This window comes from Streptomyces sp. NPDC047022 (assembly GCF_040644155.1).
Taxonomy (GTDB): Bacteria; Actinomycetota; Actinomycetes; order Streptomycetales; family Streptomycetaceae; genus Streptomyces.
In genome coordinates, this window is sequence record NZ_JBEYVV010000012.1 from 1 (window position 1) to 56,057 (window position 56,057).

53 protein-coding genes and 1 pseudogene (1 of these 54 running past the window's edge) are annotated in these 56,057 nt (G+C 70.8%); 21 read left to right on the top strand and 33 right to left on the bottom strand.

Annotated elements, in window-relative coordinates; all coding sequences use genetic code 11:
* Positions 1–322: 322 nt before the first annotated feature.
* Positions 323–1,768, top strand: a complete 1,446-nt coding sequence (locus tag ABZ845_RS15270) for a N,N-dimethylformamidase beta subunit family domain-containing protein (RefSeq protein WP_360979091.1) — start codon at positions 323–325, stop codon at positions 1,766–1,768.
* Between the two features lie 14 nt (positions 1,769–1,782).
* Here the strand turns inward: ABZ845_RS15270 and ABZ845_RS15275 are convergent, their stop codons facing one another.
* The 12 genes from ABZ845_RS15275 to ABZ845_RS15330 form a co-directional block, all read right to left on the bottom strand.
* Positions 1,783–2,403 carry an SDR family oxidoreductase gene (locus ABZ845_RS15275; protein WP_360978637.1) on the bottom strand — a complete coding sequence of 207 codons (621 nt, stop codon included), beginning with the start codon at positions 2,401–2,403 and terminating at the stop codon, positions 1,783–1,785.
* A 26-nt stretch (positions 2,404–2,429) separates the two neighbouring features.
* Positions 2,430–2,999 carry a TetR/AcrR family transcriptional regulator gene (locus ABZ845_RS15280; RefSeq protein ID WP_360978640.1) on the bottom strand — a complete coding sequence of 190 codons (570 nt, stop codon included), beginning with the start codon at positions 2,997–2,999 and terminating at the stop codon, positions 2,430–2,432.
* Between the two features lie 48 nt (positions 3,000–3,047).
* Positions 3,048–3,755, bottom strand: coding sequence for a class I SAM-dependent methyltransferase (locus ABZ845_RS15285; protein ID WP_360978643.1), 708 nt, complete (start codon positions 3,753–3,755; stop codon positions 3,048–3,050).
* Between the two features lie 17 nt (positions 3,756–3,772).
* Entirely contained in the window at positions 3,773–4,852 is a 1,080-nt protein-coding gene (gene hypE / locus ABZ845_RS15290) for a hydrogenase expression/formation protein HypE (protein WP_360978646.1), read from the bottom strand.
* On the bottom strand, positions 4,845–5,969 hold the full coding sequence (gene hypD, locus ABZ845_RS15295; RefSeq protein WP_360978649.1) for a hydrogenase formation protein HypD: 1,125 nt from the start codon (positions 5,967–5,969) through the stop codon (positions 4,845–4,847). Before hypD ends, hypE begins: the two co-directional genes overlap by 8 nt.
* Positions 5,966–6,277, bottom strand: coding sequence for a HypC/HybG/HupF family hydrogenase formation chaperone (locus ABZ845_RS15300; protein WP_360978652.1), 312 nt, complete (start codon positions 6,275–6,277; stop codon positions 5,966–5,968). Before ABZ845_RS15300 ends, hypD begins: the two co-directional genes overlap by 4 nt.
* Before the next feature lie 53 nt (positions 6,278–6,330).
* Positions 6,331–8,760: a carbamoyltransferase HypF gene (gene hypF, locus ABZ845_RS15305; protein ID WP_360978655.1), complete on the bottom strand. Its 2,430-nt coding sequence runs from the start codon at positions 8,758–8,760 to the stop codon at positions 6,331–6,333.
* Positions 8,757–9,572 carry a hydrogenase nickel incorporation protein HypB gene (gene hypB / locus ABZ845_RS15310; protein ID WP_360978658.1) on the bottom strand — a complete coding sequence of 272 codons (816 nt, stop codon included), beginning with the start codon at positions 9,570–9,572 and terminating at the stop codon, positions 8,757–8,759. Before hypB ends, hypF begins: the two co-directional genes overlap by 4 nt.
* A gap of 3 nt (positions 9,573–9,575) precedes the next feature.
* The gene (locus tag ABZ845_RS15315) at positions 9,576–9,971 is read right to left on the bottom strand and encodes a hydrogenase maturation nickel metallochaperone HypA (RefSeq protein WP_360978661.1); all 396 of its coding nucleotides are present in this window, start codon (positions 9,969–9,971) and stop codon (positions 9,576–9,578) included.
* A 154-nt stretch (positions 9,972–10,125) separates the two neighbouring features.
* A complete protein-coding gene (locus ABZ845_RS15320; RefSeq protein ID WP_360978664.1) occupies positions 10,126–10,677 on the bottom strand; it encodes a hydrogenase maturation protease in 552 nt (183 codons plus the stop codon).
* The gene (locus ABZ845_RS15325) at positions 10,674–11,915 is read right to left on the bottom strand and encodes a hypothetical protein (protein WP_360978668.1); all 1,242 of its coding nucleotides are present in this window, start codon (positions 11,913–11,915) and stop codon (positions 10,674–10,676) included. The genes ABZ845_RS15320 and ABZ845_RS15325 overlap by 4 nt, the downstream gene beginning before the upstream one ends.
* On the bottom strand, positions 11,912–13,738 hold the full coding sequence (locus ABZ845_RS15330) for an enoyl-CoA hydratase-related protein (protein WP_360978671.1): 1,827 nt from the start codon (positions 13,736–13,738) through the stop codon (positions 11,912–11,914). The genes ABZ845_RS15325 and ABZ845_RS15330 overlap by 4 nt, the downstream gene beginning before the upstream one ends.
* Positions 13,739–13,949: 211 nt before the next feature.
* Between ABZ845_RS15330 and ABZ845_RS15335 the strand changes: the two genes are divergently transcribed.
* Together ABZ845_RS15335 and ABZ845_RS15340 are read left to right on the top strand one after the other, a co-directional pair.
* Positions 13,950–16,748, top strand: coding sequence for a SpoIIE family protein phosphatase (locus ABZ845_RS15335; protein ID WP_360978674.1), 2,799 nt, complete (start codon positions 13,950–13,952; stop codon positions 16,746–16,748).
* A 153-nt stretch (positions 16,749–16,901) separates the two neighbouring features.
* Complete coding sequence (locus tag ABZ845_RS15340; RefSeq protein ID WP_360978677.1) at positions 16,902–17,762, top strand: chitosanase; 861 nt, start codon at positions 16,902–16,904, stop codon at positions 17,760–17,762.
* Here ABZ845_RS15340 and ABZ845_RS15345 read toward each other — a convergent pair.
* Complete coding sequence (locus ABZ845_RS15345; protein WP_360978680.1) at positions 17,747–17,953, bottom strand: hypothetical protein; 207 nt, start codon at positions 17,951–17,953, stop codon at positions 17,747–17,749. The genes ABZ845_RS15340 and ABZ845_RS15345 overlap by 16 nt on opposite strands.
* A gap of 235 nt (positions 17,954–18,188) precedes the next feature.
* Entirely contained in the window at positions 18,189–18,647 is a 459-nt protein-coding gene (locus tag ABZ845_RS15350; RefSeq protein ID WP_360978682.1) for a phage holin family protein, read from the bottom strand.
* Positions 18,648–18,849: 202 nt separating this feature from the next.
* On the opposite strand from ABZ845_RS15350, the pseudogene ABZ845_RS15355 reads away from it, so the two are divergent.
* From ABZ845_RS15355 to ABZ845_RS15390, 8 genes and pseudogenes are all read left to right on the top strand, one after another.
* Positions 18,850–19,878: pseudogene (locus ABZ845_RS15355) on the top strand (hypothetical protein); the annotation flags it as partial.
* Between the two features lie 65 nt (positions 19,879–19,943).
* Positions 19,944–20,489, top strand: a complete 546-nt coding sequence (locus ABZ845_RS15360) for a hemerythrin domain-containing protein (protein ID WP_360978685.1) — start codon at positions 19,944–19,946, stop codon at positions 20,487–20,489.
* The gene (locus tag ABZ845_RS15365; RefSeq protein WP_360978688.1) at positions 20,486–21,574 is read left to right on the top strand and encodes a hydrogenase expression protein HypE; all 1,089 of its coding nucleotides are present in this window, start codon (positions 20,486–20,488) and stop codon (positions 21,572–21,574) included. The genes ABZ845_RS15360 and ABZ845_RS15365 overlap by 4 nt, the downstream gene beginning before the upstream one ends.
* Before the next feature lie 37 nt (positions 21,575–21,611).
* Positions 21,612–23,405, top strand: a complete 1,794-nt coding sequence (locus ABZ845_RS15370) for a nickel-dependent hydrogenase large subunit (RefSeq protein ID WP_360978691.1) — start codon at positions 21,612–21,614, stop codon at positions 23,403–23,405.
* Positions 23,398–23,964: a NifU family protein gene (locus ABZ845_RS15375; protein WP_360978694.1), complete on the top strand. Its 567-nt coding sequence runs from the start codon at positions 23,398–23,400 to the stop codon at positions 23,962–23,964. The genes ABZ845_RS15370 and ABZ845_RS15375 overlap by 8 nt, the downstream gene beginning before the upstream one ends.
* Positions 23,961–24,548, top strand: coding sequence for a DUF5947 family protein (locus ABZ845_RS15380; protein ID WP_360978697.1), 588 nt, complete (start codon positions 23,961–23,963; stop codon positions 24,546–24,548). The genes ABZ845_RS15375 and ABZ845_RS15380 overlap by 4 nt, the downstream gene beginning before the upstream one ends.
* A gap of 18 nt (positions 24,549–24,566) precedes the next feature.
* The gene (locus tag ABZ845_RS15385; RefSeq protein WP_360978700.1) at positions 24,567–24,773 is read left to right on the top strand and encodes a hypothetical protein; all 207 of its coding nucleotides are present in this window, start codon (positions 24,567–24,569) and stop codon (positions 24,771–24,773) included.
* A gap of 29 nt (positions 24,774–24,802) precedes the next feature.
* The gene (locus ABZ845_RS15390) at positions 24,803–24,952 is read left to right on the top strand and encodes a hypothetical protein (RefSeq protein WP_360978703.1); all 150 of its coding nucleotides are present in this window, start codon (positions 24,803–24,805) and stop codon (positions 24,950–24,952) included.
* Between the two features lie 128 nt (positions 24,953–25,080).
* Here ABZ845_RS15390 and ABZ845_RS15395 read toward each other — a convergent pair whose 3' ends face one another.
* The 4 genes from ABZ845_RS15395 to ABZ845_RS15410 form a co-directional block, all read right to left on the bottom strand.
* A complete protein-coding gene (locus ABZ845_RS15395; protein WP_360978706.1) occupies positions 25,081–25,662 on the bottom strand; it encodes a GNAT family N-acetyltransferase in 582 nt (193 codons plus the stop codon).
* Positions 25,663–25,753: 91 nt separating this feature from the next.
* Positions 25,754–26,773 carry an RNA polymerase sigma factor gene (locus ABZ845_RS15400; RefSeq protein ID WP_360978709.1) on the bottom strand — a complete coding sequence of 340 codons (1,020 nt, stop codon included), beginning with the start codon at positions 26,771–26,773 and terminating at the stop codon, positions 25,754–25,756.
* 72 nt (positions 26,774–26,845) lie between these two features.
* Positions 26,846–27,883: an amidohydrolase family protein gene (locus ABZ845_RS15405; RefSeq protein ID WP_360978712.1), complete on the bottom strand. Its 1,038-nt coding sequence runs from the start codon at positions 27,881–27,883 to the stop codon at positions 26,846–26,848.
* Between the two features lie 62 nt (positions 27,884–27,945).
* A complete protein-coding gene (locus ABZ845_RS15410) occupies positions 27,946–29,565 on the bottom strand; it encodes an FAD-dependent monooxygenase (RefSeq protein ID WP_360978715.1) in 1,620 nt (539 codons plus the stop codon).
* Between the two features lie 354 nt (positions 29,566–29,919).
* Between ABZ845_RS15410 and ABZ845_RS15415 the strand changes: the two genes are divergently transcribed.
* On the top strand, positions 29,920–31,194 hold the full coding sequence (locus tag ABZ845_RS15415; protein ID WP_360978718.1) for a cytochrome P450: 1,275 nt from the start codon (positions 29,920–29,922) through the stop codon (positions 31,192–31,194).
* A 42-nt stretch (positions 31,195–31,236) separates the two neighbouring features.
* Here the strand turns inward: ABZ845_RS15415 and ABZ845_RS15420 are convergent, their stop codons facing one another.
* The 5 genes from ABZ845_RS15420 to ABZ845_RS15440 all read right to left on the bottom strand — a co-directional run bounded on the left by ABZ845_RS15420 (position 31,237) and on the right by ABZ845_RS15440 (position 36,823).
* Positions 31,237–31,809, bottom strand: a complete 573-nt coding sequence (locus ABZ845_RS15420; RefSeq protein ID WP_360978721.1) for a PadR family transcriptional regulator — start codon at positions 31,807–31,809, stop codon at positions 31,237–31,239.
* Positions 31,810–31,973: 164 nt separating this feature from the next.
* Positions 31,974–34,193, bottom strand: coding sequence for a catalase/peroxidase HPI (gene katG, locus ABZ845_RS15425; RefSeq protein WP_360978724.1), 2,220 nt, complete (start codon positions 34,191–34,193; stop codon positions 31,974–31,976).
* Positions 34,194–34,264: 71 nt separating this feature from the next.
* Complete coding sequence (locus tag ABZ845_RS15430; protein ID WP_360978727.1) at positions 34,265–34,702, bottom strand: Fur family transcriptional regulator; 438 nt, start codon at positions 34,700–34,702, stop codon at positions 34,265–34,267.
* A 375-nt stretch (positions 34,703–35,077) separates the two neighbouring features.
* Entirely contained in the window at positions 35,078–35,872 is a 795-nt protein-coding gene (locus ABZ845_RS15435) for an SDR family oxidoreductase (RefSeq protein ID WP_360978730.1), read from the bottom strand.
* 87 nt (positions 35,873–35,959) lie between these two features.
* Positions 35,960–36,823, bottom strand: a complete 864-nt coding sequence (locus tag ABZ845_RS15440; RefSeq protein ID WP_360978733.1) for an aminoglycoside phosphotransferase — start codon at positions 36,821–36,823, stop codon at positions 35,960–35,962.
* Positions 36,824–37,071: 248 nt separating this feature from the next.
* On the opposite strand from ABZ845_RS15440, the gene ABZ845_RS15445 reads away from it, so the two are divergent.
* Complete coding sequence (locus ABZ845_RS15445; RefSeq protein ID WP_360978736.1) at positions 37,072–38,028, top strand: class I SAM-dependent methyltransferase; 957 nt, start codon at positions 37,072–37,074, stop codon at positions 38,026–38,028.
* A gap of 18 nt (positions 38,029–38,046) precedes the next feature.
* Here ABZ845_RS15445 and ABZ845_RS15450 read toward each other — a convergent pair whose 3' ends face one another.
* Positions 38,047–39,309, bottom strand: coding sequence for an aminotransferase class V-fold PLP-dependent enzyme (locus ABZ845_RS15450; RefSeq protein ID WP_360978739.1), 1,263 nt, complete (start codon positions 39,307–39,309; stop codon positions 38,047–38,049).
* A 391-nt stretch (positions 39,310–39,700) separates the two neighbouring features.
* On the opposite strand from ABZ845_RS15450, the gene ABZ845_RS15455 reads away from it, so the two are divergent.
* Positions 39,701–41,515, top strand: coding sequence for an ABC transporter ATP-binding protein (locus ABZ845_RS15455; protein WP_360978742.1), 1,815 nt, complete (start codon positions 39,701–39,703; stop codon positions 41,513–41,515).
* Between the two features lie 19 nt (positions 41,516–41,534).
* Here ABZ845_RS15455 and ABZ845_RS15460 read toward each other — a convergent pair whose 3' ends face one another.
* Positions 41,535–42,791: an acyl-CoA dehydrogenase gene (locus tag ABZ845_RS15460; protein ID WP_360978745.1), complete on the bottom strand. Its 1,257-nt coding sequence runs from the start codon at positions 42,789–42,791 to the stop codon at positions 41,535–41,537.
* Positions 42,792–43,239: 448 nt separating this feature from the next.
* On the opposite strand from ABZ845_RS15460, the gene ABZ845_RS15465 reads away from it, so the two are divergent.
* On the top strand, positions 43,240–45,099 hold the full coding sequence (locus tag ABZ845_RS15465) for a M1 family aminopeptidase (RefSeq protein WP_360978748.1): 1,860 nt from the start codon (positions 43,240–43,242) through the stop codon (positions 45,097–45,099).
* Positions 45,100–45,297: 198 nt separating this feature from the next.
* Here the strand turns inward: ABZ845_RS15465 and ABZ845_RS15470 are convergent, their stop codons facing one another.
* The 4 genes from ABZ845_RS15470 to ABZ845_RS15485 form a co-directional block, all read right to left on the bottom strand.
* Complete coding sequence (locus tag ABZ845_RS15470; protein ID WP_360978751.1) at positions 45,298–45,735, bottom strand: hypothetical protein; 438 nt, start codon at positions 45,733–45,735, stop codon at positions 45,298–45,300.
* Positions 45,736–45,942: 207 nt separating this feature from the next.
* The gene (locus tag ABZ845_RS15475) at positions 45,943–46,716 is read right to left on the bottom strand and encodes an MgtC/SapB family protein (protein WP_360978754.1); all 774 of its coding nucleotides are present in this window, start codon (positions 46,714–46,716) and stop codon (positions 45,943–45,945) included.
* Positions 46,717–48,579: 1,863 nt separating this feature from the next.
* Positions 48,580–49,086, bottom strand: a complete 507-nt coding sequence (locus tag ABZ845_RS15480; RefSeq protein ID WP_360978757.1) for an ANTAR domain-containing protein — start codon at positions 49,084–49,086, stop codon at positions 48,580–48,582.
* 24 nt (positions 49,087–49,110) lie between these two features.
* On the bottom strand, positions 49,111–49,284 hold the full coding sequence (locus ABZ845_RS15485; protein ID WP_360978760.1) for a hypothetical protein: 174 nt from the start codon (positions 49,282–49,284) through the stop codon (positions 49,111–49,113).
* A gap of 120 nt (positions 49,285–49,404) precedes the next feature.
* On the opposite strand from ABZ845_RS15485, the gene ABZ845_RS15490 reads away from it, so the two are divergent.
* Positions 49,405–49,755 (top strand): helix-turn-helix domain-containing protein, encoded by a 351-nt coding sequence (locus tag ABZ845_RS15490; RefSeq protein WP_360978763.1) that lies wholly within the window; start codon positions 49,405–49,407, stop codon positions 49,753–49,755.
* Between the two features lie 114 nt (positions 49,756–49,869).
* Here ABZ845_RS15490 and ABZ845_RS15495 read toward each other — a convergent pair whose 3' ends face one another.
* Both ABZ845_RS15495 and ABZ845_RS15500 read right to left on the bottom strand, forming a co-directional pair.
* Entirely contained in the window at positions 49,870–50,304 is a 435-nt protein-coding gene (locus tag ABZ845_RS15495) for a hypothetical protein (RefSeq protein ID WP_360978766.1), read from the bottom strand.
* The gene (locus ABZ845_RS15500) at positions 50,301–50,735 is read right to left on the bottom strand and encodes a MarR family transcriptional regulator (RefSeq protein ID WP_360978769.1); all 435 of its coding nucleotides are present in this window, start codon (positions 50,733–50,735) and stop codon (positions 50,301–50,303) included. The genes ABZ845_RS15495 and ABZ845_RS15500 overlap by 4 nt, the downstream gene beginning before the upstream one ends.
* Before the next feature lie 249 nt (positions 50,736–50,984).
* On the opposite strand from ABZ845_RS15500, the gene ABZ845_RS15505 reads away from it, so the two are divergent.
* Positions 50,985–51,404 carry a CBS domain-containing protein gene (locus tag ABZ845_RS15505; RefSeq protein WP_360978772.1) on the top strand — a complete coding sequence of 140 codons (420 nt, stop codon included), beginning with the start codon at positions 50,985–50,987 and terminating at the stop codon, positions 51,402–51,404.
* 144 nt (positions 51,405–51,548) lie between these two features.
* Here ABZ845_RS15505 and ABZ845_RS15510 read toward each other — a convergent pair whose 3' ends face one another.
* A complete protein-coding gene (locus tag ABZ845_RS15510) occupies positions 51,549–52,514 on the bottom strand; it encodes a pirin family protein (protein WP_360978775.1) in 966 nt (321 codons plus the stop codon).
* Positions 52,515–52,676: 162 nt separating this feature from the next.
* On the opposite strand from ABZ845_RS15510, the gene ABZ845_RS15515 reads away from it, so the two are divergent.
* The 4 genes from ABZ845_RS15515 (at position 52,677) to ABZ845_RS15530 (ending at position 54,883) form a co-directional block, all read left to right on the top strand.
* Positions 52,677–53,174: a MarR family transcriptional regulator gene (locus ABZ845_RS15515; RefSeq protein WP_360978778.1), complete on the top strand. Its 498-nt coding sequence runs from the start codon at positions 52,677–52,679 to the stop codon at positions 53,172–53,174.
* Positions 53,171–53,608 carry a MarR family transcriptional regulator gene (locus ABZ845_RS15520; RefSeq protein ID WP_360978781.1) on the top strand — a complete coding sequence of 146 codons (438 nt, stop codon included), beginning with the start codon at positions 53,171–53,173 and terminating at the stop codon, positions 53,606–53,608. The genes ABZ845_RS15515 and ABZ845_RS15520 overlap by 4 nt, the downstream gene beginning before the upstream one ends.
* Positions 53,609–53,697: 89 nt before the next feature.
* On the top strand, positions 53,698–54,045 hold the full coding sequence (locus ABZ845_RS15525; protein ID WP_360978784.1) for a tetratricopeptide repeat protein: 348 nt from the start codon (positions 53,698–53,700) through the stop codon (positions 54,043–54,045).
* A 130-nt stretch (positions 54,046–54,175) separates the two neighbouring features.
* Positions 54,176–54,883, top strand: coding sequence for a peptide deformylase (locus ABZ845_RS15530; RefSeq protein WP_360978787.1), 708 nt, complete (start codon positions 54,176–54,178; stop codon positions 54,881–54,883).
* Between the two features lie 84 nt (positions 54,884–54,967).
* Here the strand turns inward: ABZ845_RS15530 and ABZ845_RS15535 are convergent, their stop codons facing one another.
* Positions 54,968–56,057, bottom strand: the 3' portion of a protein-coding gene (locus ABZ845_RS15535) for an NAD(P)/FAD-dependent oxidoreductase (RefSeq protein ID WP_360978790.1). The gene runs 341 nt beyond the window's last position; only the last 1,090 of its 1,431 coding nucleotides appear in the window; the start codon falls outside the window, past its right edge; its stop codon occupies positions 54,968–54,970.

The window sequence follows — 56,057 nt, forward strand, 5'->3', positions numbered from 1 at the left end:
CCAGCGCCAAGTCGACTGGCACTTCACCACCGACGACGCACGCGTGAAACTGCGCCACCTCTACCCAACCACACGGCAAAATTAAGCCGCGACAACCTACTAGTGCCGTGGCAGGCAACGTTTGCCCGTCCCGGAGCGGGACATGCGTGGCCGTGCCAGGCTGGGCCGGGGGCGCGTCGGCCGGAGCGCGGGAGGCGATGTGGGACCCGACGAACGAGGTGAGCCGCGGCAGGGGCCCGCACGCACGCGGGGGCCGCGGCGCAGAAGCGTCCTGGAGGCGTGCGCGGGCCTGGGACTCGCCGCGGCCTCGGCCTGTGATGTCGTGCCCCGAGCGGGCGGCCACAAGGCCCGCGCCCAGCGCCCCGAGTCGGAACGGGACCGCCCCGGCACCCCCGACTGGCGTACCGGGCCTGAGGGTCCGCCCACCGCGATCGCCGGTTACGCCGACCGGGTGAGTGTGACGCCGGGTGAGGAATGCGGTCTGCATGTCTCCACGACCGCGTCCTCCTTCCGCGTGCTGGCCTTCCGCGTCGGCTGGTACGGCGGTGCCGAGGCCCGGCTCGTCTGGTCCTCCGGGCGCGTACCGGGCCGCGCGCAGCCCGCGCCGCGCCTTCTGCCGGACACCCGCACGGTGCGGGCGGACTGGCCACGGGCGCTCGCGTTCGGCACCGACGGCTGGCCGGAGGGCGCCTACCTGCTGCGGCTGGACGCGGACAACGGCCACCAGAGGTACGTCCCACTGATCGTGCGCTCCACCGACGGCAGCGGCCGTACGGTCCTGATGCACGCACCGGCCACCTGGCAGGCGTACAACCGGTGGGGCGGCTACAGCCTCTACAACGGCACGTCAGGGGCGTACGCCACCCGTTCCCTCGCCGTCAGCTTCGACCGGCCCTACGACGGCGACGGCACGCAGAAGTTCCTGGTGTACGAAAGGGCGGCGGTCGTCCTGGCCGAACGCCTCGGGATCCCCTTGGCGTACACCACGGGCACGGACGTCCACCGCGACCCGGGCGTGCTGCACGGCGCCGCCGCCGTGGTCGGCCTCGGCCACGACGAGTACTGGACCCCGCAGCAGCGGCGGCATGTCACCCGTGCCCGTGACGCGGGCACCAACGTCGCCTTCCTCGGGGCCAACACCTGCTTCCGCCGCGTCCGTCTCGAAGAGGGCGAGAGCCTGCCCGACCGCACCGTGGTCTGCTACAAGTCCTCGGTCCGGGCCGACCCCTGCTATGCCACGGATCCCGCGCTGGCGACCACCGACTTCCGTCAGGCTCCGGCGGCCGATCCCGAGTCCTCGCTCACGGGCGTGCTGTACGAGGGCTACCCCACGGACGCACCGTATGTCGTCCACACCGCGGACCACTGGCTGTACGAGGGAACGCGGGTACGGCCCGGTGACGGGTTCGATCACCTGGTCGGTGTCGAGTACGACCGCGTCACCGCGGGTGCGCCACTCCCCGGGCCCCTGCAGATCACGGCTCACTCGCCCCTGGTGTGCGACGGGCGGCGCAGCAACAGCGATTCGGCCTACTACACGGCCGCGAGCGGCGCGGGTGTCTTCGCGACCGGGACCATGCGCTGGGTGGAGGCGCTGATGGCGGGCACTCCCGACGGCGGCCGGGACCACGGCATGGACGCCCGCACCCGCGTCTTCGTCACCCGGACGACGGAGAACCTCCTGCGGGCCTTCGCCGAGGGCCCGGCGGCCCACCGCCGCCCGGCGCCGCGTCCGAACGTGGGCGAGGTGTACCGGGGCCGGGGATGAGGCGGCCGGTTCGCCTACTTCAACTGCTCGTAGAGCGCTTCCAGTTCGCCGGACAGTGCCGACTTGACCCGGCGCGTCACGTCGTCGACCAGCACCTCGTGCGCCCCCGTCTCGATGCCGTCGAGCGCCGCCGTCGCGACGTCCTGGGGCGTGGACTTCGGTGCGTCGAGGCCTACGGTCATGTCGGTGTCGACGTAGGCGACATGCAGGCCCGTGACCGCGATACCGCGCGGTCGCAGCTTCAGGCGCAGGGAGTTGGTCTGCGACCACAGGGCCGCCTTGGAGGCGCTGTAGGGGGTGCCGTCGGCCAGCCAGGACAGCGCGGAGTGGACGTTGAGGATGTGGCCGCCACCGGCCCGTTCGAGGACCGGCACGAAGGCGCGGGTGACCAGCAGCGGGCCATAGAAGTTGATCTCCAGGTCCCGGCGCACCTCGTCGAGCGGGGAGTCGAGGTAGGAGGCACGGCTCGCGGTGCCGGCGTTGTTGACCAGGATCGTGACGTCCCCGGCCCGCTCGGCCGCGGCGGCCACGGACGCGGGGTCGGTGACCTCCAGGGCCACGGGGACGGCGTCGGGGTGCGTCACCGTACGGGGGTCGCGGGCGGTGGCGTAGACCTTGTCGGTGTCCGGGGCCACACACCCTGGCGTGTGCTCTCGAAGGGTCAGCGCAGTCCGGCGGCGTCGAGAAGGGTGGTCACGGTCGGCATGAGCAGACCGGCCGGGGAGTCGGCCCGGACGCCCGCGCGGGCGCTGATCCCGTCGAAGATCAGGACCAGCTGCCGGGCCAGCAGTTCGGGGTCGTCCGCCCCGCCGCGCACGGCCTCACCGCGGAAGAAGGCCAGGAGCTCGCCCTTGGCCCGGCCCGCGGCCCGGCTCGCGGGGTGATCCGGGTCCTTCAGCTCGACCTGGACGGCGAGGAAGGGGCAGCCCCGGTATCCCGGCGCCGCCGCCTGCGCCTCCACCTGTTCGAAGACATGGAGCACCCGAGCGCGCGGCGAACGTCCGTCGTCCGCGCCGGGCAGTAGCTGCGCCGCGTAGCCGGGGGCGCGCTCCTTCAGGCTCGCGGCCAGCAGTTCGTCCTTGCTCTCGAAGAGCTGGTACATCGACCGCTTGGACACCCCGGCGGCCTTGCACAGCGCCTCGACGCCCACGCCGACGCCCTCGGTGTAGGCGAGCGCCGCCGCGGCTTCCAGCAGCCGGTCACGGGAACTCTGCTTCGCGTCGGTGGTCATACCGAGAGGCTAGCCCGTCACCGCCCAGCGGGAAACCGATCGGTTTATTCAGTTCATACGATGGTGAGGGGCTCCCACGCGCCCGGCCGCCGGGCGCGGCCGGGTCTGGGTGACCCGCCACAGCCGGCGCGGAAGCGCGCCCTCCTCGAAGGCCTTGACCTCGTCCAGTCGCCAGCCCTCGGCGAGCCCGTCGACCAGGGCACGGGAGAAGAAGTGCACCGCGAAGCCGCCGTGCTCCCAGATGTCGTCGCCGTGTGCCACACCGGCGCCGTGGTGCGCGTCGCCGGTGTGGCGCACCGTGTAGACGAAGGTGCCGCCGGGGCGCAGTACCCGCCGCACCTCGCCGACCACTGCGCGGATCTCCTCGGTGGACAGCGCCATGCACAGCAGCATGTGCGCGAAGGCCGCGTCCACGGAGCTGTCGGGCAGCGGCAGGGGCTCGCGCACGTCGTGCACCGTGGTGGTCACCCTCGCCCCGATGCCCTGCGCCCGGGCGGTGTCACGCAGCTGCTCCAGACCGGAGGGGCTGAAGTCCGTGGCCCGGACCGTGAATCCCTCGCGGGCGAAGTACAGCGCGTCGCGGCCGTGCCCGGCGCCGAGCTCCAGGACTTCCTCGGCGTCGGCCGACCGGAACAGCCGTGCCGCGTACACGGCGGGGGCGGACGGATCGAGCCCGTACATGCCGGGGTGATCGTCATACGTCGCCTGCCAGTGCCGCCGCTGCGCATCGGCCAGTTCGCGACCGTCCTCGGCCATCCTCGTCGACTCCCCGTTCAGCAGATTCTCGGCAGTTGCTCCCCGACCGGCAGGTCCACCACTCGGGTGCCGCCCAGGCCGGTGCGGGCCACCACCATGCCGGGGTGTTCCGCCACCGCCTCGCCGATGACCCTGGATTCCCTGCCCAGGGGGTGGGCCCGCATGGCGTCCAGGACGGCCTCGGCGTGCTCGCGCGGCACGAACGCCACCAGTTTGCCCTCGTTGGCGACGTACAGGGGGTCGAGGCCCAGTACGGCGCAGGCATTGGCGACCGCGTCCGGCACCGGGATCGCACGTTCGGTGAGGACGACCCCGCATCCGGAGGCGGTGGCGATCTCGTTGAGTGCCGCCGCGAGCCCGCCCCGAGTCGGGTCGCGCAGCACATGCAGGTCCGGGGTGACGGCGAGCATGGTGCCGACAAGGCCGCCGAGCGCCGCGCAGTCGCTCTCGATCTCCACGCCGAATTCCAGACCCTCGCGGACGCTCATGATGGCCACGCCGTGCACACCGACCGGGCCGCTGACGATCACCACATCGCCGGGGACGACCCGCTGCGGGCGCAGGTCCACGCCCTCGGGGATGAGCCCGATGCCGGCGGTGTTGATGTAGACGCCGTCGCCGTGCCCGGCCTCCACCACCTTGGTGTCGCCCGTCGCCACTTCGACTCCGGCGGTGCGCGCGGCCCTGCCGAGCGCGTCGGCGACCCGGGCGACCGTCGCCATCTCCACGCCCTCCTCCAGGATGAACCCGCAGGAGAGATAGGCGGCACGAGCGCCGCTCATCGCGAGGTCGTTGACGGTGCCGTTGACGGCGAGATCGCCGATGCTGCCGCCGGGGAAGAACAGCGGGCGCACGACGAACGAGTCGGTCGAGAAGGCCAGCCGCACGCCGCCCAGCGTCAGCGCGGCGGCATCACCGAGCTGGGCGAGCGCGTCCGAACCGTAGGCGGGCGCGAAGATGTGCTGGACCAGTTCGGCGGAGAGCGCCCCTCCCCCGCCATGGCCCATGACGACGCGGGACTGGTCGCGCAGCGGGGCCGGACAGGTCCAGGCCGCCGGGTCGACGGCCGGTGTGGTCAGGTCGACGGTGTCAGACAACGGGGCTCGCCTCCCGTGGGGCCGAGGTGATGTCCAGGCGCCGGTAGAGGTAGTACGCGGCGCACGCGCCCTCGCTGGAGACCATCGTGGCGCCGAGCGGGGTGCGGGGAGTGCACAGGGTGCCGAACGCCTCGCACTCGTGCGGCTTGAGCAGGCCCTGCAGGACCTCGCCGCTGCGGCAGGCGGCCGGTTCCCGGGTCTGGATGCCGTCGACCGAGAAGCGTTGCTCAGCGTCGAAGTCCCGGTACCTGGCGGACAGCCGCCAGCCGCTGTCCGGGATCACGCCGATACCGCGCCAGGCGCGGTCGGTGACCTCGAAGACGTCCTCCAGCATCGCCTTGGCGGCCGGGTTCCCCTCGGGGCGCACGGCGCGCGGGTAGGCGTTGTCGACGGTGTGCTCGCCGCGCTCCAGCTGGGACACGGTGCGGCGTACGCCTTCGAGGATGTCCAGCGGTTCGAACCCGGTCACGACGATCGGCACACCGAAGCGCTCCGCCAGCTCCGGATACTCTCCCGTGCCCATCACGCTGCACACATGGCCCGCGGCCAGGAAGCCCTGGACCCTGCACTGCGGGGACCGCATGATCGCCTCGATGGCGGGGGGCACCCGCACATGGGACACCAGCAGGCTGAAGTTCGGGATGCCCAGCTTGCGGGCCTGATACACCGTCATGGCGTTGGGCGGCGCGGTCGTCTCGAAACCGATGCCGAAGAACACCACCTCGCGGCCGGGGTTCTGCTGCGCGATCCGCAGGGCGTCGAGCGGCGAGTACACCACCCGCACGTCCCCGCCCTCGCCGCGCACCTGGAACAGATCCCGTCCGGTGCCCGGCACACGCAGCATGTCGCCGAACGAGCAGAAGATCACCTCCGGCCGGGAGGCGATCTCCAGCGCCTTGTCGATGACCTCCAGCGGGGTCACACACACCGGGCATCCGGGTCCGTGGATCAACTCGACCTGTTCGGGCAGCAGTTGGTCGATGCCATGGCGGATGATCGAATGGGTCTGTCCGCCGCAGACCTCCATCAGTGCCCAGGGCCTGGTCACCGTGGCATGGATCTCGTCCAGCAGCCGCCGCGCCAGGTCCGGGTCCTGGAACTCCTCGATGTACTTCACTTCCGTGCCTCCTCGCGCGCGGACGGGAGCGCCCCGCCCGCCTCCGCTGCCGCCGCCTCCCAGGGGTCGCCGAACTCCTCCTGGAGCATGCCGAGCTGCTCGAACAGCGCGAGTGTCTGCTTGGCCGACTCCTCGTCCAGTCGCTGCAGGGCGAAGCCGACGTGGACGATGGCGTACTCGCCGACCTGGATGTCGGGCAGGTACTCCAGGCACACCTCCTTGACCACACCGCCGAAGTCGACGGTGGCCATGCGGGTACCGTCGCGCTCCTCGATGTCCAGCACTCTGCCGGGTACCGCCAGGCACATGGGCCTCTCCTCGCTGTGGGTGGTGCGTAGCCCGGCGCTGCCGGGAAGGTCGGTCAGCCGGGTGCTTCGCCGGTTCGGGCGGCCACCACGAGCTGGCCCAGGGCCAGGCCTCCGTCGCCGGGTGGGACGAGGTGGTGGCGCAGCACCGTGAAGCCGTCGGCGCGCAGGGCTTTCGCGCAGGCCGAGGAGAGCAGGGAGTTGAGGAACACACCGCCGGTCAGGGCGACCGTGTCCACTCCCGTCCGTTCTCGCGCCAGCACGCAGATCCGGTGGACCAGGCCGGTGACGGCCCGATGGAAGCGGGCGGCGATCAGGGCGGGCTCCGCGCCCGACCGCAGGTCTTCGACGGCAGCCGCGAGGACGGGTGCGGGATCGGCCTGCACCGAACCGCCGCCCTCCTGTGGCTCCTTGAGGGCGAACCCGTACGACGCGGTGTCCCCGGCCGGTGCCCGCAGCGCGGCGGCCTCCAGCTCTACGGCGGCCTGGGCCTCGTATCCCGCCCGGTGGCACACTCCCGCGAGGGACGACACGGCGTCGAAGAGCCGGCCCATGCTGGAGGTGGGCACGCAGTTGAGGTCACGCTCCAGCTGCCTCTGCAGCACTCGGCGTTCGTCGGGCGGGCAGGCCCTCACGCAGGCCAGGTCGTCCGTCCAGCCGAGCCCCGCCGTCCGCAGATGAGCGAGCGCCATGCGGTACGGCCGGTGCACCGCGGCGTCGCCCCCCGGCAACGGCACATACGCGAGGTGCCCGAACCGGCTGAAGCCGTCGTAGTCGGCCAGCAGGAACTCTCCGCCCCATACGGCTCGGTCGTCGCCGTATCCCGTTCCGTCGAACGCGACGCCCAGCACGGGCCGGCTGCCGTCAAGTCCGTGTTCGGCCATGGCGGCGGCGATGTGCGCGTGGTGGTGCTGAACGCGGACGACGGGCCTGCCGTGCGCGTTGCGGACCGCCCAGCGAGCCGAGCGGTAGGCCGGATGCCGGTCGGCGGCAAGCAGTCCGGGGCGTACCGGGGTGACCGACTCCAGATGTGCCACGGCGCGTTCGAAGGCCCGCTGGGTGGCGAGGTCGTCCATGTCGCCGATGTGAGCGGACAGCCAGGCCCGGTCGCCCTCGCCGAGGCAGAACACGTTCTTCAGGTCGCCGCCGACCGCGAGGCACGGGCGCACGGGCACCGGAAGCGTGAGCGGCAGGGGAGCATACCCGCGGGCGCGGCGCACGATCAGCGGCTGCCCGTCGCACACCCTAACCACGGAGTCGTCGCAGGGCACATGGATGGGCCGGTCGTGTGTCAGCCAGGCGTCGGCCAGGTGTCCGAGGCGCACCAGCGCCTCCCCGTCGTCGGTGACGATCGGCTCGCCGGACACATTGCCGCTGGTCATGACGAGGAGGCGGGGGCCCTCGGGATCGCCGGGGAGCCCGAACAGCAGCTGGTGCACGGGGGTGTACGGCAGCATGACGCCGAGGTCCGGGCTGCCGGGCGCCACGGCTTCGGCCGGGCGCGGTGCCCCCGCCGGGGAAGGGGAGCCGTCGTCCGTGCGGCGGCGCAGCAGTACGACCGGACGTGTCGTGCCGGTGAGCAGGTCGCGCTCCTCGGGGGCGATCGTGACCAGGTGCTCGATGTCTGCCAGGCTTCCGGCCATCACGGCGAACGGTTTGTCCCCGCGGTCCTTGCGGCGGCGCAGGCGTGCGACGGCGGCGGCGTCGGTGGCGTCACAGGCCAGGTGGTAGCCGCCCAGCCCTTTGACCGCGACGACCGCGCCGCTCGCCAGCAGGGCCCGGGCCCCGGCCACCGGGTCGGCTTCCGCCGGGCACGGCGGGGCACCGCCGTCGTCCAGGTCATCCCGATCATTCCGGCCATCCGGGTCGTCCCGGCGGACGAGCAGGCGCAGCCTTGGTCCGCAGTCCGGGCAGGCCACCGGCTGGGCGTGGAAGCGGCGGTCGGCGGGATCGGCGTACTCCCGGGCGCAGTCGGGGCACATCGGGAAGCCGGCCATCGTGGTGGACGCCCGGTCGTAGGGCAGGCCGGTGACGATCGTGAAGCGCGGGCCGCAGTGCGTGCAGTTGACGAACGGATGGCGGTGGCGCCGGTCACCGGGGTCGGCGAGTTCGCGCAGGCACGCGTCGCAGGTGGCCGTGTCGGGCGGGATCAGGGTGCCGGCCGGTCCGTCGGTGCGGGAGGCGAGGATGGTGAACGCCGTGTCGCCGGTGGCGGGTACGTCCTGGTGGTGGACGGCATCCACGCGGGCCAGCGGAGGCGCGTCGGTGGCGATGCGGTCGCAGAACCGTGCGACGGCCTCGGGTGCGCCCTCGACCTCCGCGACGACGCCCTCCGGGGTGTTGGTCACATGTCCGCACAGGCCGAGCGCGGTGGCGAGGGTGTGGACGAACGGGCGGAAGCCGACGCCCTGCACCACACCCCTTACGGTGACCCTCCGGCGCAGTGAGGTGCGGACGGTGGCGGCCGTCGGCGGCGCACCGCTCACGAGCGGGTGTGCGCCATGACCCCGGTGCCGTCCGTGTGGTCGTGACCGTGGTCGCGGGCCTGGTCGTCGCTGTGGTCGTGGGCGTGGGTGTGCTCATGGCCCTGGCCGTGGGTGTGCTCGTGCGGCCGTCGCGCCATGACGGGCCTGTGCGGCGGGGCGCCGTCCGCCGCCGCCAGCGCCCGGTCGAGCAGGGCGCCGAGTCCCTGCTCGCGGCGGGCCGAGGTCAGCAGCACCTCCACCGAGGGATTGACCCGCTCGACGTTGGCGCGGAAGGCCGCCTCGTCGAACGCGACCGCCTCGGCGATGTCGGTCTTGGTGACGACCACCAGGTGCGCGAGACCGAAGGCGGTGGGGTACTTGAGCGGCTTGTCCTCGCCCTCGGTCACGGAGGCGAGCACGACGCGCAGCGTCTCCCCCAGGTCGTACGAGGCCGGGCAGACGAGATTGCCGACGTTCTCCACGAACAGCAGCCGGGTGCCGTCCGGCAGCCACCCGTCCAGGTGGCGGGTGAGCATCCCGGCCTCGAGGTGGCACAGTCCGTCGGTGTGGACCTGCTTGACCGGGACGCCCGAACGCCCCAGCCGCGCGGCGTCGTTCTCGGTGGCGAGGTCGGCGGTGAGGGCGGCGACCGGCACGGACCGCTCGCGCGCCAGCACCAGTTCGCGTTCCAGGAGGGCGGTCTTCCCGCTGCCGGGGCTGGAGAGGAGGTTGACGACGGTCGTGCCGCGCGCGGACAGCTCGGCGCGCAGGATGTCCGCGGCCCGGTCGTTCTTGGCGAGCACGGCCTGCTCGAGGTCCACGACTCGGCACATGGTTCAGCGCTCCTCGGGGGTAGGTTCGGGGGTGGCTCCGGGCGCGCGGCCGTCCTCCCAGCGCACGGCGACGATCTGCAGTTCGCGTCCCGCCAGCAGCTCGGTGCTCCCCCCGTCGCACAGCGGACAGCTCAGCAGGGGCGGCATGCCGACGGCCCATTCGTGCGCGCACGGTGCGCAGCGCGCCCGCCCCGGGACGACGTCCGTGATCAGTTCGGCACCCTCCAGCACGGTCCCGGCGCAGGCCAGTTCGAAGCTGAAGGACAGGGCGTCGGGTACGACGCCGGCCAGTTCACCGACCTGGAGCCGCACCGAACGCACCGCGGTGACGTCTCCGGCCCGCTCGGCCGCCTCTTCCACCTGGCCGATCACGGCCATCGCGATGGACATCTCGTGCATGGGTCTCCGTCCCGGCGAGACCCGGGACCCCGCCCCGAGGGGCAGGGCGTGCGTGCGCGGCCCGCCGTCGTCCATTAGAGGTGAGACGGCCCCGGGGCCCGGACCGGCACGCCGTCACCGGCCCTGCGCGTACGCCGTTCGCCGCATCCGGGGCTCACCCCGCCGTACGTGCGTCCTGCGTCAGGGTTCGCGGCGCGGCTGCACCGGGATCCTCGGCCCGCAGCATCTCCTCGATCAGCCGGACGGCCCCGGGTACGGCCTCGGCGACCCGTTGGCTCAGGCCGATGCGTTCCTGCACCGAGGCGGGCTCGCAGCCCACCACGAAGGTGCGCCGGGGCGGCGCCGCCCCTGTTCCCGCGCAGAGCGTGCCCAGCAGGGCGAGCACCACGTCAGGGGCCATCCGGTGCCCGTCGAGCGGTACGCCCGCGGTCGCGTCCCCGCCCGCGCCGTCGTGCTCGATGACGTACAGCGTGCCGGGTTCTCCGCCGCGCTCGGTGGCATCCACCAGGATCAGGGTGTCGTAGCCGTCGAGGAGCTGGTAGGCGAGGTGCACTCCCCGTACCCCGATGTCCACGGCCTCGACGTGCCCGGGCAGCGGGCGCGCGGTCAGCGCGCGTACGGTCTCCACGCCGAAGCCGTCGTCGCCGAGGAAGATGTTCCCGATGCCCGCGACGAGGGTCCTGCCGTTCTGAGGCGAGGGGGTCATGCGCCGTCCTCCAGCGGTGTGAGTTCGTCCGGCCGGAAGTAGAGGAAGGTTCCCTGGGCGCGGCGGATGTCGGCGCCCGGGTCGTCGTCGAGCGTCACCGCCAGGTGCACCGAGCCGTCGACGTCGTCCAGCACGGCCTCGACCGTCGCGGTGCGGCCCCGCAGGAAGAGGTCCTGCGCGTCGGTACGCCGCAGGCCGGGGTTGAGCCGTACCCGGCTTCCGGCGGTCAGGGTGCGCCCGTCCACGACGACCGGGCCGTACACCGCCGGGCCGGGGGCGGTACCGGCCGTCGGCTCCCGCCACTCGGGGGGCCCGGCGTCCGCCGTGGGAAGGGGTGCGGCCGTCTCGTGGGCCGCGCGGGGGCCGTCGGCGCCGAGGGCCGGGTGGTCGTCCAGGATGACGGGCGAGGACAGCATCACCTCCGCGCGTCCGGGTTCCCCGGCGAGTACGGGCCAGGTGTGCAGATTGCGGCAGGCGGCGACCGCCTCCCTCGCCCACTCGGGGGGTTCGGCCATCGACAGGAACGACCCGGCGCTCAGCCCCATCAGGAGGTGGGTGGCCACCAGGGAGCGGACGAGCGCGGCGTCCCGGTCGGAGGCCTGGCCCTCCCCGGGTGTCCAGGCGGTGGTGTTCTCCGCGACGGCGGTGAGCCGCAGCAGCCGGTACGGTCCCTCCAGCCTGCGTGCCGACAGCCGCAGTACGCCGCTGATCTCCTCGTACCGGTGGATCAGACGGCCGGCTTCCCGACCGCTGCCGTCGAGGACGGGTTCGCTCTCCTCCGACGCGGGCCGGTGGAAGGGAAGGGTGACGCCATCGCCGTCGGCGAGTTCGTCCACCGTCACGACCGCCTCTACGCGTTCTTCCACCCCTTCGTGCAGCGGGAGCAAGGTCCTTTCTTCCACGGTGAGTTCGGCGACGGTCTCGAAGGCGCCCTGACCGCGGGCGCGTTGGACCGTGCGCCGCCGGGCGCGCAGGAAGCGCAGCTCGACCGCCAGGACGGCGTCGGCCTTCGGCTCCATCAGGCATTCGGTGTGCTGGAAGTCGTACTCCTCCTCGCCCGCGTCCCAGGACGGCGGCACGAGCACTCCGGACTGCCGCCGCAGCCGGGTCCTGGGGGACGTCGGGGCGGACCTGCGGTACGGGTGCAGGGCGCTGCCCTCGAAGAGGACGGCGTCGGCCACCTGCCGGGCGAGGGCGAAGCGCGCCTCGGTCCGAGGGGCGAACGCGATGACGCTCACGGTGCGGTCCTTCCACTGGTCCGGGTCTCGGACCGGCCGGTCTCGGCCCCTGCCCCGCGCCCCGTGACGCGGGCGAGGTACGGGGGCGTGCACGACGGTCCCTCCTTGCGCGTGAATGCCCTTCGCAGGGCGTGGTAGGCGGCGGCCGGGTCCTGGAAGGTGCGGCGCATCTCGGCCAGCTCCCGTTCCCGGAAGGCGGACAGCGGCTCGACGGCCTCCTGCTGTTCCAGTTGCTCCTTCTTGGCCGCGATACGGGCCCTCGTTCCCGGCAGCGACGCCAGCCGGGCCGCCAGCCGGGCGACCTCCGCCGCGAAGTTCTGCGGCCCGCATCCGATCACCTGGTCGACCAGCCCGAGGTCCCGGGCACTCACGGCGCTCAACGGGAGGGCCTCGCTCATCAGGCGGTCCGCCGTCCGTGCGCCCACTCGGCGGGGCAGCGTGTACGTCCAGTACTCCGAGCCGTACAGGCCCATCAGCCGGTAGTGCGGGTTCAGCACGCAGCCGGCGCGGCACCAGACCTCGTCGGCGGCCAGGGCGAGCATGGCACCCCCGGCCGCCGCGTTGCCCGCGAGCGCCGCGACCACCAGCCGGTCCGTCGTCGTCAGGACCGCCTCGACCAGGTCGTCCATCGCGTTGATGTTCGCCCAGGACTCGGCCGCGGGGTCCTCGGCGGCCTCGATGACGCCGAGATGGATCCCGTTGGAGAAGAAGTCCCGGGGGCCGCCCAGGACGAGCACGGAGGTGGGGCGATCGCAGGCGTCCCGGTAGGCGTGGAGCAGTCGCTCGCACTGCTCGGTGCTCATCGCGCCGCCGGGGAAGGAGAACGACAGGAAGCCGACGCTGCCCTGCTCCCGGTACCGGATGTCCGTCCAGGTGCGCCACCGGGGTTCGGTGAGCGCGGGGAGCCGCGGCAGGGGCGGCAGCCGCTCGCCGAGGGCCGTCACGGCGGGGAGCTTGACGGGCCGCGGCTGTCCCGGACGGCGCCGCGGGCGCAGCTCGGGGATCCATACGGCGCCGTCGGCCGTCGCCCGGCAGACCGCGCCGTTGCGGGTGGCGAGCAGATCCCCCGGAGTGCCGCGCAGGACGTCCTCGGGGTGGCCGCCGTGCAGGTACCACTGCTCGCCGAGCAGGGTGTCCAGCACTCCGGGCTGCGAGTCGGCGGCGCGCAGCTTGGCCAGGACGGTGCCGGTCGTGTCGGCCCCCCAGTCGATCCGCCGGACGCTCTGGTCCAGGTAGGGGCGGGTGCGGGCGGTGTCCTGCGGCAGCGGGGTATGCGTTCCCGAGGCGAACCGCTCCACGGCGAGAAGGACGGCGGCCAGCGCGGCGTCGGCGATCTCGCCCCGGTACAGGTCGCTCTTGGGAACCGGTGGGAGCGGGCAGGCGACGGTCGCCCAGATGTCACCGGCGTCCATCTCCTCCCGTGCCTGCAGGACTGTCACTCCCCACCGGCCGGCGCCTTCCTGGACCGCCCAGTCCAAGGAGGACGGGCCCCGGTCCCCCACCGGACCCGGGTGGACGATGAAGCACGGGTACGCCGTCCACACCTCGCGGGGGATCGCCGCCTTCAGCATCGGCGCGAGGACGAGGTGCGGCGCGTGCCGCCGTACGGCCTCGGCCGGCGAGCCGTCCGGCGGGGCCGGTGTCCCGGCAGGCACCGTTCGCCCGTCGGGGAGCGGCGTCATGTGTGCCGGGCGTCGCGACGGGGCGAAGGCTGCCTGCCCGGGCACCAGTTCCACCGAGACGGTGTGGCCGCGGTCGCGCAGTTCGGCATGGACGCGCTGGGTGAGGCTGTTGAACGCGCTGGCCACGAGCAGGACATGCACGGCTGACTCCCGGCGGACTCACGGCGACGACGGTGCGGGCACCGTAGCCACACCCGGCGCGATCGCCGCGTACGCCCCGCCCGCGCATGGCATGGATTTGCCGCCGGGTCACCCGAAAGCGGGCGCTCGACTCCTCCGCGGCGAGCGGATCCGTGCATCACGCTATGTGACGCCCCTCGCCTCCCGGGGCGCAGCAGTGTAGACAAGGCACATGGTGCGGCCTCCACGTCGAACCGGTACCCGGTCGACCCTTCCCAGCGGTCAGCGCGCACCGCGTGCGCACGACTCACGACCCGCGCCCGAGAACGGCACGCGACAGGCTCGGCAGCGGCCCGGCGCCGGGCACGGCAAGGACGCGGGCCCGGCGAGGAGCCGACCGCTCGCGGAGCTGCGGTCGGCGCTGAGCGGGCGCAGTGTCGCCGGGCAGGTCTTCTTCCTGCAGGTGTTCATCGTGCTGCTGCTGGTGGTCGCCGCGGTGCTGGCGCTGTTCCTCCAGGTGGGGCACGACACCACACAGGAGGCCCGCAACCGCTCCCTCGCCGTCGCCGAGACGTTCGCCTACGCCCCGGGCACGCGGCAGGCGCTGAGCAGCCCTGATCCCACCGCGGTGCTGCAACCGCGAACGGAGGCCGCGCGCAAGACGGCGAAGGTCGATTTCATCGTCGTGATGAACACCAAGGGGATCCGCTACACGCATCCCAAGCCGGACCGCATCGGCAAGAAGTTCGTGGGCACCATCCAGCCGGCGCTGAACGGCGGTGTGGTGATCGAGGAGATCAATGGGACCATCGGCCGGCTGGTGCAGGCCGTGGTGCCCGTCAAGGCGCCCGACGGCACGGTCGTGGGCCTTGTCTCGGCGGGTATCACCACCGCGCACGTGGGAGGCGCCACGGACCGGCAGATGCCGCTCGTGGTGGGCGCCGCCGCCGCGGCACTGGCCCTGGCGACGGCCGGGACGGCGCTGGTCAGCAGGCGGCTGCTGCGTCTGACCCATGGCCTGGGACCGGGCGAGATGACCCGCATGTACGAACACCACGACGCGGTCCTGCACTCGGTACGGGAGGGAGTGATCATCGTCAGCGGCGACGGCCATCTGCTGCTCGCCAACGACGAGGCGCAGCGCCTGCTCGACCTGCCGCCCGACGCCGAGCGGCGGCATGTGACCGACCTCGGCCTCGCCCCGGACACCGCCGCGCTGCTGGCCTCCGGGCGCGTCGCCACGGACGAGGTGCACCGGGTCGGGGACCGCCTGCTGGCGGTGAACCAGCGGCCCACCGACCTGGAGGGGGGACCGCCCGGCCATGTCGCCACTCTCCGCGACTCGACCGAGCTGCGCGCCCTGTCCGGCAAGGCCGAGGAGGCACGGGAGCGCCTCACCCTGCTCTACGACGCCGGGGTGGGCATCGGGACGAGCCTGGATGTGACTCGTACCGCCGAGGAACTGGCGGGGCTGGCCGTGCCGCGGTTCTCGGACTTCGTCACCGTGGACCTGTTCGAGGGCGTTCTGAACGGCGAGGAGCCGGATCCGGGTACCGGGCTGCGCCGCACGGCGTCCAGCGGGATCCGCGATGACGCGCCGCTCTACCCGGTGGGCGAGCGGATCCGCTTCGTGGAGACCACGCCGCAGGCGCACAGCATGGGCAGCGGCACGGCGGTCATCGCGCCCCGCCTCGGCGACGACTCCGGCTGGCTGGCCCAGGATCTCGACCGCACCACGCGGGTCGTGGAGTACGGCATCCACTCGCTGATCACCGTGCCCGTGCGGGCGGGGTCCCTGGTGCTGGGCGTGGTCAACTTCTGGCGGTCCGAGAAGCCAGAGCCGTTCGACGAGGAGGAGCTCGCTCTCGCCGAGGAACTGGTGGCCCGCGCAGCCGTGTCCATCGACAACGCGCGCCGTTACACGCGCGAGCACGGCATGGCGGTGACGCTTCAGCGCAGCCTGCTGCCGCGCCAGCTGCCCGAGCAGAGCGCCCTGGACATCGCCTACCGCTATCTCCCGGCCCAGTCCGGTGTGGGCGGCGACTGGTTCGACGTCCTGCCGCTGTCCGGGGCGCGGGTGGCGCTGGTGGTGGGCGATGTCGTGGGCCACGGGCTGCACGCCGCGGCGACCATGGGGCGGCTGCGCACGGCGGTGCACAACTTCTCCGCGCTCGACCTGCCGCCCGACGGGGTGCTCGGTCTGCTGGACGAACTGGTCGCCCGTATCGACCAGGACGAGACGCCCGACGGCTCCAGCGCCCCCGTCACGGGCGCGACCTGTCTGTACGCGATCTACGATCCGGTCTCCCGGCGCTGCACCGTCTCGCGCGCGGGCCATCCGCCGCCCGCCGTGGTCCGGCCCGACGGGACCGTGGACTGGCCCGATGTTCCGGCCGGTCCCCCGCTGGGCCTTGGAGGGCTTCCGTTCGAGACGACCGACCTGGAGCTGCCCGAGGGCAGCCGGCTCGTGCTGTACACGGACGGCCTGGTCGAGAACCGCGACCGGGACATCGACACGGGGCTCAGACTGTTGAGCCAGGCCCTGTCCGTGGCCGGCCCCTCACCCGAGGACACCTGCCGGGCCGTCCTGGACGCCCAGCTGCCGCACCGGTCGATCGACGACATCGCCCTGCTCGTCGCGCGCACGCGGGCACTGGACGCGGACCGGATCATCGAGTGGGAGGTCCCGTCGGATCCCGCGGCCGTCGGCGAGGTGCGGGCCAAGGTGGAGCGGCAGTTGGCGGAGTGGGGGCTCGACGATCTGGCGTTCACCACGGAGTTGATCCTCAGTGAGCTGGTCACCAACGCGATCCGCTACGGCAGTGCGCCGGTCCGGGTACGGATGCTGCGCGACCGGGGCCTGATCTGCGAGGTCTTCGACTCCAGCAGCACCTCGCCCCATCTGCGCTATGCGGCCATGACCGACGAGGGCGGCCGGGGACTGTTCCTCGTGGCCCAGATGGCCGACCGCTGGGGGACCCGTTACACCCCGACGGGAAAGGTGATCTGGGCCGAACAGCCGCTGCCCTGATCGCCCGAAGGGACGCCGGGCGGCTCATGTGAAAAACGTGCCGACGGACGGGTACCGATCACTCGCGCGTTCTGATAGTAAACCTTCCTATCAGTAGGTGGGTTGCGCCTCGGTGCGCCAACCCACCGGCCCCCCACGTCACTTGGAGTCCCTGTGGTGCAACCGACCCCGGACGCGGCACAACCCGGCCGCGCCTCACGCCGTACGCTCCTGGCCCTGCTCGGCGCCTCCCTGGTGGCCGTCCCCCTGCTCGACGCCCCGCGCGTCCTTGCCGCACAGCCGTCCGCGCGGCCGTCCGCCAAGGCGACCGGACTCGACGACCCGGCGAAGAAGGAGATCGCCATGGAACTGGTGTCGAGCGCGGAGAACTCCTCGCTCGACTGGAAGGCCCAGTACAAGTACATCGAGGACATCGGTGACGGGCGCGGCTACACCGCCGGCATCATCGGATTCTGTTCCGGCACCGGCGACATGCTCGACCTCGTCCAGCTCTACACCGACCGTGAACCCGGCAACGTCCTCGCCAAGTACCTGCCCGCACTGCGCAGGGTGAACGGCTCCGACTCCCACTCGGGGCTCGACCCCGACTTCCCCAAGGACTGGCGCAAGGCGGCCCAGGACAAGGTCTTCCAGCAGGCGCAGAACGACGAGCGCGACCGGGTCTACTTCAATCCGGCCGTCAAGCAGGGCAAGGCGGACGGGCTCGGTGTCCTGGGGCAGTTCGCCTACTACGACGCCATCGTCATGCACGGCGACGGAGACGACCCGACCAGCTTCAGCAGCATCCGGCGGCGCGCCCTGCGCAAGGCCAAGCCACCGGCCCAGGGCGGGGGCGAGGTGGCGTACCTCAACGCCTTCCTCGACGCACGCGTGTGGGCCATGAAGCAGGAGGAGGCCCACAGCGACACCACCCGGGTCGACACCGAGCAGCGCGTCTTCCTGCGCAAGGGCAACCTGAACCTCGATACCCCGCTGGACTGGAAGGTGTACGGGGACAGCTACCACATCGGCTGACGGTCCGGGCGCGGCGGAGGGGACCCGGACGACGCCACGGAGGCGAAGGCCAGGAGGAACAGGTCCCAGGCGCTCGCGTCACCGACCGACGGGCTCCCGCCGCGCACCGCTCCCGCGCGGCGGGACGCCGTTTCGGTGGCCGCGGCGCCACGGGGGGCCGGTCCGGCGGAGTCGAACGATGCCGTTTCCACGGGCACCCCTCCTTCCGTACGCGCCCGGAATGGCGCCGACGGCCGCATGGAGCGCGGGCATGGCGCCGCCCGGCGGAGCCCGCTCGGTAGTAACCCGGCCTCGGCTCGCGCCCGCAGCCTGCCACTCCGGCGGCGCGGACACGCTCCGGCCCCCGCGTACGCGCCGCGGCGGCGGCCACGCGTTCACCCGGATGGCGGCACGACCCCGGGCCCGGCCCGATCCGAACGAGAAGCCCTAGCCCGGGCGGTCCTCCGCGCCGGTTTCCGTACGGTCCATCCCCGTGCGAGCGGACCTTCCCGCGTCGTCCGCGTGGTCGAAGCCGTCCTCCGGCGCTCCGGTCGCCGCGCACAGGCGCTCGCGGGCCGCCAGGGCCAGTGTCACCGCGCCCGTGGCGTACATCCCGCCCAGCAGGGCCGGTGCCCGGGCCCCCGGCAGCACCGTCTCCAGGGATCGCAGCAGGGTCTCGTGCGCCGACAACAGCGCGAGCACCCCGCACACCCCGGCGGCGCCCAGCAGGACGCCACCCGCCCCGATCCTCCGCAGCGCCGCCCTGGCCTCGCTCTCCAGCACGAGCAGCTCGTGCCGTGCCATCTGCGCCGTGTCCCGTGCGAGGCGGGCAGCCGCGTCGTCTCCCAGGCCCTTGTCGTCCCCTCGGCCCCTGTCGTCCGACGAGCCGTCGCCCTGGATGCGCATCGCCGCCGCCTCCGTCTCGTACGGGAGTCCCTTCCCGCAGTACCCCCTCCGACGCGCCCATCACCCATACGCCCCCAATGCGAGCCCTTCCCAAGAAAAGGTGTGATCGTTGTAAACCACTGCAATGCAGACAGTCGGTGAGTGAGGAGCGACGGTGAGCGACCCTGACCCGCAGTCCGGGAGCGCGCGGCGGACCGGCGCCCTGTTCGAGGCTGTCTGCGCGGTGGCCGACGCCATCCTCTACGAGGGGTACCTGCTCTACCCGTACCGGAGGTCGTCGCCCAAGAACCGGGTGCGCTGGCAGTTCGGCATCCTCGCCCCGCGAGCCTGGGCCGAGGCGCACGGCCCGGTGGCGGCGAGCATCTCGGGATCCGTCGAGTCGTGGCAGCAGCAGACCGAGTGCGTGCTCCGGGCGGAACCCGGCGCCGTGGTCCAGGTGCGCGTGCGCTATCTCCAGACGCAGCACCGGGGCGTGGAGCGCAGGGACGAGCAGGGCCGCCACACCCCGGTGGACTGCCTGGAGACGGCGGGCGCGTTCCAGCTGGCCTTCGACGAGGCGGTGCCGCGCGAGGCCGACTTCATCGCTCCACTCGACGAACTTCTGGCTGGGGAACGAGAGTTCACGTTCGGCGCTCCCGGCGGCGAGGAGACCGAGGAGCTGCCGGGCGGCGCAGGACGTCTGGTGCGCCGCCGCCGTCCGGTCGAGGCACGCACCCTCCTGCGCGCGGAGCGGCTGCCCGGTCCGGGTCCGCTCTACCGGCTGCGGGTGCGCACGGAGAACCGCGGCGGGTCGACACCGCCCGAGACCCGGCGCGACGAGGCCCTGCGCCACGCCCTGATCGCCGCACACACCTTCATCGGCGGCGAGGGGCTCGCCTTCTTCTCATCCCTCGACCCGCCGGAGGAAGCCGCGGCGCACGTAGGGGAATGCCGCAATCTGCACACCTTCCCGGTGCTGGCCGGCGAGGAGGGGACGGACCGGCTCGTCCTGTCGTCCCCGATCATCCTTCCCGACCATCCGCAGGTGGCCCCCGAGAGCCCCGGCGACCTGCACGACGCGGCGGAGATCGACGAGATCCTGACCCTGCGGACGCTCGTGCTCACCGACGACGAGAAGCGTGAGGCGCGCGCCACCGACCCGAGGGCCGCGCTGATCCTGGACCGGGTGGAGACCATGCCCCCGGAGGTGCTCGCCCGGCTGCACGGAGCCATCCGCTCCCTCGCTCCCGCCGGGGCGGGGCACGAGGCCGCCGCACTCGATGAACGGGCGCCCAAGGTGCCCGACCGGGAAGTGTCATGGACGCCATCGAACTGCTGATGCACGACCACCGTGTGGTCGAGCAGCTCTTCCGTGACTACCGCACGGCGGCGTCCGGGGCGCAACAGCGGGCCGTGATCGAGACCCTGGTCCTTGAACTGGCCGAGCACGGGGCCCTCGAGGAATTCATGATCTACCCGCTGGCCGAGCGGGTGCTCCCGGGCGGGGAGCGGGAGATCCACGCATGTCTGGCCGAGCACAGGGAAGCCAAGAAGACCCTTCTGGCCCTGGACAAGCTCTCGGAGGGGGACGAGCGCGCGGGCCCACTCGTCGAGCGGCTGCGCCAGGAGATCGAGGAGCATGTGCGCGGCGAGGAGGGCAGTCTGCTGCCCAGACTGCGCGCCGCGGTCTCCCAGAAGGATCTGGACGAACTGGGGCAGCTCCTGCAGCAGGCCAAGCAGACCGCCCCGACCAGACCGCATCCGCACGCACCCGTCGAGCCGCCCGCGTCGGCGGACACCGGGACCGTGGCCGGGGCCTACGACCGACTCCGGGACCGACTGCAAGGGAGGCCGAGCACATGACGAAGGCGACGAAGGCCGCAAAGCACGCCAGCAAGGCGGAGAAGACGGAGAAGAAGGGCGGGTTCGACGAGATCCATATCCTCTGGATCTCCGAGGGCATGAGCTGCGACGGCGACACCGTCTCGATGACGGCGGCCAGTCAGCCCGCGATCGAGGACGTCGTCCTCGGGCTCGTACCCGGCCTGCCGAAGGTGAACCTGCACAACAAGGTGCTCTCCCCCACGCTGGGCGGCGAGGAGTACCTCGCGCCGTTCCGCGCTGCGGCACGCGGTGAGCTGAAGCCGTTCATCCTGGTCATCGAGGGGTCGGTCCCCAACCAGAACATCATCCAGGGCGAGGGTTACTGGACGTCGTTCGGCAACGACCTGGAGACCGGTGAGCCGCTCACCCTCAACTGGTGGATCGACCACCTGACGCCCCACGCCTGGGCGGTGGTCGCCGCCGGCACCTGCGCCACCTACGGCGGTATCCACGCGATGGCGGGCAATCCGACGGGCTCCATGGGCCTGGCCGACTATCTGGGCTGGGAGTTCCGCTCGCAGGGCGGACTGCCCATCGTCAACGTGCCCGGCTGCCCGATCCAGCCGGACAACTTCATGGAGACCCTGACCTGGGTGCTGTACCACGCGGCCGGTTCGGCGCCGCCCCCTCCGCTGGACCACATGCTGCGCCCGCAGTGGCTGTTCGGGAAGACGGTGCACGAGGGGTGCGACCGTGCCGCGTACTACGAGCAGGCCGACTTCGCCAAGGACTACAACTCGCCCAAGTGCCAGGTGAGGGTGGGCTGCTGGGGCCCGGTCGTCAACTGCAACGTGCCCAAGCGCGGCTGGATGTCGGGCCTCGGCGGCTGCCCGAACGTCGGCGGGATCTGCATCGGCTGCACGATGCCGGGATTCCCGGACGCCTTCATGCCGTTCATGGACGAGCCGACGGGCGCCACCTTCTCGTCGTCCCTGATCCGGCCGTACGGCGCCGTGATCCGGCGGCTGCGCGGCATCACCAACATGGCAGTCAACCGCGAACCCCGGTGGCGCCACGACAAGGCCGAGCTGACCACCGGTTACGACGCGCACTGGCGCGCCTGAGACCGGACGAGCGAAAGAGAGCGAGGAAGACACGGACATGACGGCAACCGAGGCGCGGGGCGCGGGGCGCAAGCCCGCGCAGATCGTGGACATGTCCTGGGACCCGATCACCCGGATCGTGGGCAATCTCGGCATCTACACGAAGATCGACTTCGCGAACCGGGAGGTGGTGGAGTGCCACAGCACTTCCTCGCTGTTCCGGGGCTACTCCGTGTTCATGAGGGGCAAGGACCCGCGTGACGCGGGCTTCATCACCTCGCGTATCTGCGGCATCTGCGGTGACAACCACACCACGTGCTCCAACTACGCCCAGCAGATGGCCTATGGGATCAAGCCTCCGATGCTCGCCGACACCATCGTCAACCTGGGCGAGGCGGCCGAGTACATCTTCGACCACACGATCTTCCAGGACAACCTGGTCTTCGTGGACTTCTGCGAGGCCATGGTCAAGTCCACCAACCCCTCGGTCCTGGCCCGGGCCGAGCGCACCGAGGCACCCAACGCCCGCATCCACGGCTTCAAGACCATCGCCGACATCATGCGCGCCTTCAACCCGTTCGAGGGCGAGGTGTACAAGGAGGCGCTGAAGGTCAGCCGGATCACCCGGGAGATGTTCTGCCTGATGGAGGGGCGCCACGTCCATCCGTCCACGCTGTATCCGGGGGGCGTGGGCACGATGCCGGAGCCGACCACGTTCACCGATTACCTCTCCCGGCTGGTGCGGGTGCTCGACTTCGTGAAGAAGGCCGTCGTGATGAACGACGACGTCTTCGACTTCTTCTACGAGGCGCTGCCCGGGTACGAGGAGGTCGGCAAGCGCCGTATCCTGCTGGGCTGTTGGGGTGCCTGGCAGAACCCTGACGTGTGCGACTACCGCTACGACACGATGAGCGAGTGGGGCAAGGCGATGTACGTCACCCCCGGCGTCGTCGTGGACGGCCGGATCGTCACCAACGACCTCGTGGACATCAACCTCGGAATCCGGGTCCTGCTGGGCAGTTCGTACTACGAGGACTGGGTGAACGAGCAGCCCTTCGTGACCCATGACCCGCTGGGCAACCCCGTGGACATGCGCCACCCGTGGAACCAGACGACGGTCCCGATGCCGCAGAAGCGTGACTTCGACGGCAACTACAGCTGGGTGATGAGCCCCCGCTGGTACGACAAGAAGAGCGGCGACCATCTCGCGCTGGACACCGGCGGCGGTCCTCTGGCCCGCCTGTGGTCGACGGCGCTCAGCGGCATGGTCGACACCCCGTATGTGAAGTCGACCGGTCACAGTGTGCAGATCTCGCTGCCCAAGAGCGAGCAGCTGCCGGAGATGACGCTCGAGTGGAAGATCCCGCAGTGGAGCAACACGATCGAGCGCGACCGGGCCAGGCCGTACTTCGTCGCCTACGCCGCCGCGATGGCGTTCTACTTCCTGGAGCGGGCGATGGGCTTCGTCCGGGCGGGCGAGACCAAGGTCTTCGAGAACTACGAGGTGCCGGACGAGGCGATCGGCTGCGGCTTCCACGAAGCGGTGCGCGGTGTCCTCTCCCACCACCTGGTGATCAAGGACCAGAAGATCGCGAACTACCACCCCTACCCGCCGACGCCGTGGAACGGCAGCCCCAGGGACATGTACGGGACACCCGGACCGTACGAGGACGCCGTCCAGGGACAGCCGATCTTCGAGGAGAACGGGCCCGACGACTTCAGGGGCGTCGACATCATGCGCACCGTCCGCAGCTTCGACCCCTGTCTGCCCTGCGGCGTGCACATGTACCTCGGCAAGGGCAACACGCTGACCAAGCTGCACTCGCCCACGTACGGAGCGGCTCATGCCTGAGACCGCCCGGCCCGAGACCGTCCGGCTCGACGAGACGACGGTCGCGGAGCGGCTGTCGCGCCTCGATCTGCTCCTCGAGCAGATCGAGGGCGCTCCCGGCCCCATGACCGGCGCGGCCATCGAGGCGGTGCAGGTGCTCGCCGCTGTGTACGGGGAGGCTCTGGCGCGGGTGCTGGAGGCCGCCGACGTGTCCCTGGTGGAGCGGATGACCGACGACCTGCTCGTCGGCCATCTGCTGGTGCTCCACGGCATCCATCCCGAGCCACCGGAGCGCCGTGCGGCCCGCGCCGTCGAAGGTCTGCGGCCCTCGGTCCAGGAGCGCGGCGGGGATGTCGAGCTGACGGGCGTGGAGGCGGGTGTGGCCCGTGTCAGGCTCGCCGCCAAGGGGTGCGGCTCCTCCTCGGCGGACCTGGAGGAGGCGGTCCGCGAGGCCGTGCTCGCCCTGGCCCCCGAGCTCTCCGGCGTCGAACGGGAGCCGGGGGGTGAGGAGCGGCGCAGCGCCTTCGTGCCACTGGACTCGCTCACCCTGCGGCCGGCCCCGGCCGGGGAGCCGGCATGACCTCCGGCGCGCTGGCCCGGGTCATCCGCGGCGCCGCGGACCGGCGGCCGGATGCGGAGCCGTGCGACCTGTGCGGGGCCGGGACCACCGCGGACCACCGGCATTTGTTCGACGTCGGCCGCCAGGAGCTGCTGTGCGTGTGCCGGCCCTGCTCCCTGCTCTTCGTCGAGGCCGGGGCCAGTGAGGGCCGGTACCGGCTGGTGCCGATGCGCCGGGTGCGCCTGCCTCCGGTCCGTACGCAGGCGCTGGGCGTACCGGTGGGGCTAGCCTTTTTCGTACGGCGCGCGGACGGCACGGTGTCCGCGCACTACCCGAGCCCCGCGGGAGCCACCCGCTGGGAGGCGGACGCGGGTGCATGGGACGACGTCGTCGCCGACTGCCCGCCGCTGGCCACCCTCGAACCGGACGTGGAGGCGCTGCTGGTGAACACCGCCTTCTCCGCGAACCAGCACTGGATCACCCCCATCGACGACTGCTACCGCATCGTCGCGCTCGTACGACGGGAATGGCGGGGCCTGTCCGGCGGCAGCCGGGTGTGGCCCGCGGTCGACCAGTTCTTCGCGGAGCTGACCGAACATCCGTAGACCGGCAAGGAGCAGACGATGGGCAGTATCCGAGTAGGCAAGCCGGACGTGCAGCCCGACACCCCCACCCATGTCTCCGGACTGCACCAGGGAAACCGGGGACCGTACAAGCGTCAGACCGGGCACCACAAGGACGGCACCGCCGACGCCCGCCGCTCGACCGGAGTCCACTGGAAGAAGCACAACGCGATCACGAAGACCATGCCGAACCTCCCGCCGGGATGACAGGGCGGACGACAACCGAGGAGCCCAGGATGATGGCGAAGCGAGTGCTGATGGCCGAGGCGATGCTCGTGGCGGGCGTGGCAGCCGTCGTGCTGCTGCGGGAGATGCCCGGGCTGGTACGCGAGGTCAGGATCTGGCGGATGGTGGGGCTGCCCGGCGTCACCAGGCGCCGCCGCTGACCCTCCCTCCCGCCACGACCCCCCGACCGCCGGGCCGGGCCGGGCCGCGCACCCGCGCGACCCGGCCCGCGCGCGTTTCCGGAGCGCTCATGTCCGCTCAGGAGCGCTCGGGTGTGACCTCCGCGGTGTCACCAGAGCCTGTCGGTCTCCCCCGGATGCAGCTCGATCCGGCTGCCGTGGAACGACGCTTCGCCGGTCCGGCCCCCGGCGGAGAAGAAGGCGGCCATCGTCACCTTGTCGAAGCCGGGCCGGTCACTGGGGAAAGGTGCCTCGAGGGTTCCTCCCACCAGCACCGCACCGGGCAGACACCGCCAGCCCGCGCTCTCGTAGAACGGCCGCAGCGGACGGTCGCAGGTGAACAGCCCCAGGTCCAGCCCGCGGGCGGCCATCAGTTCCCGCGCCGCCGACACCAGGTGGCGGCCATGGCCGCGACCGCGCAGTTCCCGCCGGGTCACCACGGTGCTCAGCCCGCCGGCCAGGTAGGAGCGCCCGGCGTGGGTGATCTCCTTGGAGAGGATGTCCAGCGCCGCCAGCACCCTGCCCTCCTCCACCAGCAGCAGCGACAGCGGCCTCAGCACGGGATCGTGGACCGGGGCGCCGACGGGCGCGGCCGGTCCGGGCGCGGGCGGCCACGCCTGGTCCTGGAGCTCGCGCACCTGCGCACGCAGCGGGGAGGGGACACGGGCTTCCGGGTACGACAGGATCTCCACCCGCCGATTCTCGCCACTGGGGCCATTTGGGCAAGCGAATATCACGGGCGGGCCGTGCGCACCGCCGGATCCGGGCGGTGCGCACGGCTTCTCAGTCCTGGTTGAGGTAGATCCTCAGGGCCCGCGCACGCGACGGGTGGCGCAGCTTGCTCATCGTCTTGGCCTCGATCTGGCGGATGCGTTCACGGGTGACCCCGTACACCTGGCCGATCTCCTCCAGGGTCCGCGCCCGGGCGCCGAAGAGGCCGTACCTCAGAGTGATGATGCCGGCTTCGCGGGGCGGCATGTCCGCGAGCAGGTTCTGGAGCACCTCCTGGAGAAGCCCGAAGGTGACCAGCTCCCAGGGGGAGGGTGCGTCGCTGTCCACGATCAGATCGGCGAACCGGGTGTCTCCGTCGTCGGTGACCGCGGTGTGCAGCGACACGGGCTCCCTGGTGTAGCCGTCGAGTTCGGTCAGGCGCTCCACGGGGACACCGGCCTTCTCGGCCAGTTCCTGCGGGGTGGGTTCGACGCCGGTGTCGTGCAGGACCTCACGGCGCACGCGTGCCACCCGGTTGATGGTCTCGACGGTGTGGACGGGCACGCGGATGGTGCGGCTCTGGTCGGCGAGCGCACGCGTGACCGCCTGCTTGATCCACCAGGTCGCGTACGTCGAGAACTTGAAGCCCTTGGTGTAGTCGAACTTCTCGACTGCCCTGATCAGGCCCGTGTTGCCCTCCTGGATCAGGTCGAGGAACTGAAGCCCGCGCCCGGTGTACCGCTTGGCGACGGCGACGACCAGCCGGAGGTTCGCCTCGATGAGGTGGGTCTTCGCCCGCCTGCCGTCCTCGGAGAGTGCGGTCAGCTCCTCGCGGGCACACGGATCGGCACCCGGGCACTCGGCGAGCAGGTGTTCGGCGTACAGTCCCGCCTCGATGCGCTTGGCCAGGTCCACTTCCTGTTCGGCGGTGAGCAGCCGGACGCGGGTGATGAGCCTCAGATAGTCGCGTACCTGGTCGACCGTGCCGCCGTCGGTGGAGAGCCGGGCACCGGGTGCGTCGGCCTCGTCGTCTTCCGTGAGGAAGATGTCCTCCGGGTCATCCACCCTGGCCGCGGTGTCCAGCACGCTCATAAAGCCTCCAGCGGTTCACGCGGGAACGGTCCGGTGTGAGCGACCCCTCTGAAGACGGCCGTCGTGGTCCCGCTACGGGCGGCCTGCGGCGAGTGCCGGCAGGAGACGGTGAGCGTTGTCGCGGTTGATGCCGCGGCGCTGCTCCTCGTCGAGGGCGGGGTCGTTGTCGAGCGCGGGGGCGGTGACCCCCGCGACGAGATGAGCCGGGGTGGGCGGCCAGTCGCTGCCGTAGAGAATCCGGGACGAGCCCGCCGTGGCCAGCAGGCTCGGAGTGGAGGAGGGCGACATGGGACCGGCCGTATCGAAGTAGAAGCGGTGCAGGTAGTCACGGACCCGGGCCGGATCCACCTTCGGCGTCAGGAACTGGGCGAACGTCTCCACACGGCTTGCGATGTACGGCAGGAAGCCCCCGCCGTGGGGAAGGATGAAGGTGAGCTCCGGGTAGCGGTCCAGGGTCCCGCCCACGATGAGGCTGATCGCCGCACGCGTGGTGTCCATCAGGAAGTCGCACAGGAACGGCGGGACTCCTTCCAGCCCCCCACCGTCCCCTGCGGGAACCTCCATCGGATGCGTACTGACCACGGCCGAGCGCTCGTTGAGCTCCGCCAGGATCCGGTCCTGGGACGGGTGGCCCAGATGGACACCCTTCACGCTCGTCCGGACGCTCGCCCCGACCGCGCCGAGTTCGTCCATCCCGTACCCGATCGACCAGCTCGAAAGCTCCGGGCTCTCCAGGAACACGGGTGTGTAGAAGGCGAAACGGCCGGGATGGCCCTCCGCCAGGTCGCCGGCCGCCCGCAGCGCGACGCGGGCGCTCTCCTTGCGCAGCTTCGGGTCCTGGAGGCGTCCCAGCATGGCGACCGTGAACACGCTGGTCCCGATCCCCACCCGGTCCATCAAGGACAGGGCGCTGTCGACGTCCCACGCGGCCCAGGGCGGCAGGCTCCGGCGGCTGACGATCTCCCGCTTCTCCGCCCAGTCGATCCACTCCGGAGCGGTGTAGTGGTGGTGTACGTCCACCCGCTCCCGGCGCGCGTCCCGCTCCCCCGGCCGACCGTCGTCGGCATCGGCCAACGTGCCGGTGTCCGCGGCCGTCTGCAGTGTTGTCATGCCAGGTCCCATTCCTGTCGACACCTGTCCGTTCAGCGTCGGTCCATTCACTGCCCGTGCGTTCAGCGCCCTAGAACCCGGAGCAGAACGGCGCCGAGTTCTCCCTCCATGTCCGGCGACCCGCCGTCGGCCCGCCAGGCCACGATGCCGTCCGGCCGGACCAGGACCGCCCCTTCCGGGGTCGTGCCGTGTGTCGACGCCCAGTCGGGGCCGTCGCCGGTGTCGAGGTCGCAGTCCGCGCCGCTGCCGACGACGTACGCCTCGAGCGGCACATTGAGCCGGGCGGCGACGGCCTCGGCCGCGTCCCGCCAGCCGGGGCGACCGCTCAGCAGGACGAGGGAGCGTTCGTACAGGTCGATGGTGGACACGACCGCCCCGTCATGCCGGACCCACATATGGGGTGAGCGCGTTCCGGGCTCGGCGCTCAGGGAGAGGGTGTCGGGGATGGTCGGCTCGTCCGCCTGGGCTCCCACGACCGCCCCGGACACATACCGGAAGCCGAGCGCCACCGTCATCAGGTCGGCGTAGTCGCCGGAGCTCGTTCTGACGGTGTAGCCGGGGTGCTGCTCACGCGCCGCCTGCAGGGTGGCGCGGGCGCTGGTGGTCTGAGCGACCGGGCGCCGTTCGAGTTCATAGCTGTCCAGCAGCCTGGGACCGGCCCAGCCGCGCAGCACGGCGGCGAGCTTCCACGCGATGTTGTGCGCGTCCTGGATGCCGGTGTTGGAGCCGAACGCGCCGGTCGGCGGCATCTCGTGCACGGAGTCGCCCATCAGGAACACCCGCCCTTCCCGGTAGCTGTTGGCGACCCGGTCCGCCGCGTGCCACGGAGCCTTCCCGGTGACCTCGACATCGAGCTCTCGTACGCCGACCGCCGCCCGGACGTGCTCCGTGATCAGGTCGTCGGTGAAGTCCTCCAGCGTCTGCCCGCGCTCCGGGAACCACGGCACGTGGAAGACCCACTCCTCCTCGTTGTCCACGGGCAGCAGCACGCCCTCACCGGCCGGGTCGGTGACGTAGCAGACGACGAAGTGATCCTCACCGGACATGTGGCGGAGCTGCTTGCTGCGGAAGGTGACGCTGACGTTGTGGAACAGGTCGCCCGAGCCCGAGTGCTCGATGCCCAGCCGCGTGCGCACGGGACTGCGGGGGCCGTCGGCGGCGAGCAGGTAGTCCGACGTCACCGTGTAGGTCTCGCCGGTGGTCCTGTCCTGCACGATGGAGCGCACGCCGTCGGCGTCCTGGGTGAAGGACAGCAGTTCCGTGCTGAACCACACATCCCCGCCGAGGGCGCGGGCGCCCTCGAGCAGCACGGGCTCCAGGTCGTTCTGGCTGCACGCGCAGCGGATCGTCGAGCAGATGTCGGACTCCGGCGGCCGGCCGGTCATCCTCGCCGACAGCCAGCGCCGGTTCCCGCTGTGCAGGGTGTCGACCTGCAGGATGCCGTGGTTCTTGGAGAGGGTGGCCGCGGCCTTGCGGATCTGCGGCTCCAGGCCCGCCGTGCGGAACAGCTCCATCGTCCGCATGTTGTTGCCGCGTCCACGCGGATGCGCCGAGGTGGCCGCATGGCGTTCGACGACACGGTGCTGAATGCCGAGGCGCCCGAGGAACACGGATGCGGACAGGCCCACGAGTGAGCCCCCCACAACCAGGACGGGCACGTAGTCGTTGCCGCGATCGTTCATCGCGCATTCTCCTTAGCGGTCAGCATCTTCGTGACGCGGTACGCGGTGGCCGAGTGTTCTCACTGGCTCGCCCCTCGTTCTTTGCCATGCGGCACGGGACGATATTCAGCAATCACCCGGACAGCGGCCCATCGGCCCCGCCGTAAGGACGTTCCCGGTCGTACGCTCCGAATTCCAAAATCCCCGTGGGGCCGCCGGAACGGGACGGTGCGCACCGATCGGGCGAATCGCGTTTACGGCCGGGAGCCGACCGGGGAATGGTTGACCGAACGTCATATAGCTGCTCTCTCATGGCCACGCCATATCACTGCTGCCCCGGTGGCCGGGGCGGGAACATTCAGAAAGGCCGGAAGAATGACTCAGCTCGACGAACGGGACACCACAGCAGCCACGGAAGAGGCGGCCTCGGCGGCCTCGCGCGGCTCGGCCGAATACCGCGCGAACCCCTATCCGGTGTACAAGTGCCTGCGTGAGACGGCCCCCGTTTGTCAGCTCACTCCCCCGCACGGCGTCGAGACCTACCTGATCACGCGGTTCGACGACGCCAAGGCCGCGCTGACGGACCCCCGGATCAGCAAGGACATGTACGCCGCCATCGAGGCGTACCACACCATCTTCGGTGACTCCTCGGTCGCGCTCGACGACAACATGCTCTTCTCGGACCCGCCCAAGCACACCCGGCTGCGTCGCATCATCAACAAGGCGTTCACGCCGCGCCGCATCGAGTCCCTGCGCCCTCGAATCCAGGAGATCACCGACGAACTGCTGGAGCGCTGCTCCACCACCGAGCCCGTCGACCTGCTGGCGTCGTTCGCCTTCCCTCTTCCGCTCACCGTCATCTGTGAGCTGATGGGCGTTCCCGAGGAAGAGCGGGACGACGTGCAGAAGTGGTGCTCCACCGTGGCGCGTACGGGGTTCAGCAAAGAGGACAAGGAAAGACTGGCGCTGGCCGAGGGCGCGCTGCGCGACTACTTCATGAGTCTCATCGCGCGCAAACGCACGGGCGCGACCGACGACCTCCTGAGCGATCTGATCCGTACGCAGGACGAGCAAGGCGCGCTCAACGACGGCGAACTGCTGTCCACTCTCTGGGTGCTGCTGTTCGCTGGCCACAAGACGACCGCCTACCTCATCGGCAACGCCGTGTTCAATCTGCTCACCCACCGCGATCAGCTTCAAGCGATCGTGGCCGAGCCGGAGTTGCTGCCGAACGCGATCGAGGAAGTCATCCGTTACGAGGGCTCGGTGGAGAACGCGACGTTCCGGCACGCGCTCGAGGACATCACCATCAGGGACACGGTCATTCCGAAGGGTGCGCTCGTCCAGGTCGCGGTGGCGTCCGCGAACCGGGACCCGGAGAAGTTCGCGTCGCCCGACACGTTCGATGTGCGGCGGGAGGGGGTGCAGAGCGCGCATCTGGGCTTCGGCGGCGGTCCGCACTACTGCCTGGGCGCGCCGCTGGCGAGGATGGAGATGCGGATCGCGCTGACCACGCTCTTCGGGCGCTTCCCTGACATCGCTCTCATGACCGAGGCGGACGAGGCCGAATGGCTCAAGGTCCCGTTCCCCGCGTTCCGGGGTCTGGAAAGGCTGCCCGTGGCCCTGGACCCGGCGCGACTGCGCGGGTGACGCCGGGGGCGGGGCTCGTGGGCCCCCGATGCTCGCGAGGTTTCAGTCCCCCGTGGGCGCGGCGGAGCGCTGCTCGAGCCTTCTGAGGGCCAGCTCGCCCCACTGGAGGTTTTCCCGCTCCAGGGACAGACCGCGCAGGCAGGTGAGGTAGGGGCCGACGCGGTCGGCCGTCGCGAAGAACTCGTCCTCGGTACGGCCGTCGAGCAGACGGTCCCTGATCCGTTCGAAGCGGGCGATCTTCGCGGCGGCCAGTTCCATGCGTTCGGCGATGGCCGCGCGGACCGCCTCCATGTCGCCGACGTCGACGCACTGGACCTTGACCAGCAGTTCGTCCCTGATCGCGGTCGGCTTGACCGGGGGCTCGGCGGTGTAGGCGCGCACGGTGTCGAGACCTGCCTCGGTGAGCGAGAAGAGCCTCTTGTTGGGCCGGCGTTCCTGCTGGACGACGCGCGCGGCGATGAGCCCCTCGCCTTCCATGCGCTCCAGCTCCCGGTAGATCTGCTGGGGAGTGGCCATCCAGAAGTTGGCTACCGAGGACGCGAATCCCTTGGCGAGGTCGTACCCGGACGCCTCGCCCTCCAGAAGCGCGGCCATGACCGCATTGCGAAGTGCCATGCGCCTCAACTTAACAGCCATCTGATCAGCGGCGGAGGGGGCCGGGAGCCGCCGGACCGGAGGTGCCCGGGCCGGCTGTGACCCTCAGGCCGTCCGGGGCGCCCCGGACGCCATGACGCCCGGGCGGCCGGTGCGGGCCGGCCCGGGCGTCATGGCGTGGTCGGTCAGTCGAGGTCGAACCGGTCCAGGTTCATCACCTTGTTCCACGCCGCGATGAAGTCGTTCACGAACTTCGCCTTGGCGTCGTCGCCCGCGTAGACCTCGGCGACGGCCCGCAGCTCGGAGTTCGAGCCGAAGACCAGGTCGGCGCGGGTGCCGGTCCACCTGACCTCGCCGGTGGCGTCGTCGCGGCCCTCGAAGGTGGCCTGGTCCTCCGAGGTCGACTTCCACGTCGTGTCCAGGTCGAGCAGGTTGACGAAGAAGTCGTTGGTGAGCCTGCCCGGGGTGTCGGTGAAGACACCGTACGAGGACTGCTGGTACGTGGCGCCGAGGACGCGCAGGCCGCCGACGAGGGCGGTCATCTCGGGGGCGCTCAGGCCCAGCAGGTTCGCCTTGTCCAGCAGCAGGTACTCGGCCGGCAGCCGGTTGCCCTTGCCGACGTAGTTGCGGAAGCCGTCGGAGGTGGGCTCCAGTGCGACGAAGGACTCCACGTCGGTGTGCTCGTCCGTGGCGTCGACGCGGCCCGGCGCGAAGGGCACCTCGACGTCGAAGCCCGCGTCCTTGGCCGCCTTCTCCACGGCGGCGGCGCCGCCGAGCACGATCAGGTCGGCCACGGAGACCTTCTTGGCGCCCGCGGAGTTGAAGTCCCGCTGGATGCCCTCCAGCGTGCGCAGCACCTGCGCCAGCTGGTCGGGCTCGTTGACCTCCCAGCCGGCCTGCGGCTGCAGCCGGATGCGGGCGCCGTTGGCGCCGCCGCGCTTGTCGCTGGTGCGGAAGGTCGAGGCCGACGCCCACGCGGTGGACACCAGCTGCGAGACGGACAGCCCCGAGTCGAGGAGCTTGGCCTTGAGCGACGCGACATCCGCGGCGTCGATCGGCTCGCCCTCGGGCTCGGGCAGCGGGTCCTGCCAGATCAGCGTCTCCTCGGGCACCTCCGGGCCGAGGTAGAGCGACTTCGGACCCATGTCACGGTGGGTCAGCTTGTACCAGGCGCGGGCGAAGGCGTCCGCGAATTCCGCCGGGTTCTCGTAGAAGCGCCGCGAGATCGGCTCGTAGACCGGGTCGTAGCGCAGCGACAGGTCCGTCGTGAGCATCGTCGGGAGGCGCTTCTTCGACGGATCGTGAGCGTCGGGGACGGTCGCCTCGGCGTTCTTGGCCACCCACTGGTGGGCGCCGGCCGGGCTCTGCGTGAGCTCGTACTCGTACTCGAACAGGTTCTTGAAGAACCCGTTGCTCCACTGGGTCGGCGAGCTCGTCCAGGTGACCTCCAGGCCACTGGTGATCGCGTCGCCGCCCTTGCCGGTGGCGTACGTGCTCTTCCAGCCGAGGCCCTGCTGCTCCATCGGGGCGGCCTCGGGGTCGGGGCCGACGCTGTCCGCCGGACCCGCGCCATGGGTCTTGCCGAACGTGTGACCGCCCGCGATCAGGGCGACCGTCTCCTCGTCGTTCATCGCCATACGGCGGAAGGTCTCGCGGATGTCGCGGGCCGCGGCGATCGGGTCGGGGTTGCCGTTCGGACCCTCGGGGTTGACGTAGATGAGGCCCATCTGGACCGCGCCGAGCGGGTTCTCCAGCTCGCGGTCGCCGGTGTAGCGCTGGTCGTCGAGCCAGGTGGTCTCGGGGCCCCAGTAGACGTCCTCCTCCGACTCCCAGACGTCCGCACGGCCACCGCCGAAGCCGAAGGTCTCGAAGCCCATCGTCTCCAGGGCGACGTTGCCCGTGAGAATCATGAGGTCGGCCCATGAAAGGCTCTTGCCGTACTTCTTCTTGACCGGCCACAGCAGGCGGCGGGCCTTGTCGAGGTTGCCGTTGTCGGGCCAGCTGTTGAGCGGGGCGAAGCGCTGCTGACCGGCACCGGCGCCGCCGCGACCGTCACTGATCCGGTAGGTGCCGGCGCTGTGCCAGGCCATGCGGATCATCAGCGGGCCATAGTTGCCGAAGTCGGCGGGCCACCAGTCCTTGGAGTCCGTCAGCACCTCGGCGATGTCCCGCTTCACGGCCGCGAGGTCCAGGCTCCGGAAGGCTTCGGCGTAGTCGAACTCCTCGCCGAGGGGGTTGGCCACGGCGGGGTTCTTCGCAAGGATCTTCAGGTTGAGCCGGTCCGGCCACCACTGGGCGTTTCCACCGCCCTGAGTGGGGTGCGCGGCGCGCCCGTGAACGACCGGACAGCCACCTCCGTCCCCCGTTTTCGAGTCGGTGACGATGGCGTCGTGGTTCTCAGACATGGGAATCCTTCCGAACTGGGCGGATCACATTGCTGGATCACATTGCTGGTTACATTGCTGGATCACATGGCTCAGGAAATGCGGGGAGTGGAACAGCCGGGGCACAGGCCCCAGTAGATGACCTCGGCCTCGTCGATGGAGAAGCCGTGGTCGTCGGACGCGGTCAGACAGGGCGCCTCATGGACCGCGCAGTCCACATCGGCGACGACACCGCACGAACGGCACACGACGTGGTGGTGGTTGTCGCCGACGCGGCCCTCGAAGCGGGCCGGGCTGCCGGCCGGTTCGATGCGGCGTATGAGTCCCGCCAGGGTGAGTGCGTTGAGTGCCTCGTACACGGCCTGGAGAGAGATATGGCCCACGCGGTCACGCACCCCGGAGGCGATGGCCTCGACACCGAGGTGGTCACCGTCGCGGACGGTCTCGAGCAGCGCGACACGGGCTGCCGTCACCCGAAGGCGGACACCGCGCAGCTCATCGGCGGTGGTCGGAGTCTGGGATCCGGTCATGACGCCCAACCTAGCGCCATAAACACGAAGGATTCAAGGAAACGAATGACCTAAGTGTGTGCCGCGTCCGGCTCCGCGAGGCCGGCACGGCGCTCCTTCTCGCGTACGGGCAGCGGGGGGGCTGTTCGTTCGGCACTTCACAGCCAACGCCTGGTGGCCAACGGACGAGGGTCAACGCCTGGTGGCCAACGGACGAGGGTCAACGCCTGGTGGCCAACATGCGGAGGCCAACACCTGATGGCCCACCCCCGGAGGCCAACACCGGAAGGCCAACACTTGGTGGCCAACACCCGAGGGCCCACGTCAGGCTGTCGGCCGCCGGACCGCCGGCGCGGGGCCTGCCCGGCCGCCGGACCACGCGGCAACCGCCCTCGTTCACGGAAGGATCGCGTCGACGTACCCCCCGTCGACGCGCAGCGCACCGCCCGTGGTGGCCGTGGCGAACGGTGAGCTCAGATAGACCACCATGTTCGCGATCTCCTCGGGCTCGATGAGCCGCTGGAGCAGCGACTGGGGCCGGTACTCCCGCATGAACACGCGCTGCGCCTCGTCCCAGGTCAGGTCACCGCCGACCAACTGGCGGACGTACTCCTCCACCCCGCCCGTATGCGTCGGTCCGGCGATCACGGAGTTGACGGTGACACCCGAGCCCGCCGCCGCCTTCGCGAAGCCGCGGGTCAGTGCGAGCAGGGCGGTCTTCGTCATGCCGTAGTGGATCATCTCGGCGGGGATCACGACGGCGGAGTCACTGGCGATGCACTGGACACGACCCCAGCCGCGCTCGATCATCCGGGGCAGGTAGGCACGGATCATGCGTACGGCGGTCAGGACGTTGACCTCGAAGTAGCGCCGCCATTCGTCGTCCCCGATCTCCAGGGGAGGTGTCACTCCGAAGATGCCCAGGTTGTTCACCAGGATGTCGGGCTCGGGTACGGCGGCCACGACGGCTCGCACGCCCTCGTCCGCGGAGAGGTCGCCGGGAGCGGCGACCAGCTGATCGCTTCCGGTGTCGGCGCGCAGCCGCGCCACCGCTTCCCCGACCGACGCCGCGCCGCGGCCGTTGACGCCGACCCGGGCACCTGCCCGGGCCAGTCCGGCGGCGATGGCGTATCCGATGCCCTGGGTGGAACCGGTGACGAGCGCGGTCCTGCCGGAGAGGTCGATATGCACGGGATCATCCTCCGTGCGCGGCAGGCCACGAAGGCGCAGGTGAGGCCACGGCGCCGCCCGAAAGTCACCCGGCCGGTCGGTTTCCCCTCAGCGCCTCGGCAGCGCCCAGGGCGAGGCGGCCAGGAACGCCTCCAGCCGCGCGGCGTGCCGTGCCCCGGCGGCCCGGCGGGGGGCCGGTTCGGCATCGGCGGTCTCCTGCCGTGCCCGGGTGACCGCCGTGGCGAAGGCCGCGACGGCCTTCGGATCGGCCGTGCGCCAGGACGCCAGGCGGCTTACCCAGGTGATGGCGTAACCGGGTCCTTGGCCCGCCTCCACGATCCGCAGAGCCAGCAGATAGGGATCGATCCATGGAGCACCGGCGGTCGTACTGGACCAACTGACCATATGAGCACGGCTGTTGCCGTCGATGAGCACACTGTCGGGGGCGAGATCCGTGTGCAGCAGGGTGCGTCCCGCGAAGAGGTGGGCGGTGCCCTCCGGAGCCCAGGCGGCCCAGCGTTCGTCCGCCGTCCGGATGGCCGTGCCGTCGGGGAGGGCCGCTTGCTGCACCTCCGCGAGTGCCGTCAGGACGGCCACGAGGTCGGCCGCGTCGGTCGCGTAGTCCGCGTGGCGGCCCTCGATGAACTCGTAGCCCGCGAGGAGCCATCCGCCCGCCTCTGCCTGCCACAGCAGGCGGGGGCAGACGGCGGGCAGATGGGGGTTGACGGCGGCCTCGTCGGCGCGGAAGCCGGCGCGCGGGTCCCCGGCCTGGATCCCCTTCACGAAGACGTTCCCGGAGAGCGTCTCCACGACCGCGGCCAGCCCCGGGCGGGTTCCCTCGCCGAGGTCGTACGCCGCGGTGACCGGGCCCGTGAACCGCGTCACCGCATGCCGCGCCACGGTCGGCAGGGCGTGGAAGTCACGGCGCGGTACAGACACGGGCGTGCGGTCCTTCACTTCGGCAAGCTGCATGACCAGCCTAGGGAATGACGGCACCTCACGGCTCCTGACCTGTGCATTCCGCGCACCTGGCGACGGCATCTGGCTTATTTCGAACGCCTGGGCGGCTGCGGCGACGGCGCCGGGTCCGGCGGCGAAGGCGGGTGGCCCTCATACTGCGAGGGAAGCGAAGGCATCCGCGTTCCGGGATCCGGGGCGTGTGAAAGCCCGGCTCGTAGGGTTACGGGGGAAGCGGGGAGGGACGAGTCGGCACCATGGTCATGGCAGCGGCAGACGGAACCCGGGAGCGCGGGCAAGGCGATCCGCCGCGCGAGGACCTTCAAACGTTCCACGCGGGGGACGGCGGCCCGACGCCGGAAAACGACCGGATCACTTCGCTCGGCCCCGGTGCGACCGGCGCCGGGTCGTACGACGTGTTCGACGGGGTGGCCGCCGAATACGCCCGCCACCGGCCGGGCATCCCCGCGGAGGCCGTCCGGATCCTGACCGGCGCCATCGAGGCGGTGACGCGGCCGATGGTGCTCGACCTGGGGACCGGCACAGGCCAGGTGCCCCTCGCCCTCCTCGCCGCACTCCCCCGGATCGCGCACGTCGACCTGGTGGACGTCAGCAAGCCGATGCTCCGCCAGGCCGCCGCCGCTCTTCGTCCCGTCCTCGGCCGGAGCACCGCAGGTCTGTTCTTCGGCGAGGCGGACGCGTTCGTCCCCTCGGCTCCCGGGCGGCGGCCGGATCTGATCACCTGCTGCCGGGCGTTCCACTGGATGAACCGTCCGGCCGTGCTGGCGATGGCGGACCGGGTCGCTGCGCCGCACGCCACCGTGGCGATCATGAACGACGGCAGTCTGTGGACCCATGAGTCCGACTGGACCGCCGCGCTGCGCGAGCTGATCCAGGGCTTCCTCGGCCCGGTCCGGCGCGCGGGCACGCGTGGCGCCTTCCAGGTTCCCTCGCGCCGCTACGAGGAGGACCTCGCCGAGTCGGCGTTCAGCGATGTGACCGAGCACCGCATCCCCGTCGACCGTGTCTGGGCCCCGGACGACGTGATCGGCTATCTGCGCACCACTTCCTTCGCACGGCCCGACCTGTTCGCCGGCCGCCGGGCCGAGTTCGAATCCCAGGCCCGCGCACTGCTGGCGGCGCACGCCGACGGCGGTGTCCTACACGAGGAGGCGCTGTTCACCGTCCTGCTGGCCCGGCGCCCGCACACCAGTTCCTGAGCCCCCGGCGGCGTCGGTCTATCCCTCGGACCGCTTCCGCTCACGAGCCGCGCGGGCCCACTCGCCGAGGACGGGCACAGAGGCTTCGGCGAAGTACTCGTAATCGGCGGGGGTGTTGTAGACATGGGCGGACAGCCGCATGTACCCGATGCCGCCGAAGCTGGTGAAGGCCGCCTCCACGTCCAGCTCACGGGCCACGCGATCGCGCAGCGCGTCGGCGTCGACGCGGTCGGACCCCAGGCCGTCCGGCAGCCGCACCAGCCGCATTCCGGGAACGGGCATGCCCACATCGACGCGGGTACCGACGTCATCACCGGCACCGGCACCGCTCAGCTCGGCGAACGCGGTGCCGATGACGTGCGCGCCGTAGTCGGCCAGGCCGTCCATGTACCGGCGGGCGTCGTCCCAGCCCCAGGTGCGCTCGATGAAGTCCAGGGCCGTCGGCGCCGCGAGACAGGCGGTCGCGTCCACCGTGCCCTGCTGGTCGAAACGGTCGGGGTACGGATCCGCGGCTCCCCATGAGTCGATCAGGGGGTAGAGCTGGTCGCGCAGTGGGCCACGGGCGACCAGTGCCGCGGTACCGCGTGGCGCGCAGCCCCATTTGTGCAGGTTGCCGACCCAGAAGTCACAGTTCACGCCGTCGAGCGGGCCGTCGAGCAGCGCGGGCGCGTGGGCGCCGTCCACGAGCAGCGGGATGCCGCGCCGCCGGGCCGCCTCCCCGATCCGCGCCACCGGCATCCGGCGTGCGGTGGCGGAGGTGATGTGGTCGACCACGACGAGATCGGTGGCCTCCCCGAGCTCCGCCACGACGGCCTCGTACGCCTGCTCCTCGCCCGCGTCCAGCGGCACCCGGGCGGTACGCACCCTGCCGCCCCAGCGGCGCGCCAGCCGCTCGGCGCCCATGGTGACGGCACCGTAGCCGTGGTCGGTGACGACGATCTCCCCGCCGCGTCGCCGGGTGAGCCCGGCGTACACGACACTGGCGCCGGCGCTCGCGTTCGACACCAGGGCGAGATCATCGGCGGGAACCCCCAGAAAGGCGGCGAGCTCGGTACGGGCGGCCGCGATCCGCTGCGGCAACGCCGGGAACCACACCACGGGCGCGCGCTCCATCTCCGCGCGCAGCGCCGACTGCCTTTCCTGCGCCACGACGGGGACCGCGCCGAACGAACCGTGGTTCAAGTGCTTCAGCGCGGGATCCAGCGACCACGCGTGAGCGGCGGGCCTGCCGTCGGGCAGCAGCAGGGGGCGCGGCACCGTGATGACTTCGGTCTCGCTCACGTCACTCCACATCCGAGCAGGTGGGTTTCCGGAGGAAATCAAACCTCACCTCGAGACATGTCCCGCAGCGGGGCTGCCGTCACTCTTCCGCGTCCTCGGGGTCCGCGGTCACGCGGCGGCTCGGGCCCCCGGAGCCCGGTCCCGCAAGCTCTTGCCGGATGAGCCGACGGCGACGCGATGCCCCTCCCGAGACGGTGTGCCCACTCCTCCCCGGGTCGGGCATAGAGGAAAAAACGGTTCGACTGTGTGGGCTGCGTCACGTCACACTGCGGTGTGCCGGGCAGGGACGCACGGGCCGGGTTCCCGAGCGCTCCGGCGGCGCATCCGCGAGTACGCGGGCGGCCTCTTCGCCGGGGAGTGGTCCTGCCGTCGTACACGACACGGGGTTGAAATGGGACTATTCGCATCTCGCGAGCGATCGCCGCGCACCGGCTCGGTGCTCCTCGCCCTTCGGTATTACGGGCGGGAGCTGGCCCGGCTGCGGCGGCTGACGGTGCCCGCGATGCTGCTGCCGGCGCTGGGCAACACCGGGATCAACTACATCGCGCCCCTGGTGGTGGCGAAGCTGGTCGGCCGGATCGCCGGTGACGACACCGTCGCCCTCGGCTCGGCGCTGCCCTACGTCCTCGGGTTCGCCGTCGTACTGCTGCTTGCGGAGGCTCTGTGGCGCATCGGGCTGCACTGCCTGAACCGCGTCGACGCACTCGGCATCGAGCAGCTGTATGTCACCGGCATGGACGAACTGTTCGCCAAGGACGCGGCGTTCTTCCACGACAACTTCGCCGGGTCCCTGACCAAGCGGGTGCTGAGCTTCGCCTCGCGCTTCGAGGAGTTCGTCGACACGCTGACGTTCTCGGTCGTGGGCAGCTTCGTGCCATTGCTCTTCGGGTCGGTGGTGCTGTGGCGCTACGATCCGCTGCTCGTCCTCGGACTGCTGGTGATGATCACCGTGACGGGTGTCTGTGTGACGCCCCTCATCCGCCGCCGTCAGGCCCTGGTCGACCAGCGCGAGGAGGCGATCGCCCGGGTGTCGGGCCATGTCGCCGACAGTCTGATGAACATGGACACGGTACGGGCGTTCGCCGCCGAGGAACGCGAGGCCGTCGAACACCGCTCCCGCGTCGCGGAGTCCCGCAATCTGATGCTGCGTTCCTGGGACTACAGCAATCTGCGCATCGACACGCTGGTCGCGCCGATGTCCGTGCTGACCAACGCCCTGGGCCTGCTGCTCGCGATCGCGCTCGGCGGGGGCGCGCACGGCGTGGAGGCGGTCGTGGTGGCCTTCACGTACTACAGCAACGCGACACGCATCATGTTCGAGTTCAACCAGATCTACCGCCGCCTGGAGAGCTCGATGACCGAGGCCGCGCAGTTCACCGAACTGCTGCTGACGCCGCCGAGCGTGCTCGACCCGAAGTCGCCGGAGCCGCTGCTGCGCCGGGCCGCCGACATCCGCTTCGAGCAGGTTACCTTCGCGCACGGAGGTGGCGAGCCGCTCTTCGAGGGCCTCGACCTGGCGGTGCCGAGCGGGACCAAGATCGGTCTCGTGGGCCGGTCCGGAGGGGGCAAGACCACGCTCACGCGGCTGCTGCTGCGCATGACGGACATCGAAGGCGGCCGGATCCTGATCGGTGGTCAGGACATCAGCAGGCTGTGCCAGGCCGACCTGCGCAGCCTGATCGCCTATGTGCCGCAGGACCCGGCGATGTTCCACCGAACGCTGCGGGACAACATCGCGTTCGCCCGTCCGGACGCCACCGACGCCGAGATCCGGGAGGCGGCCGAGGCGGCGCACGTCACGGAGTTCGCCGACGCGCTGCCGGACGGTTTCGGCACCATGGTGGGCGAGCGCGGGGTCAAACTGTCCGGTGGTCAGCGCCAGCGGGTCGCCCTGGCCAGGGCGATTCTGCGGGACGCGCCGGTCCTGCTGCTGGACGAGGCCACCAGCGCCCTCGACTCCGAGAGCGAGATCCTCGTCCAGGAGGCGCTGTGGCGCCTGATGGAAGGGCGGACGGCGTTCGTGGTGGCGCACAGGCTGAGTACGGTCGCCCGGATGGACCAGCTCGTGGTCCTGGACCGCGGGCGGATCATCGAGCAGGGCTCGCACCAGGAGTTGCTCGCATCGGACGGCGCCTACGCGCGGTTGTGGGAGCACCAGTCGGGAGGCTTCCTGGACGGCGCGCCCACGCCGGCCGACGTGCGCTGAGCGCCTCCCCGCGGGTGCCTCAGTTCCAGGGCGCGGACGGGACGCGGCCAGTGCTGAGGAAGTGCTCCCCGACGGCGCGCAGCATGGGGCCGGCCGGTCTGTGCCCGGCCAGGGCGCGGACGTTGCGCCAGAACCGGTCCAGTCCTTCGGCATCGGGGAGCGAGAGCTCGAGCACGCGTTCACAGACCCGCGGGGCCTCGCGGACGGTGACCGCTTCGGCTGCGGCCACATGGGCTGTGGTGTCCGCGCACTGATCGGGGCTCAGCTTCCGCCCGGCGGCCACGGCCCGTTCCATGGCATCCGTCGCGCGGTGCAGTACGGATGCGGCGGTGTGGGTGGCGAGCGCCGACTCGCCCAGGGCAAGGAGGAGATCCGCGTCCCCGCCCGGAACCGGGGGAAGTCCGCCCGCGCCGGTCAGTACGGCGTCGTTGCTCTGCCTCTGGTGCGCCAAGGCCCGGCTGAGGTCCCTGGCTTCGGCGAGGGCGCCCTGGGCCGCGCCGAGGGCGGCATGCGCCAGCATGAGCCGCAGGGCGAGCGGCGCGAGCGCGGCATGAGGCGCGATGACGTCCTCGTCGGGTGTGGTGGTCCCGAGCACCGCATCCGCGCCGAGTGTGACATCGTCGAAGTGGACCGTACCGGCGCCGGCGAGCCGCTGGCCGAACCGGTCCTGCCACAGATCACGGCTGATGCCCGGCAGGCCCGGGTCCACCAGGACCACCATGCACTCGTTCGTCGGGACGCACTCGGCATCGAGGACGAACCGGTCGGCCACGGTGACCGCGGAGGCCAGGTCCCGCTGTCCGCGAAGGCGGTACCCGTCGGCGGTCGGGGTGAGGGTGAGGGCGTCTTCGGTGCCGCGGGGCAGCTGTCCAGAAACGTCCGGGGACCCGATGGCGCCCGACCACAGCCAGTTCTCCCGCACGGCGCGGGCTTCCAGCGCTTCGGCGTGTTCCGGCGTGGCGTAGAACCGGGCGGTCCAGGACAACGCGTAGTGGCGTGCGAGGAGTTCGCCCACGGAAGTGTCCGCTGCGGCGATCCTGCGGACGATGGCACCGGCGTTCCGCCAGCCCGTTCCGCGTCCCGAGGCGCAGGGCGGCGTGAGGACCGACGGCAGGCCGGACTCCCGCAGCCGCGCCACCTCGCCGTACGGCGGCTTGCCCGCTCGGTCGCGGTCCACGGCGTCCACCGCGAGGTCGTCCGCCACCTCGCGGGCGACGCGCTGCCAGAAGTCCTCGGGCTCGGCGGGTACTTCCTCTCCCGGAGCGGCGCCGCTCATCGCCGTCCCCCGGCCCCGCACGCAGCGAGTGCCCTCACGGTCACCTCACACTATTCCTAGTTTTCCTATCGAATTAATAGGGAACATCGTCGCGCGAACGACGGCTGTTCGGCAAGCGCGGTCCGCGACCGGCCACGGGAACCGATGCGCGTCAGCCATCGCGGCGGCCGATGCGCGCGGGTCGTCGCGGGAGGCGGCAGGTCGGCCCAATACGGTGACGGGGGCACTCGCCTTCCGGGGACCGCAGGGTAGTGGCATGTTCTTGTCAGATCTGTCACTCTTCCGGCAGTGCGGCCGACGCCCTACCCCAGAGGAAACGCGGCCGACACCTCTCTCCACCGATCACACAACCGTTTCGCGCAGCCCGCGGCCCAGCGTCGGCGCACCCTTGCCGGACAGCGGCCACCGAGCAGGCCGGAAACCCCCGGCCGCGTCAAAGGAGTTCCGTGTGAGACAGACCCCCCACAAGGGCCTCGCCGCCGGCGCCATCGCCTTCGTCGCGCTGGCCGCCGTGTCGCTCCCCGTCGCACCTGCCGCGGCCGCGCCCCCCGCGGCATCCCCGGCCGCGACCTGCACCCCTGCCCAGCTGGTCGCCAACGGCGGCTTCGAAAGCGGCACTTCGCCCTGGAGCCAGTCGTCGACCAGTGTGATCACCAGCCGGTCCGGCCAGAGCGCGCACGGCGGCACGTCCTTCGCCTGGCTGGACGGTACGGGCGGGACGCATACCGACACCCTCTCGCAGAGCGTCACCATCCCGTCCGGATGCGCCCACGCGACCCTGACCTTCTGGCTGCATGTCGACACAGCCGAGACGACCTCGTCCACGCAGTACGACAAGCTGACGGCCAAGATCGGCAGTACGACGCTGGCGACATATTCGAACCTCAACAAGAACACCGGATACGCGCAGAAGTCGTTCGACGTCTCGGCGTTCGTGGGCCAGACCGTCACGATCGCCTTCACCGGCACCGAGGACTACAGCCTCCAGACGAGCTTCGTACTGGACGACATCGCCCTCGACACCTCGGGCGACTCGACCCCGCCCGCCGACTCCACCCGCACCCCGGCGTCCCCGTCGTACACCGTCAGCCTGAGCAGCGACTCCAGCGGGACCACCTGGACCGGCCACGAGAGCGCCACCTTCACCAACGCCTCCTCCACCGCGCTCAGCGAGGTGTATCTGAGGCTGTGGGACAACTACCACGGCACCTGCTCCGCCCCTCCGATCACGGTCACCAATGTCACCGGCGGCTCGGCGGGCGCCCTCTCGGTCTCCTGTACGGCCCTCCAGATCGCTCTTCCGGCCCCGCTCACGCAGGGGCAGACCGCCACGATCGGCTTCGATCTCGGCATCACCGTCCCCAGCGGTGCGGACCGGTTCGGACACGACGGAGCCTTCAGCTTCATCGGGAACGCCCTGCCCGTACTGGCCGTCAAGGACGGGGCGGGCTGGCACCTGGACCCGTACACGAACAACGGCGAGTCGTTCTACTCCCTGGCCGCCGACTTCAAGGTGACCCTCGACCACCCCAGCACCCTGCTGGTGCCCGCCACCGGTACGTCGTCCGACACCCCCGGCTCCAGCGGACGCACCATCACCACGGCCACCGCCTCCAAGGTCCGTGACTTCGCCTGGGCGGCCGGTCCCTTCACCAAGATCTCCGGCACCTCGCCCGCCGGCACACAGGTGAACATCTACTCCGTCTCGGGCATCGGCTCGTCCGACGCGCAGTCCATGCTCAGCACGGCCAAGTCCGCCGTCGACAGCCACGCCTCGCGGTTCGGCGCCTACCCCTACGGCGAGCTGGACGCGGTGATCGACAACAACTACTGGTTCGGCGGCATGGAGTACCCGGGCTTCGTGCTCGACCTGGTCAGCACCACGGCGCTCACCCATGAGATCGCCCACCAGTGGTGGTACGGGATCGTCGGCGACGACGAGTACACCAGCCCCTGGCTGGACGAGGCGTTCGCCGACTACTCCACCGACCTGGCGCTGGGCAAGACCGGCACCAGCTGCTGGAACAGTGTCTCCTGGGCTTCGTCGGCGGAGAAGATCACCAACTCGATGGCCTACTGGGACGCCCACTCCTCCCGGTACTCCACCGTCGTCTACGGCTACGGCAAGTGCGCCCTGCACGATCTGCGGCGCGTCCTCGGTGACACCGCCATGGCCAAGGTGATGAAGGACTACGCCACTTCGCACTGGTACGGCGTCTCGACGACGGCCGAGTTCAAGGCCGCCGCCCAGGCCGCCACGACCACGGACCTGACCTCGTTCTGGTCGACGCACCGTATCGACGGCTGACTCGGCCCTCGAGGCACGGTCGTGCACCGCGGAGGGCGCCAGGTGCCCTCCGCGGTGCCGTCCAGCTTACGGCGTGATGAAGCGTCACCGTTGTCGGGCCGCAGCCGACTCGGCTGCGGCCCTGCGTGCGTTCGCGGCGGGGCGGGGCGGTTCCCGGGCGAGCGCGGTGTCTTCAGCCAGGCGGTTCGGCGCGGATGCCTACCGCGAGAGCTCGGCGACCCTCCACTGCTGTACGAGCAGCGGGCAGTGGTGGCCCGGCGCCGTGGTCACACAGCGCCTGTTCGCCGTCAACGACGCATGGCCCACGTGTACCACCTTGAACAGCGCGTCGCTGTCACCGTTCGGCGAGGACGCTCCACTCACCTTGCTGAGCACGTCGGGGGCGCTGCTCGCGGGAACGCTCCATACCCACTTGATCCCGTCTCCTCTCTGCCCAGTGAGGTGGACCTTGACGGAGTCGCCGACCTTCGTCACGACGGCCTTGCCGGCGTCGCTGTTGGTGAGGGCGACCGTGGCCGCGGCGGGGCCCGCCACCGGCACCGGGTGGTGCTCTCCAGGCGCTGCGGACGCCGCCTGTGCGGCGGTCAGTGTCAGCGAGGCAGCCGCAGCCGCCAGCGCGATCCGGGCAGTGTTCATGGTCTTTCTCCTCCGGTTGGTCTCACGGATGCCGGCGAAGGCCGCACGCAGCGCGGCGGACCGGATGACCGGCACGATCATGAAGAGCCAACGAGTACCGTCCCGTCGGGAAACGGTCCGGCGGTCCTCCGGCTGCGCAGGCCGAGAGCGCCGGGACGGTTCCGTGACGGCGGAGCCGCCCGCGGATTCCGCAAGCTCCGGCGCAGGTCACTCGCCGACAAGCGGGCTGGTGGAGCAGGCCAGAACGCCGGGCACCGCGACCAGCCGGGCCGTCAGTTCGCGGGTGTCGCCGTGCCCTTCGACAGTCAGCAGGATCTCGACCGCACGGTCTGCCTGCATCTGGGTCTGTCCGGGGGTGTCGGAGCCGAGCGGCCTGATCCTGGCGCGCTGCTCCGCATGGACCATCGTCACGAGTTCGACGATGGAGAAACCCGATTTGGAGACCTGCCGCACCAGCGCGTGGAGCGCGCCCGAACCGTCCATATAGGAGATGCGGTACCGGACAGGAGCCGCCCGCAGGAGCGGCAGCCGGTGCAGCAGCGGCGCCAGCAGATACGAGACCACGAAATAGGCGGCAGTGGTGAGAGCCGCCAGTACGGGAAGCCCCGCGGCGGCGGCCGACCCGACCGCGGCGGTCAGCCAGATGCTGGCGGCGGTGGTCAAGCCGCGAACCGAGCCGTGCTGCATGAAGATCAGACCGGCTCCGATGAAGCCGAGCCCCGAAACGATCTGGGCGGTGACACGGGAGGGATCCAGAACCACCTGCCCCGGGTACAGCACGTCGGTGAACCCGTACTTGCTCACCTGGGTGAACAGTGCCGCACCGACGCCGACGATGGTGTAGGTGCGCAGCCCGGCCGCCTTCTGGCGGATCTCGCGCTCCGCGCCGATCACGCCGGACAGCAAGAAGGCGACCGCGAAGTCGGCGGCCTGTGACCACCCCTGGCCCGACGGCTCGACAAAGGATTCGAGGATCGACACCGCGCCATGATCCCGCTCATGCCGAGCACGCAGTACCCGCCACACGGGTGCGTCGGGCCGCCGCGTGAACATCGCGCACGCTCGCACCTCACGATGACCGCACGCGCGGAAGTCCGTGTGCTGGACGGCCGTTGCGTTCCTCAGGGACACCACGGGCACTCGACCCCATATGCACCGAACAGCAGATTCTGCGACAGTTCCCAATGAAAGATATGTACCTTCTCTGACTTGTCGTTATTTATACTGCTATCATCTCGCATCGTGAGGGGTCACGTGAACAGCCTCAAAGACGCGCTGCGCATGCCGCGGCGCCAACTCGTACTGGGTGGAGCGCTGATCGCCGCGCTCGTTGTGCAGTCAGCCGCGCTTTTCGATCAACAGATGCAGATCGACGATCTGCAGGAACAGCACGTGGAACTGCAGGGAATGCACCTCAAGCCCGGGCCCACCGGCCCGACCGGTCCCGCAGGCCCGGAAGGCCCCAAGGGTCTGGACGGCAGGGACGGGAAGGACGGAAAGGACGGCACGGACGGCCAGGACGGCCAGAACGGCCAGAACGGCCAGAACGGAACGGACGGAACCGCGGGGAAGGACGGCGCGGACGGCAAGACGGTCACGGCATCGCCCAGAGCGCGGAGGCGTCGCAATCGCTCTTCCAGAAGGGCCATGCCGGCCAAACCATCCGTCAGGGGCGAGCAGAGTCCGGGGCCTTGCGGACCCGGAGAATACCCGCAGCCGGGACCGACCGCGCCGGACTGCCGGCCGACCCGATAGTCAGTCAAGAGAGAATTCTGGAGCGTTCAACGCGCGCTGCCGCCACACACCCCTGTGAATGCACGCGACACAGGGGGCCGTTGCTGCTGCCGCGACGGCCCCCAGAGGCCCCCATTCCTCAAATCCCTAAAAACCAACTCCTCTCTGCGCGTTCACCGGAAGGCGAGCCAGTCGGGTGACACTCAGGCGGGCGCACTCCTGTGGTGTTCGTGCAAAACCCTCCGCCGATCGATATTGGCACTTCATGGCAGAACGGTGCAGGCATGTTCCGCCACGACACTTCAGCTCGGCATTGTTTCCTGAGGGTGATGTGGGGAATTTCGAGAAATGAAGGCTTCACTTCGGAGGGTTCGCCTCAAGGCCGTCGGTCGCCTCTTGGTCGTAGGCACGCTCGCCGCGGTACCGGCTGTGGTTCCCGCGTCGGCAGCCGTTGCCGACGCGATCGAGAGGGCGGCCAGCGGTAATGGCCCGAAGGGCACTTTGAGTGCGGAGTTCAGGCCTCGGGGACTGCTCGCCACTGGTGACGAGCAGCGCGGTCGACGAGGGCCGGGGCCCGATGGGCCGGACGACCAGCACGGCGACGACCATGGGTCGCACCGGCCCAAAAAGCCCAAGCATCCAAGTGGTACACAAGGTCCGCAAGGCGCGCAGGGAGCGCAAGGGGCGACGGGGGCTCAAGGCGCCACCGGTTCCGGCTCTCAAGGGTCCCAGGGCATCCAGGGCACTCAGGGGGCGACCGGCCCTGAGGGTTCCGGAGCGCAGGGTGCGCCGGGACCTCAGGGGAACACGGGGGATCAGGGAGCGACAGGGGCCCAAGGCACCGCCGGTTCCCAAGGATCGACAGGCGCCCAGGGCGGCTTGGGCGCCATCTCCGCGTTCCCAGGAGGTGCTCGCCCCACCGGTTATCAGTCGCAGCTGGCCAGCAACACCTGCGCCAGCGACACGAGCGTGGTGTACGCGATCTGCAGAGCGTGAACTCACCGAACCGCTGACCCGGACCAACCACTGAGTCCCCCTCTCGTGCTGAGGGGGACTCAGTGGCACATCCGCCGCAGGCGGTGGCCCTCATCGGCGAAGAGTGCACCAGCGTCAGGGGCGAGGAACGGCTCCCCCGGCCGAGACTCCGGCTGTCGCCGTCAGCTGTCTCAGGACCGCATCCGGCAGGGGTGTGCCCCGAGCGGTCGTCACCACCTGCCTGGCCACGTGGTGCAGCTTGGTGTTGGTGTTCTGGGAAGCGGTGACGAGTACCTTCCACGCCTCGTCGGCGTTCAGGCCGAAGGACGCCATCAGGATTCCGCGTGCCAGATCGATGTCCGGCCGGGTCCGCAGTGCCCGCCGGAGCTGGACGACCTCGGTCTGCAGGAGTCTCTCGTCGGAGTTCCGGGGCCCGGGTTCGCCATCGACCGGACCGGTGTCGTCACGCGTGACCGCGAAGAGGGCGTAGGTGTCCGTGAAGGTCAGCAGGCGTTCCGCGGCCGGGCTGGCGGCTGTGACGACCACCGTCTTCCCCACTGAGACCGCCTGACCGTGAAGAGCCAGCAGTACGTTCAGAGCGGAGCAGTCCACCAAGGCCAGCTCGCCGAGGTCCAGATCCACTCCTTCGGCCGACCTCGCGAGGGCCTATCGCAGGGCGTGCTGAAGGTTCTGGCTGTCGTCGAGGCAGAACTCACCGGTCACGGCGACGGGCACGCGGCTCCCGTTCGACCCTATGTGCACCTGCAAAAGACCGGGAGATGGTGCGCGGTCGGCGCCCTCCTCGTCCGTGAACGGTTCGTCGTAGGACGGTTTCGGCATGAGCACCTCCTCCGCATTGCCCCTCTTCAGGCTCATACACTCCCCGTAAGGCGTCAAGGCTTACGTGAATTTGCTTTCGTGTTTTTGGATGCGTGAACTTGCGGCCGTACGATTTGTTTCATGATGCGTGCAGACGGAGTCCCCGAGCCGCACGCCGGGTGGACGTTCCTGACCAGTCACGCGCGCGTATTGGCGAGCATCGCCGACAATCGCAGCGCGCGGATCCGTGATATCGCCGCGCGCTGCCGGCTCACCGAGCGTGCCGTCCAGAAGATCATTTCTGATCTGGAGCGGTGCGGTTACCTGTCCCACACCCGAAAGGGGCGCGCCAACCATTACAAGATCGATCCGAGCAGGGTCCTGCGCCATCCGGCCGAGGCCGGCCTGACCGTGGCGTCCCTGCTGTCGATGCTGGTCAGGGACGAGACCGAGCGCCAAGGCATTGTCGAGCAGGCCAGGGCCGAACCCTGAGCGCCGGTCCACGACCGCGATTCGTTCGTTCAGGCATCCCTTCGGGCCCGCGCGCCCCGGATTCCGAACTCCACGCCATAGTGCGCCTCGACCGGCCGGGGCCCGGGCGGACCGCTACCCGTCGGCACGCCACCAGGGGAAGGGCGCGAGATCGGGTTCGACCCAGCCGGTCCGGGCCCGGGTGTCGGCCAGCGTCGAGGACCGGTAGAAGCGAGTGAGCAGCTTCTTGTCGAGCAGCGCGGGGTGCTGTTCGACGAAGGCGTCGAAGTCGGCCGTGTCCGACCGGCCCGCGTGGTGACCTACCAGCTCGACCCATGCCCGGCTGACCGTGGCGTTGTACTTCTGGGGGACGCCGGCGTAACGGGCGGTGCGCTGGATGCCGTCACTGATCAGGTCCACCGCCATGTCGGTTCCGTATCCGCGGACGGCAAGCCAGGTCAGGTGCACGTGCTGGCGGTGTCCGAACCGCTCGGCGGTGGCCATCACCTCTCCCATGAGTTCGGTGAACGATGAGGACACCTCATGTGCGCCGTGGCCGTCGACAGTCATGCCCCCTCCTTGATCAACGCATCCGCGACGGCGTAGAAGCCAGCGCTCGCCTCGGCGGGCAGACCGTCCAGCGCGCGGCTCTCAAGATCAGCCAGCGTCTGTCTGATCAGGGCTGCCGCCGCACGCCCGGACTCCGTCAGCTCGATCAACACCGAGCGCCGGTCGCCGGCCCGCGTGCCGCGAGTGATGTGACCGCGGCGCTCGAGCCGGTCGAGCACGCTGGTCAGCGTTGTGGGGCGGGTGCCGACAGCGGCGCCCAGCTGAGAGACGGTGCGGCCCTGACCATCGGCAAGGTTGGCCAGCGCGTTGATCTCGGAGGCGGTCAGGTCGAGGTCGACGAGTTCGCCCGCGATCAGCTGCAGGGTGGCATGGGTCGCGCGCTGCAAGGTCAGCAGCACCGACCGCTCGGATGAGACGTTTTCGGACTTCACGTTTTCGGATACTACGATTTCGTTCCAATGGAAGCAAGTCCACCTGCCGGGCGGTAACCGGGATCCCGGACAGGCACTCAGGCGCATTCAGGGGCCTCGCCCTGGGTGCGGGCGCCGCCATGGCGCGGGGAAGAAGGCGGAGCGTTCTTCCTGCGCCGGTGCTGTCGGTTCTCCTGTGCGGGCACGTGCGTCGTGGGTACCCGGCGGCGGAGCGGCGAACTGCGCCGTCCCGACGGAAGGGAAGACATCATGACCCAGCACGTGCGCGACATCATGACGAGTGCGCCGGTGACGGTCGGCCCCCAGGCATCCGTGGCCAACGTGGCCCGGCTGATGCGTGACCAGAACATCGGCGCCGTCCTGATCACCGAGGAGGATCGCCTGTGCGGACTGGTGAGCGACCGAGACCTGGTGGTGCGCGCCTTGGCGCAGGGTGTGGACCCGGAGCAGACGACCGTGGCCGACGCCTGCAGCGAGGATGTGGTCACCATCAGCCCGGATGACGATCTGGAACGCGCTGTCGACATGATGCGGGAGCACTCTGTCCGTCGCCTGCCTGTCATCGAGGACGACCACCCGGTCGGCATCCTCTCCCTCGGGGACATGGCGATCGAACGGGACCCCCGGTCGGCACTCGGCGGCATCAGCGCCGCTCGGCCCAACACATAGCCATGGCCTGACACGAGTCAGTCGCCGTGCGTACGAGAGCTTGCCGGCCGCAGTCCGGCAGCTCATTCCCCGCCTGTCGGCTCAGCACCATCAACAGCGCCCGGCTGCGACCCCAAGAGCCGACGCTGCCCACGCAATGCCGGGTCAGCGCACCCGACCACGAGGCTTGAGGGGGACGGACGGGAGTTCAGGGGCGGACAGCGGTGCGCCGTCGTAGCCGTGGACCTCGCCGAAACGGGTGCCTTCCGTCCAGTCCTTGCGGGCCTGTTCGACCTCGTCGCCGGTCCGGGCGACGAAGTTCCACCACATGATCAGCTCCTCCTCGAACGGTTCCCCGCCGAGGAGCATCAGACCCGCGTCCGACTCGGCGCGCAGCGGAAGTTCGGTGCGGCCGCAGCCGAGGTAGAGCATCGAGCCGGGCACCATCGGCACGCCGTCCACATGGGCCTCGCCGGACATCGACAGGACCGCGTACTCGAAGTCGGCGTCCAGCGGCAGGCGTACGTCCGCTCCGCGCGTCAGGGCCACGTCCGCGCCCACGATCGGGGTGTACGTCGTTCCGGGCGAGGTCGCGCCGTCGACCTCACCGAGCATCAGCGTGGCCTTGAGGCCGGGCGCCGTGACGACGGGCAGCTCGGCATGGTGTTCGAAGTGCGGCTCGGTGTGCCGATGGCTGTCCGGCAGCGCCACCCACAGCTGCGCGCCGTGGAGGAACCGCGCATGAGACGCGGGACTCTCCTCCGAATGGCTGATCGCCCAGCCCGAGGTCATGAGGCCCAGCTCGCGCGGCCTGATGGTCTGCAGGCCGCCGGTGGAGTCGCGGTGCAGCACCTCGCCCTCGTGCAGCCAGCTCACGGTCTGCAGGCCCATGTGCGGATGCGGCGGGACCTGCATGCCCGGCTCGCCGGCGATGTCGTCAGGGCCGTAGTGATCCACGAAGCACCACGCCCCCACCATGCGACGGCCCAGGTTGGGAAGCAGCCGGCGGACTTCCGTCGACTCACCGAGCTGGACCCGGCGCGGGCTGAGGAGCTCACGCACCGGCTCCGCCACCACGAACCCGCGGCCACCGCACACGGCCGGCACCGCCTCGCGATCAAGATTGCTCATGCCGCACAACCTAGCCCCGCGCACGCACCCCCGTCAGTCCCACCACTCGTCCGCGCAGAGGGAAGTGGACGCAATGTGCCGCCAGGTGTCCACCGCGGAACCTCCGGCGCCCCTCAACCGAGACAGTAGCCATGTACATAATAGCCATGTACCTTATCTGTCATGAGTACAGCACCCGAGGGCGCGACGCCCGGCTTCCTCGTCTGGAGGCTCTCGACGAAATGGCGTGTAGCCGTGGACAGGGCGGTCGCGCCCCTCGGCCTCACACACGCCCAGTACTCACTGGTGGCGACGCTGTTCGGCATGCACAGCGCCGGACTGCGCCCCAGCCAGCGGCAACTCGCCGACCACACCGGGCTGGAGGCGCTCTACGTCTCCAAACTCGCCCGCGCCCTGGAGGCGGCCGGCCTCGTGGACCGGGCACGCGACCCGGACGATCCACGGGCCGTGCGGCTCTCCCTCAGCACTCACGGGCACGAGGTGGCGCGGCAGGCGACCGGGGTGGTCCAGCAGTTGCACGAGCGGTTTCTCCAGCCACTCGGTGGCGTCGACAGCACGCGCACCAAGAACTTCGTACGGGAGTTGCACGCACTGCTGGACGCGCCGCTCGACCCGTCGTCCACCGCCGGACCCACCGGCACCGAGAAGGAGCAGCCATGACCGACACTCCCGTCATCGACGGCCGGCTTGTAGGCCTTGCGCACTACGCAAGCCGCGCACTGCTGGAGCAGGTCCTCACCTCCACCGGCGTCACCTTCACCGAGTCCGCGATGCTGCGGGCGCTCGAGGACCACGGCGGGCACTTGGACAGCACCGTGCTGGTGACACGGGTGACGAAGGCGCTCGGGAACGCCGACGGCCAGGCGGCCCACGCGGCCGCGGAGCGCCTCATCGCCGACGGACTGCTGGACTCGGCCACGGACGGGGTGTCCATGACGGACGCCGGCCGTGCCGTGCTCGAAGAGGTACAGGCCGGCGGGCGGAAGGTCGCCGCCCGGCTGTACGCGGACATTCCACGGGCGGACCTCGAGACCGCCGGGCGTGTCCTGACCCTGGTCCTCCAACGTGCGAACGCCGAGCTGGAGTCCTCATGAGCGCTCTCCGCGCGATGAGCGGCACGCCCCAAGAGTGATGGAATATGCAACCAACCTGAACCGTTGTCGGCGCGGAGAGGAGATCTCGAGTGGAGACGACGTACTACGGCCACGGGGCGCCCGCGGAGCGCTGGGAGCGTGCGCGGATGTTCTTCGACGCCAAGGACTACTACGCCGCGGCGAGGGTTCTGCAGGGTCTGGTGGACGAGGTGCCCGAGCAGACCGGACCGCGGCTGCTGCTGGCGCGCGCCTACTACCACTCGGCCCAGTTGCGCCGCGCCGAAACCGAGTTGACCGCCATTGTGGAGCGCGACCCGGTGGAGCACTACGCACGGCTGCTGCTGGGGCGCACACTCCAGCGGCAGGGGCGCGAGCGTGAGGCGGCGCCGCATCTGCGGATCGCCTCGGCGCTCGCGGGCGACTTCACGGAGGGGTGATCCCGAGCGCCATGAGGGCGACGGCCCGTGGGACGTAGCCCTCATGGCGGCGAAGGCCCGTGGGACGTCCTGGGCGAATCACCGCCGCACCACGCGCGCCGCTCGCCGCATTCCCTGCGAGGATCAGGGCATGGCACTCGACGTCGACCCCACCGGCCCAGGCGATCCCCTTGATCCCCTTGATCCCAGCGGTCCTGGTGGCCCCAGTGACCACGCGATCTCCGAACGCGTCGAGGAACTCCTCGCCGCCGGGGGGACGTTGCCCGTCGTCACCGCGGGCCACCCGGTCCTGCGTCGCGGCGCCCTGCCCTTCGACGGTCAGCTGTCGCCCTCGCTCCTGACCCGCTTCATCGAGGCGCTGCGCGAGACCATGCGCGCGGCGCCAGGAGTGGGGCTCGCGGCGCCCCAGGTCGGGGTGCCGTTGCGGATCGCGGTGATCGAGGACCCGGCGCCGGTGCCCGAGGAGGTCAGGGTGGCGCGCGGGCGGGTGCCCCAGCCGTTCCGGGTGCTCGTCAATCCGTCCTACGACGCCCTGGGCACCGAACGGGTGGCGTTCTTCGAGGGCTGTCTCAGCATGCCCGGCTGGCAGGCCGTGGTGGCACGGCCCGCCCGGGTGCGACTGCGGGCGCTGGACGCACAGGGAGCCGTGGTGGAGGAGGAGTTCACGGGCTGGCCGGCACGTATCGTCCAGCACGAGACGGACCATCTGGACGGCACGCTGTACATCGACAAGGCCGAGACACGCTCCTTGTCGTCCAACGAGGCGGTAGCGGCGCGCTGGGCGCAGCCGACACCCGAAAGGGCCGCCTCGGCGCTGGGCTTCCGTATGCCGGGCTGACCGCTCGGGCCCACCGTGCGCCGCGTCCCTCTCCCGTCCGCCGCCGGGTGCCCGCGGCGGGCGGGAGAGGGAGGCTCGGGGAAATCACCCCCGGTATGCCTCCAGCAGTCGCAGCCACACCTCGCTGATCGTCGGATACGACGGCACCGCATGCCACAGACGGTTGATCGGCACCTCACCGGCTACCGCGATGCTCGCGGAGTGGATCATCTCGCCGACCCCGGGGCCGACGAAGGTGACGCCCAGCAGGGTCTCGCTGTCCAGGTCCACGACCATACGGGCCCGGCCTCGGTAGCCGTCGGCGTACAGGCCCGCGCCCGCGACCGACCGCAGGTCGACGTCGACGGCCCGCACCCGGCGGCCCGCCTCCTCCGCCTCCGCCAGTGACAGGCCCACGGCCGCCGCCTCCGGGTCGGTGAAGACGACCTGCGGAACCGCGTCATGGTCCGCGGTCGCCGCGTGGGCGCCCCAGCGGTCCGTCTCCAGCAGCGGGACCCCCGCGGCGCGGGCGGCGATGGCCGCACCCGCGATACGCGCCTGGTACTTGCCCTGGTGGGTGAGAAGCGCGCGGCGGTTGACGTCACCGATCGCGTACAGCCATTCGCTGTCCGTCACGCGCAGGGAGTCGTCCACCGACAGCCAGGAACCGGGCTCCAGACCGACCGTTTCGAGGCCGATGTCCTCGGTGCGCGGTACCCGGCCGGTGGCGAAGAGGATCTCGTCCGCTTCGAGGTGGTCACCGGTGTCCGTGACGACGACGACCGTGTCGCCCTCACGCCGCACCGATTCCACGGAGGTCCCGGTGCGTACGTCCGCGCCCGCCTCCGTGAGCGCCTCGGCGACCAGTTCCCCGGCGAAGGGCTCCATGCGCGACAGCAGGCCCTTGCCGCGGACCAGCATGGTCACCTGGGAGCCCAGCGCCAGCCAGGCCGTGGCCATCTCGGCCGCGACCACGCCGCCGCCCACGACGATCAGCCTTCCGGGGGCGGACTTCGCGCTCGTCGCCTCGCGGCTCGTCCACGGGTTCACCTCGGCGAGCCCGGGCAGGTCCGGCAACAGGGCGCCGCTGCCCGTGCACACGGCCACGGCATGCCGGGCGGTGAGCACGCGCTGTTCGCCGTCCGGGCCCGTCACCGTGACCGTGCGCGGTCCGGCGAGCCGTCCCTGGCCGCGG

Excerpts from the sequence above, each read along its gene's own strand:
- ABZ845_RS15280 (WP_360978640.1), bottom strand. The coding sequence starts at position 2,999 with ATGACCACCGACGCGAAGCAGAGTTCCCGTGACCGGCTGCTGGAAGCC.
- ABZ845_RS15285 (WP_360978643.1), bottom strand. The coding sequence starts at position 3,755 with ATGGCCGAGGACGGTCGCGAACTGGCCGATGCGCAGCGGCGGCACTGG.
- ABZ845_RS15300 (WP_360978652.1), bottom strand. The coding sequence starts at position 6,277 with ATGTGCCTGGCGGTACCCGGCAGAGTGCTGGACATCGAGGAGCGCGAC.
- hypB (WP_360978658.1), bottom strand. The coding sequence starts at position 9,572 with ATGTGCCGAGTCGTGGACCTCGAGCAGGCCGTGCTCGCCAAGAACGAC.
- ABZ845_RS15315 (WP_360978661.1), bottom strand. The coding sequence starts at position 9,971 with ATGCACGAGATGTCCATCGCGATGGCCGTGATCGGCCAGGTGGAAGAG.
- ABZ845_RS15320 (WP_360978664.1), bottom strand. The coding sequence starts at position 10,677 with ATGACCCCCTCGCCTCAGAACGGCAGGACCCTCGTCGCGGGCATCGGG.
- ABZ845_RS15335 (WP_360978674.1), top strand. The coding sequence starts at position 13,950 with ATGGTGCGGCCTCCACGTCGAACCGGTACCCGGTCGACCCTTCCCAGC.
- ABZ845_RS15350 (WP_360978682.1), bottom strand. The coding sequence starts at position 18,647 with ATGCGCATCCAGGGCGACGGCTCGTCGGACGACAGGGGCCGAGGGGAC.
- ABZ845_RS15360 (WP_360978685.1), top strand. The coding sequence starts at position 19,944 with ATGGACGCCATCGAACTGCTGATGCACGACCACCGTGTGGTCGAGCAG.
- ABZ845_RS15365 (WP_360978688.1), top strand. The coding sequence starts at position 20,486 with ATGACGAAGGCGACGAAGGCCGCAAAGCACGCCAGCAAGGCGGAGAAG.
- ABZ845_RS15370 (WP_360978691.1), top strand. The coding sequence starts at position 21,612 with ATGACGGCAACCGAGGCGCGGGGCGCGGGGCGCAAGCCCGCGCAGATC.
- ABZ845_RS15375 (WP_360978694.1), top strand. The coding sequence starts at position 23,398 with ATGCCTGAGACCGCCCGGCCCGAGACCGTCCGGCTCGACGAGACGACG.
- ABZ845_RS15380 (WP_360978697.1), top strand. The coding sequence starts at position 23,961 with ATGACCTCCGGCGCGCTGGCCCGGGTCATCCGCGGCGCCGCGGACCGG.
- ABZ845_RS15385 (WP_360978700.1), top strand. The coding sequence starts at position 24,567 with ATGGGCAGTATCCGAGTAGGCAAGCCGGACGTGCAGCCCGACACCCCC.
- ABZ845_RS15390 (WP_360978703.1), top strand. The coding sequence starts at position 24,803 with ATGATGGCGAAGCGAGTGCTGATGGCCGAGGCGATGCTCGTGGCGGGC.
- ABZ845_RS15400 (WP_360978709.1), bottom strand. The coding sequence starts at position 26,773 with ATGAGCGTGCTGGACACCGCGGCCAGGGTGGATGACCCGGAGGACATC.
- ABZ845_RS15405 (WP_360978712.1), bottom strand. The coding sequence starts at position 27,883 with ATGACAACACTGCAGACGGCCGCGGACACCGGCACGTTGGCCGATGCC.
- ABZ845_RS15410 (WP_360978715.1), bottom strand. The coding sequence starts at position 29,565 with ATGAACGATCGCGGCAACGACTACGTGCCCGTCCTGGTTGTGGGGGGC.
- ABZ845_RS15415 (WP_360978718.1), top strand. The coding sequence starts at position 29,920 with ATGACTCAGCTCGACGAACGGGACACCACAGCAGCCACGGAAGAGGCG.
- ABZ845_RS15420 (WP_360978721.1), bottom strand. The coding sequence starts at position 31,809 with ATGGCACTTCGCAATGCGGTCATGGCCGCGCTTCTGGAGGGCGAGGCG.
- katG (WP_360978724.1), bottom strand. The coding sequence starts at position 34,193 with ATGTCTGAGAACCACGACGCCATCGTCACCGACTCGAAAACGGGGGAC.
- ABZ845_RS15430 (WP_360978727.1), bottom strand. The coding sequence starts at position 34,702 with ATGACCGGATCCCAGACTCCGACCACCGCCGATGAGCTGCGCGGTGTC.
- ABZ845_RS15440 (WP_360978733.1), bottom strand. The coding sequence starts at position 36,823 with ATGCAGCTTGCCGAAGTGAAGGACCGCACGCCCGTGTCTGTACCGCGC.
- ABZ845_RS15445 (WP_360978736.1), top strand. The coding sequence starts at position 37,072 with ATGGCAGCGGCAGACGGAACCCGGGAGCGCGGGCAAGGCGATCCGCCG.
- ABZ845_RS15455 (WP_360978742.1), top strand. The coding sequence starts at position 39,701 with ATGGGACTATTCGCATCTCGCGAGCGATCGCCGCGCACCGGCTCGGTG.
- ABZ845_RS15460 (WP_360978745.1), bottom strand. The coding sequence starts at position 42,791 with ATGAGCGGCGCCGCTCCGGGAGAGGAAGTACCCGCCGAGCCCGAGGAC.
- ABZ845_RS15470 (WP_360978751.1), bottom strand. The coding sequence starts at position 45,735 with ATGAACACTGCCCGGATCGCGCTGGCGGCTGCGGCTGCCTCGCTGACA.
- ABZ845_RS15485 (WP_360978760.1), bottom strand. The coding sequence starts at position 49,284 with ATGCCGAAACCGTCCTACGACGAACCGTTCACGGACGAGGAGGGCGCC.
- ABZ845_RS15490 (WP_360978763.1), top strand. The coding sequence starts at position 49,405 with ATGATGCGTGCAGACGGAGTCCCCGAGCCGCACGCCGGGTGGACGTTC.
- ABZ845_RS15495 (WP_360978766.1), bottom strand. The coding sequence starts at position 50,304 with ATGACTGTCGACGGCCACGGCGCACATGAGGTGTCCTCATCGTTCACC.
- ABZ845_RS15505 (WP_360978772.1), top strand. The coding sequence starts at position 50,985 with ATGACCCAGCACGTGCGCGACATCATGACGAGTGCGCCGGTGACGGTC.
- ABZ845_RS15510 (WP_360978775.1), bottom strand. The coding sequence starts at position 52,514 with ATGAGCAATCTTGATCGCGAGGCGGTGCCGGCCGTGTGCGGTGGCCGC.
- ABZ845_RS15515 (WP_360978778.1), top strand. The coding sequence starts at position 52,677 with ATGAGTACAGCACCCGAGGGCGCGACGCCCGGCTTCCTCGTCTGGAGG.
- ABZ845_RS15520 (WP_360978781.1), top strand. The coding sequence starts at position 53,171 with ATGACCGACACTCCCGTCATCGACGGCCGGCTTGTAGGCCTTGCGCAC.
- ABZ845_RS15530 (WP_360978787.1), top strand. The coding sequence starts at position 54,176 with ATGGCACTCGACGTCGACCCCACCGGCCCAGGCGATCCCCTTGATCCC.